The sequence below is a fragment of the Mesorhizobium sp. STM 4661 genome (genome assembly GCF_000359125.1).
In the GTDB taxonomy this organism is placed as follows: domain Bacteria; phylum Pseudomonadota; class Alphaproteobacteria; order Rhizobiales; family Rhizobiaceae; genus Mesorhizobium.
This window is the reverse complement of the sequence record NZ_CAAF010000056.1, coordinates 1-57,377: the sequence shown is the minus strand read 5'-3', so window position 1 is coordinate 57,377 and position 57,377 is coordinate 1. Positions and strand designations below refer to the sequence as shown.

The 57,377-nt window shown below is 59.4% G+C and carries 50 protein-coding genes and 4 pseudogenes; 31 read left to right on the top strand and 23 right to left on the bottom strand.

Going from position 1 to position 57,377, the window contains the following annotated elements:
• Positions 1-415: 415 nt before the first annotated feature.
• The gene (locus tag MESS4_RS18420; RefSeq protein ID WP_006333923.1) at positions 416-1,447 is read right to left on the bottom strand and encodes a LacI family DNA-binding transcriptional regulator; all 1,032 of its coding nucleotides are present in this window, start codon (positions 1,445-1,447) and stop codon (positions 416-418) included.
• A gap of 318 nt (positions 1,448-1,765) precedes the next feature.
• Positions 1,766-3,199: a dicarboxylate/amino acid:cation symporter gene (locus tag MESS4_RS18415; RefSeq protein ID WP_006333919.1), complete on the bottom strand. Its 1,434-nt coding sequence runs from the start codon at positions 3,197-3,199 to the stop codon at positions 1,766-1,768.
• A 256-nt stretch (positions 3,200-3,455) separates the two neighbouring features.
• On the opposite strand from MESS4_RS18415, the gene MESS4_RS18410 reads away from it, so the two are divergent.
• The 3 genes and pseudogenes from MESS4_RS18410 to MESS4_RS32395 form a co-directional block, all read left to right on the top strand.
• Positions 3,456-5,327 (top strand): sensor histidine kinase, encoded by a 1,872-nt coding sequence (locus MESS4_RS18410; RefSeq protein ID WP_036241597.1) that lies wholly within the window; start codon positions 3,456-3,458, stop codon positions 5,325-5,327.
• Entirely contained in the window at positions 5,324-6,691 is a 1,368-nt protein-coding gene (locus tag MESS4_RS18405; protein WP_006333917.1) for a sigma-54 dependent transcriptional regulator, read from the top strand. The genes MESS4_RS18410 and MESS4_RS18405 overlap by 4 nt, the downstream gene beginning before the upstream one ends.
• A gap of 77 nt (positions 6,692-6,768) precedes the next feature.
• Positions 6,769-7,298, top strand: a pseudogene (locus tag MESS4_RS32395) (IS3 family transposase); the annotation flags it as partial.
• A gap of 265 nt (positions 7,299-7,563) precedes the next feature.
• On the opposite strand, the gene MESS4_RS18400 reads toward MESS4_RS32395, so the two are convergent.
• Positions 7,564-8,601 carry an IS110 family transposase gene (locus tag MESS4_RS18400; RefSeq protein WP_006333911.1) on the bottom strand — a complete coding sequence of 346 codons (1,038 nt, stop codon included), beginning with the start codon at positions 8,599-8,601 and terminating at the stop codon, positions 7,564-7,566.
• Positions 8,602-8,951: 350 nt separating this feature from the next.
• On the bottom strand, positions 8,952-9,221 hold the full coding sequence (locus tag MESS4_RS34620; RefSeq protein WP_244441158.1) for a hypothetical protein: 270 nt from the start codon (positions 9,219-9,221) through the stop codon (positions 8,952-8,954).
• 31 nt (positions 9,222-9,252) lie between these two features.
• Here MESS4_RS34620 and MESS4_RS34615 point away from each other — a divergent pair.
• Positions 9,253-9,426 (top strand): annotated as a pseudogene (locus MESS4_RS34615) (methionine adenosyltransferase domain-containing protein); the annotation flags it as partial.
• Positions 9,427-9,558: 132 nt separating this feature from the next.
• A complete protein-coding gene (locus MESS4_RS18390) occupies positions 9,559-10,725 on the top strand; it encodes an FAD-binding oxidoreductase (protein ID WP_036241594.1) in 1,167 nt (388 codons plus the stop codon).
• A 91-nt stretch (positions 10,726-10,816) separates the two neighbouring features.
• Here the strand turns inward: MESS4_RS18390 and MESS4_RS34610 are convergent.
• Positions 10,817-11,193: pseudogene (locus tag MESS4_RS34610) on the bottom strand (IS481 family transposase); the annotation flags it as partial.
• Positions 11,194-11,618: 425 nt separating this feature from the next.
• Between MESS4_RS34610 and MESS4_RS18385 the strand changes: the two are divergent.
• From MESS4_RS18385 to MESS4_RS18375, 3 genes are all read left to right on the top strand, one after another.
• On the top strand, positions 11,619-12,608 hold the full coding sequence (locus MESS4_RS18385; protein WP_006333903.1) for a nodulation protein NodZ: 990 nt from the start codon (positions 11,619-11,621) through the stop codon (positions 12,606-12,608).
• Positions 12,609-12,750: 142 nt separating this feature from the next.
• Positions 12,751-13,851 (top strand): GDP-mannose 4,6-dehydratase, encoded by a 1,101-nt coding sequence (gmd, locus tag MESS4_RS18380; RefSeq protein ID WP_027033167.1) that lies wholly within the window; start codon positions 12,751-12,753, stop codon positions 13,849-13,851.
• A gap of 72 nt (positions 13,852-13,923) precedes the next feature.
• Positions 13,924-14,892: a GDP-L-fucose synthase gene (locus tag MESS4_RS18375; RefSeq protein ID WP_027033168.1), complete on the top strand. Its 969-nt coding sequence runs from the start codon at positions 13,924-13,926 to the stop codon at positions 14,890-14,892.
• A gap of 1,082 nt (positions 14,893-15,974) precedes the next feature.
• Here MESS4_RS18375 and MESS4_RS18365 read toward each other — a convergent pair.
• The 13 genes from MESS4_RS18365 to MESS4_RS33995 form a co-directional block, all read right to left on the bottom strand.
• Positions 15,975-16,886, bottom strand: a complete 912-nt coding sequence (locus tag MESS4_RS18365) for an SIR2 family protein (RefSeq protein ID WP_006333887.1) — start codon at positions 16,884-16,886, stop codon at positions 15,975-15,977.
• A gap of 41 nt (positions 16,887-16,927) precedes the next feature.
• Entirely contained in the window at positions 16,928-17,140 is a 213-nt protein-coding gene (gene nifT, locus MESS4_RS18360; RefSeq protein ID WP_006333877.1) for a putative nitrogen fixation protein NifT, read from the bottom strand.
• Positions 17,137-17,463, bottom strand: a complete 327-nt coding sequence (locus MESS4_RS18355; protein ID WP_006333875.1) for a nitrogen fixation protein NifZ — start codon at positions 17,461-17,463, stop codon at positions 17,137-17,139. Before MESS4_RS18355 ends, nifT begins: the two co-directional genes overlap by 4 nt.
• Before the next feature lie 90 nt (positions 17,464-17,553).
• On the bottom strand, positions 17,554-17,748 hold the full coding sequence (locus MESS4_RS18350) for a 4Fe-4S binding protein (RefSeq protein WP_027033172.1): 195 nt from the start codon (positions 17,746-17,748) through the stop codon (positions 17,554-17,556).
• A gap of 32 nt (positions 17,749-17,780) precedes the next feature.
• Complete coding sequence (nifB, locus tag MESS4_RS18345) at positions 17,781-19,262, bottom strand: nitrogenase cofactor biosynthesis protein NifB (protein ID WP_006333866.1); 1,482 nt, start codon at positions 19,260-19,262, stop codon at positions 17,781-17,783.
• 250 nt (positions 19,263-19,512) lie between these two features.
• Positions 19,513-21,273: a nif-specific transcriptional activator NifA gene (gene nifA, locus MESS4_RS18340; protein ID WP_006333858.1), complete on the bottom strand. Its 1,761-nt coding sequence runs from the start codon at positions 21,271-21,273 to the stop codon at positions 19,513-19,515.
• A gap of 158 nt (positions 21,274-21,431) precedes the next feature.
• Entirely contained in the window at positions 21,432-21,731 is a 300-nt protein-coding gene (locus MESS4_RS18335; RefSeq protein ID WP_006333856.1) for a ferredoxin family protein, read from the bottom strand.
• A gap of 12 nt (positions 21,732-21,743) precedes the next feature.
• Positions 21,744-23,051: an FAD-dependent oxidoreductase gene (locus MESS4_RS18330; protein WP_006333855.1), complete on the bottom strand. Its 1,308-nt coding sequence runs from the start codon at positions 23,049-23,051 to the stop codon at positions 21,744-21,746.
• An 11-nt stretch (positions 23,052-23,062) separates the two neighbouring features.
• Positions 23,063-24,169 (bottom strand): electron transfer flavoprotein subunit alpha/FixB family protein, encoded by a 1,107-nt coding sequence (locus tag MESS4_RS18325; protein ID WP_006333854.1) that lies wholly within the window; start codon positions 24,167-24,169, stop codon positions 23,063-23,065.
• 20 nt (positions 24,170-24,189) lie between these two features.
• Positions 24,190-25,041: an electron transfer flavoprotein subunit beta/FixA family protein gene (locus tag MESS4_RS18320; protein WP_006333853.1), complete on the bottom strand. Its 852-nt coding sequence runs from the start codon at positions 25,039-25,041 to the stop codon at positions 24,190-24,192.
• Positions 25,042-25,223: 182 nt separating this feature from the next.
• Positions 25,224-25,607 carry a nitrogenase stabilizing/protective protein NifW gene (nifW, locus tag MESS4_RS18315; protein WP_006333852.1) on the bottom strand — a complete coding sequence of 128 codons (384 nt, stop codon included), beginning with the start codon at positions 25,605-25,607 and terminating at the stop codon, positions 25,224-25,226.
• Entirely contained in the window at positions 25,588-26,844 is a 1,257-nt protein-coding gene (gene nifS / locus MESS4_RS18310) for a cysteine desulfurase NifS (protein ID WP_006333851.1), read from the bottom strand. The genes nifW and nifS overlap by 20 nt, the downstream gene beginning before the upstream one ends.
• A gap of 532 nt (positions 26,845-27,376) precedes the next feature.
• Complete coding sequence (locus tag MESS4_RS33995) at positions 27,377-27,532, bottom strand: hypothetical protein (protein ID WP_198292776.1); 156 nt, start codon at positions 27,530-27,532, stop codon at positions 27,377-27,379.
• A gap of 34 nt (positions 27,533-27,566) precedes the next feature.
• Here MESS4_RS33995 and MESS4_RS18305 point away from each other — a divergent pair, with 34 nt between their 5' ends.
• From MESS4_RS18305 to MESS4_RS18290, 4 genes are all read left to right on the top strand, one after another.
• Positions 27,567-29,462 carry an ABC transporter ATP-binding protein gene (locus MESS4_RS18305; RefSeq protein ID WP_157385614.1) on the top strand — a complete coding sequence of 632 codons (1,896 nt, stop codon included), beginning with the start codon at positions 27,567-27,569 and terminating at the stop codon, positions 29,460-29,462.
• Between the two features lie 618 nt (positions 29,463-30,080).
• Positions 30,081-30,284 (top strand): CCE_0567 family metalloprotein, encoded by a 204-nt coding sequence (locus MESS4_RS18300; protein WP_006333845.1) that lies wholly within the window; start codon positions 30,081-30,083, stop codon positions 30,282-30,284.
• The gene (gene fdxB, locus MESS4_RS18295; protein WP_006333844.1) at positions 30,281-30,598 is read left to right on the top strand and encodes a ferredoxin III, nif-specific; all 318 of its coding nucleotides are present in this window, start codon (positions 30,281-30,283) and stop codon (positions 30,596-30,598) included. Before MESS4_RS18300 ends, fdxB begins: the two co-directional genes overlap by 4 nt.
• Positions 30,595-31,242 carry a nitrogen fixation protein NifQ gene (locus tag MESS4_RS18290; RefSeq protein ID WP_006333843.1) on the top strand — a complete coding sequence of 216 codons (648 nt, stop codon included), beginning with the start codon at positions 30,595-30,597 and terminating at the stop codon, positions 31,240-31,242. The genes fdxB and MESS4_RS18290 overlap by 4 nt, the downstream gene beginning before the upstream one ends.
• Here MESS4_RS18290 and rpoN read toward each other — a convergent pair.
• A complete protein-coding gene (rpoN, locus tag MESS4_RS18285) occupies positions 31,239-32,693 on the bottom strand; it encodes an RNA polymerase factor sigma-54 (RefSeq protein WP_006333842.1) in 1,455 nt (484 codons plus the stop codon). The genes MESS4_RS18290 and rpoN overlap by 4 nt on opposite strands.
• A gap of 73 nt (positions 32,694-32,766) precedes the next feature.
• Positions 32,767-33,315 (bottom strand): peroxiredoxin, encoded by a 549-nt coding sequence (locus MESS4_RS18280; protein WP_036241566.1) that lies wholly within the window; start codon positions 33,313-33,315, stop codon positions 32,767-32,769.
• Between MESS4_RS18280 and MESS4_RS33600 the strand changes: the two genes are divergently transcribed.
• From MESS4_RS33600 to asnB, 12 genes are all read left to right on the top strand, one after another.
• On the top strand, positions 33,305-33,475 hold the full coding sequence (locus tag MESS4_RS33600; RefSeq protein ID WP_157385611.1) for a hypothetical protein: 171 nt from the start codon (positions 33,305-33,307) through the stop codon (positions 33,473-33,475). The two genes, MESS4_RS18280 and MESS4_RS33600, sit on opposite strands and share 11 nt — an antisense overlap.
• A 1,327-nt stretch (positions 33,476-34,802) precedes the next feature.
• The gene (locus tag MESS4_RS18265) at positions 34,803-36,020 is read left to right on the top strand and encodes a cytochrome P450 (RefSeq protein ID WP_006333838.1); all 1,218 of its coding nucleotides are present in this window, start codon (positions 34,803-34,805) and stop codon (positions 36,018-36,020) included.
• A 38-nt stretch (positions 36,021-36,058) separates the two neighbouring features.
• Positions 36,059-36,304: a ferredoxin gene (locus MESS4_RS18260; protein ID WP_027056547.1), complete on the top strand. Its 246-nt coding sequence runs from the start codon at positions 36,059-36,061 to the stop codon at positions 36,302-36,304.
• 211 nt (positions 36,305-36,515) lie between these two features.
• Positions 36,516-37,055, top strand: a complete 540-nt coding sequence (locus tag MESS4_RS18255; RefSeq protein ID WP_006333835.1) for a nuclear transport factor 2 family protein — start codon at positions 36,516-36,518, stop codon at positions 37,053-37,055.
• 183 nt (positions 37,056-37,238) lie between these two features.
• Entirely contained in the window at positions 37,239-38,879 is a 1,641-nt protein-coding gene (locus tag MESS4_RS18250) for an SDR family oxidoreductase (RefSeq protein ID WP_006333833.1), read from the top strand.
• Positions 38,880-39,129: 250 nt separating this feature from the next.
• The gene (locus MESS4_RS18245) at positions 39,130-40,185 is read left to right on the top strand and encodes an LLM class flavin-dependent oxidoreductase (protein WP_006333832.1); all 1,056 of its coding nucleotides are present in this window, start codon (positions 39,130-39,132) and stop codon (positions 40,183-40,185) included.
• A 501-nt stretch (positions 40,186-40,686) separates the two neighbouring features.
• Positions 40,687-41,595 (top strand): phosphoenolpyruvate mutase, encoded by a 909-nt coding sequence (gene aepX / locus MESS4_RS18240; protein WP_006333831.1) that lies wholly within the window; start codon positions 40,687-40,689, stop codon positions 41,593-41,595.
• 47 nt (positions 41,596-41,642) lie between these two features.
• On the top strand, positions 41,643-42,833 hold the full coding sequence (locus MESS4_RS18235; protein ID WP_006333830.1) for an aminotransferase class I/II-fold pyridoxal phosphate-dependent enzyme: 1,191 nt from the start codon (positions 41,643-41,645) through the stop codon (positions 42,831-42,833).
• A gap of 30 nt (positions 42,834-42,863) precedes the next feature.
• Positions 42,864-43,682: a sugar phosphate nucleotidyltransferase gene (locus tag MESS4_RS18230; protein WP_006333828.1), complete on the top strand. Its 819-nt coding sequence runs from the start codon at positions 42,864-42,866 to the stop codon at positions 43,680-43,682.
• The gene (locus MESS4_RS18225) at positions 43,679-44,281 is read left to right on the top strand and encodes a phosphatidylcholine/phosphatidylserine synthase (protein ID WP_006333822.1); all 603 of its coding nucleotides are present in this window, start codon (positions 43,679-43,681) and stop codon (positions 44,279-44,281) included. The genes MESS4_RS18230 and MESS4_RS18225 overlap by 4 nt, the downstream gene beginning before the upstream one ends.
• Before the next feature lie 12 nt (positions 44,282-44,293).
• Positions 44,294-45,208, top strand: a complete 915-nt coding sequence (locus MESS4_RS18220; RefSeq protein WP_006333821.1) for a class I SAM-dependent methyltransferase — start codon at positions 44,294-44,296, stop codon at positions 45,206-45,208.
• A 32-nt stretch (positions 45,209-45,240) separates the two neighbouring features.
• Positions 45,241-47,133: an asparagine synthase (glutamine-hydrolyzing) gene (gene asnB, locus MESS4_RS18215; protein WP_036241563.1), complete on the top strand. Its 1,893-nt coding sequence runs from the start codon at positions 45,241-45,243 to the stop codon at positions 47,131-47,133.
• A 38-nt stretch (positions 47,134-47,171) separates the two neighbouring features.
• Here asnB and MESS4_RS18210 read toward each other — a convergent pair whose 3' ends face one another.
• Positions 47,172-48,479, bottom strand: coding sequence for an alkaline phosphatase family protein (locus tag MESS4_RS18210; RefSeq protein WP_006333818.1), 1,308 nt, complete (start codon positions 48,477-48,479; stop codon positions 47,172-47,174).
• Between the two features lie 166 nt (positions 48,480-48,645).
• On the opposite strand from MESS4_RS18210, the gene MESS4_RS18205 reads away from it, so the two are divergent.
• The 7 genes from MESS4_RS18205 (at position 48,646) to MESS4_RS18175 (ending at position 56,741) form a co-directional block, all read left to right on the top strand.
• Positions 48,646-50,352, top strand: a complete 1,707-nt coding sequence (locus tag MESS4_RS18205; protein ID WP_006333817.1) for a histidinol-phosphate transaminase — start codon at positions 48,646-48,648, stop codon at positions 50,350-50,352.
• A gap of 54 nt (positions 50,353-50,406) precedes the next feature.
• Positions 50,407-51,198 carry a DeoR/GlpR family DNA-binding transcription regulator gene (locus MESS4_RS18200; RefSeq protein WP_006333816.1) on the top strand — a complete coding sequence of 264 codons (792 nt, stop codon included), beginning with the start codon at positions 50,407-50,409 and terminating at the stop codon, positions 51,196-51,198.
• Positions 51,199-51,387: 189 nt separating this feature from the next.
• The gene (locus MESS4_RS18195; protein ID WP_006333815.1) at positions 51,388-52,950 is read left to right on the top strand and encodes an ABC transporter substrate-binding protein; all 1,563 of its coding nucleotides are present in this window, start codon (positions 51,388-51,390) and stop codon (positions 52,948-52,950) included.
• A 5-nt stretch (positions 52,951-52,955) separates the two neighbouring features.
• Positions 52,956-53,987 (top strand): ABC transporter ATP-binding protein, encoded by a 1,032-nt coding sequence (locus tag MESS4_RS18190; RefSeq protein ID WP_006333814.1) that lies wholly within the window; start codon positions 52,956-52,958, stop codon positions 53,985-53,987.
• Positions 53,984-54,943: an ABC transporter ATP-binding protein gene (locus MESS4_RS18185; protein ID WP_006333813.1), complete on the top strand. Its 960-nt coding sequence runs from the start codon at positions 53,984-53,986 to the stop codon at positions 54,941-54,943. Before MESS4_RS18190 ends, MESS4_RS18185 begins: the two co-directional genes overlap by 4 nt.
• Positions 54,943-55,884, top strand: a complete 942-nt coding sequence (locus MESS4_RS18180) for an ABC transporter permease (RefSeq protein WP_006333806.1) — start codon at positions 54,943-54,945, stop codon at positions 55,882-55,884. The genes MESS4_RS18185 and MESS4_RS18180 overlap by 1 nt, the downstream gene beginning before the upstream one ends.
• Positions 55,881-56,741 carry an ABC transporter permease gene (locus MESS4_RS18175; protein WP_006333804.1) on the top strand — a complete coding sequence of 287 codons (861 nt, stop codon included), beginning with the start codon at positions 55,881-55,883 and terminating at the stop codon, positions 56,739-56,741. Before MESS4_RS18180 ends, MESS4_RS18175 begins: the two co-directional genes overlap by 4 nt.
• A gap of 44 nt (positions 56,742-56,785) precedes the next feature.
• On the opposite strand, the gene MESS4_RS18170 is transcribed toward MESS4_RS18175, so the two are convergent.
• Positions 56,786-57,172: a 3'-5' exonuclease gene (locus MESS4_RS18170; RefSeq protein WP_006333802.1), complete on the bottom strand. Its 387-nt coding sequence runs from the start codon at positions 57,170-57,172 to the stop codon at positions 56,786-56,788.
• A gap of 81 nt (positions 57,173-57,253) precedes the next feature.
• Positions 57,254-57,377: pseudogene (locus MESS4_RS34605) on the bottom strand (nucleotidyl transferase AbiEii/AbiGii toxin family protein); the annotation flags it as partial.

The following is a 57,377-nucleotide window of genomic DNA, read 5'->3' as shown; positions in this document are numbered from 1 at the left end:
CCTTTCACGCGGGGATTCATTGAAACACGAAAAGGCGTTGATGAAGATAGTCGTGACGATTGATCCGTCAGCAAGACGGACGTCTGCAGCCGGCTTTTCGCGCGCAATGAAATTGCCATCGAGATGATAGCTAATGTCGATGCCAGTCAGGCCCGGGCCGCGAGCAAGTGCGGCCCTGGCAAGATGGGGCGGCGTCATGCGGTCGATCGCAAAGCGGAGCGATGCTTGACGCATGGCTTTCCTCTCTCTTCATGAAGTGCGGGTCGTCGTTCTCGGCTGACTGGCTTCCGCCGCGCAGCAATCATTCGTTGTTAAACGAGACCGGAATGAGGGAGGTGAGTCAATCAAACTCCCGCTGCTTTTCTTTCATGAATGAAAGGAAATTAGGCTCTCATGATAGTATTTTATCAGTTTTTCAGATGTTTTCCGGCAGATAGATCTCAAACGGCAGAAAAGTCTGCCCAAGCGTCTCCGAAGTGCCGACCTTGATGGCCTGGGCCATCAGCGTCATCAGTTCCTGGCAAAGCAGGCGCTGGGGCGTGGCGACCGACATCGTGATCATGCCATCTGCGAGTGCAGCCCGTGACTCCGGCGTGATCTCGTTAACGATCGCGACGAGACCCCGGCTTTCGCCTTCTTCACGGAGCGCGGAGATCGCTCCCTCCATACCTCCGCCGGCCACATAGAAGCCGGTGAGTTCGGGTTCCCGTTGCATGAGATCCAGCGTGGCCTCGTAGGTGATCTGCCGTGCCTCAAGGTTCACGAGCGGATCGAGCAGCTCGAATGTCGGTGCATTCTCACGGAAATAGGAGCGAAAGCCGACCTCCCGCAGCTCCTGCCCCTGAAAACGGTGGCTGCCGACAAAAACCGCCACCTTGCCCGGCCGTCTTGCGACCTTTGAAAGCATCCAAGCTGTCGTCCGCCCGACCTTGCGGTTGTCGAGGCCGATATAACCCTCACGGACACCTTCGGCGAAATCGGAAAGCAGCGAGAAAACGGGGATGCCTTTTGCCTTGAGTTCTTGGACGGCTGCCGTGATCGCCGGATGGTCCGGCGCCACCATGGCGATCGCGTGGCAGCGCGCGCCGAATTCCTTGAGCAGTGGAACAAGGTCGCACGGCATGTGCGACGGCGCGAATTCGATGAGCGAAGTGCCATGGAAGCACTTCGCCGCGTTGACCGCCGCTTCGACCTCACGCGCGAAGCCCTGGTAGAAGTGGTGAGTCGGTTTTCTCAAGATGAAGCCAAGCCGATATTGCGGCAGGTCCGGCTGCAGGCGCTGCTTGATAAGACCTGCGGCGTGATATCCGATGGCCTGTGCCGCCGCTAAGACCCGCTGCGCAGTCTCCTTCCGCACCGGATGACGGGCATTCAGAACTCGGTCCACGGTGGCAACACTAACCCCGGCTTCCCGGGCGATATCAGCAATTATGGGTCGCTTCGCCATTGTTCGAGTCTGATTAAACGACATCAAGAAGAAATCCGGCAAAGGTCGGTTCAGTAAAATCTGTCATTCCTGCATTGATCCTGTTCGCTACCGAATTCTTGTCGTGGCGTGGTGCGAGGTAGAAGCCGAAACGGAGAGCGTGGGCGAATTGTTCAGCCGTGCCGACGGCTCCGATCGAGCTCCGCGGCCGGTTCCACGAACCGTCGCAAACTTCGGAGGCATTAAGCGCATCATCGATGGCTTGTGTGTCGTGACCGGTGCAAGACCTTCGCAAGGCGCAGATGATTTCGCACCCACTGCATTTCGGGATTCTTGATTTCATCGGCCCGCGAGAGTTTGTTTAGACCCCGCGGCCCGATCGTCCGGCGTTTGCGACCAGCTAGGCGATTCAACCGGCAGCGATGCTGCCGAGTTGCTCGGCGCGGGCGTTGTCAGTGGCTGGCCGGTTGATGTCTCGGCAGGCTGGTGGCCGCAGAATGCAGCTTTCAATTGCGCCTGATCCAGTTCGCCTTCCCAGCGGGCGACGACGAGCGATGCCACCGCGTTACCGACCAAATTCGTCAGTGCCCTGCATTCCGACATGAAGCGGTCGACGCCAAGGATCAGGGCCATTCCAGCAACGGGAACTGCCGGCACTACGGAGAGCGTAGCGGCCAACGTGACGAAGCCGGCACCTGTGACACCTGCTGCACCCTTCGAGGAAAGCATCGCGACGAGCAGCAGCAGGACCTGATCGCTAACTGACAAATCCGTATTCGTCGCCTGCGCGATGAAAAGGGCCGCGAGGGTCATGTAGATATTGGTGCCATCCAGATTGAAGGAATATCCGGTCGGAATAACCAGGCCCACGACCGAGCGCTTGGCGCCGGCCCTTTCCATTTTCCCCATGAGAGAGGGCAACGCAGCCTCGGAGGAGGACGTTCCGAGGACCAGCAGCAGCTCTTCCTTTATGTAGCGGATAAGAGAAAAGATCGAGAAGCCATTGTAACGACAGACTGCACCGAGAACCCCGAACACGAAGAGGAAGGCCGTGAGATAGAAGGTCCCGACCAGCATCGCAAGGTTGGCTACCGAGCCGATGCCATATTTGCCAATCGTGAAGGCCATTGCTCCGAAAGCGCCGATCGGCGCGACTTTCATCAGGATGCCGACCAATTTGAAAACGGGTGCAGTGAGGTCCTGAAGGAAGGAAAGAACCGATTTGCCCGATTCTCCGACCATCGCCAGCGCGATGCCGAAGAGGACGGAGAAGAACAACACCTGTAGAATGTCGCCTTCCACAAAGGCGCCGACAATCGTGGTCGGGATCATGTTCATCAGGAAGCCGGTCACGGACTGCTCATGGGCCTTTGAGGCATAGCCATTGACGGCTTGCACGTCGAGCGAGGTCAGATCGATGTTGAGGCCGGCGCCAGGCTGAACGATATTGCCGACGATGAGGCCGACGATAAGCGCGAGCGTCGAGAAGGTGAAGAAATAGAGCATCGCCTTGCCGGCAACACGGCCGACCTTCTGAAGATCGCTCATGCCGGCAATGCCAGTCGACACGGTCAGAAAGATAACGGGCGCGATGATCATCTTGACGAGCTTGATGAAGGCATCGCCGAGCGGCTTCAGGTTTTCTCCGATTTGCGGATAAAAATGGCCAACCGCAACTCCGAGGAGGATTGCGACAAGCACCTGCACGTAAGGCTTGGCAAAAAGGGTCTTGCGGGGTGCGCGCTTTACGCTTGGAGCCAGTGGGGTCAACATGTAAGTTTTCTCTCCCTGACCGGTTTGGGGCGGGCTGTTCCTCCCCGCGGCTTCTCCCATCGCGGCGCCCCGGTCGAACGCTGCTGCGTTGTTGACCGCAATAGCCGTGCCAAGCCAAGAGAGCGCGGAAATCGCCGGAGCCTCAGGTATCTTCAACAAATCGCGCAGCAAGATTGTGCGGTTTTCCGCACGGATCGCCTTCCCTTCTGGCGGAACCCCGCACTATGGTTCGTCAATGATCGGTTTTAAGAATACGATGGCAGAAGAAGAAGACATGGGTAATGGCGCCTTCCAGCGCGTCCCATTGGTCTTCCCTGGTAGATCCGGCGGTCGATCTCTCTGGCTTGTGGTTTTGCTTGCAATTCTTGGTGCGGCGCTCTGTTTCGTCGTCTTTGCAACGGGACGCATCGCCGGCACCAGAGCAGAGTATGCCCTACGCGACCGTGCTCTTGCCGCGTTCCCGCTTGCAGCCGACAGTTTGAAAGGAGAGATCGAGAAGCAGCGAATGATTCCGCTGGTTCTGGCACGCGACGGTGCCGTTCAGGAGATGCTTCGCAGTCCGAGCACTGCCAACGAAGCCGCGCTTGATGAGAAGCTTCGCGCCATCGCGCGCGACGCCGGCTCTTCTATACTCTACATCATTAATCCTGAGGGCGTAGCGGTCGCTGCGAGCAACGCCGGCGAGCCGACCAGTTTCGTCGGCAGCGATTACCGCTTTCGCCACTACTTCACCGAGGCGATGGCGGATAGCGCGGCTATGCAATATGCGCTCGGCACGGTTAGCGCGCGCCCTGGTCTCTATCTGTCGAGCCGGGTCGATGGGCCGGAGGGGCCGCTCGGTGTGGTTGTGGTGAAGGTGGAGCTCGACCGCGTCGAGTCGCGTTGGCTGGAGAGCGGCTTCGTGGTCTTCACGACCGATGAGCGAGGCGTGGTTCTTGCCACGAGCGTGCCCCAATGGCGTTTTGGCACTCTCTCACCGCTTTCCGCAAAGGAGAAGCAAACCGCTCGCGATCGTCTGCAGCTACCGGGCGTGACTTTCGAGCCGGTGCCGCTTTCCCGCCGCGGCGACAACCTGGTCACCGCAACTCCTGAGAGTCGATCAGCCGGTTTCGTTGCGGTTTCGCAGGATCTCGGCAAAGCAGTTCCGGGCTGGCGCATGTCGTTGCTCATCCCCGCCGACACCGAGATCTCCTCGGCGGTCATGACAGCCCGCGTGACAACGCTGCTTGCCCTCGTTCTCGTTGGATTCGTCATTTTCATCATTGTTCGACGGCGGCGGGCGGCCCGGCAGCGGCAAGAAGTGCTTGTGTTGCTGAATGCGGAACTGGAGCATCGCGTCGAACTGCGCACGGCGGAGCTCCAGAGCTCGAACGCAGCGCTCGCCAGTGAGATCGCCGAGCGAGAGAACGCTGAAGCAAGAGTGCGTCGCCTGCGCGACGAACTCGCCCAGGCGAACCGCTTGTCAATCCTGGGACAGATAACGGCCGGGGTCGCCCACGAGATCAACCAGCCGGTCGCCGCAATCCGCACCTATGCTGAAAATGCCGCGCGTCTTCTAGGGATCGGCCGGTCGCAAGAAACCGCCGAGAATCTGACCTCGATCGTCGCCATGACCGGCAGGATCGGCACGATCACTGAAACGCTAAGGTCCTTTTCCCGCCGCGCCAGCGGATCGATGGGACCGATACCGGCGGACGACGCGATCGACGGCGCTCTGTCGCTTCTTTCAGGCCGAATTCGCGATTCCGGTGTGACGATTGAACGGAAGCGGATCGATCCGTCTCCAATTGTCATGGCAAGCCGCATGCGACTGGAGCAGATACTCGTCAACCTTCTCCAGAACGCGCTTGACGCTCTGAAGGATCAACCGGAGCCCCGCGTCGAGATAGCGCTCGCCGAAAACGGGGAAATGGTCGCTATTTCCCTTCGGGACAACGGCCCCGGCCTTGCCCCCGACATTCGCAGGAGCCTCTTCATGCCGTTCGTTACCAACAAGGAAAAGGGTCTCGGTCTTGGCCTGGTCATTTCGCAAGAGATCGCGCGTGAGCTCGGCGGCTCGTTGCGGCATGATGATGCCGGCCACGGGAGAGGGACTTCTTTCACGGTCGAGCTGAGGCGAGCGGCATGAGTGCTGAATCAGGACCGGTCATTTTTATCGACGATGACGAGGATGTGCTTCGCGCAGCCACGCAGATGCTGAAGCTTGCCTCGTTCTCACCGAGCGTGTTCGGTTCGGCCGAGGCCGCACTCGCCAGAATCGACGGGAACTTCGATGGCCCTGTCGTGAGTGACATCCGTATGCCCGGGCTGAACGGACTTCAGCTCTTCGAGCGAGTGAAGGCGATCGACCCGGAAATTCCGGTTGTCCTGATCACCGGGCATGCCGACGTCGAGCTGGCCGTTGCCGCCATCAAGGATGGCGCCTACGATTTCATCTCGAAGCCATATGCGAACGACCGGCTTCTCGTGACGCTGCATCGCGCTTCGGAAAAACGGCGCCTGGTCCTGGAAAACAGACGTCTTAGGGATGCGGTTGTCCGATCTGCGGGCGATATCCCGCTGATCGGGGAGGCACCGACCATGATTCGATTGCGCGAAACTCTCCGCCAGATCGCCGATACCGATGTGGATGTCCTTGTGGAAGGCGAGACGGGCACGGGCAAGGAGGTGGTCGCGGATCTGCTTCACCGCTGGAGCAGACGACGCACGAAGCCCTTCGTTGCCCTGAATTGTGGAGCGCTGCCCGAAAGCGTCATCGATAGCGAACTTTTCGGGCACGAGGCAGGCGCCTTTACTGGCGCGCAGAGGCGCAGGACCGGTCGCATCGAGCATTCGAACGGAGGGACGCTCTTCCTCGACGAAATCGAGTCGATGCCGCCAGCACTCCAGGTGAAGCTTCTGAGGGTGCTTGAGACCCGGCAGATCACGCCGCTTGGCACGAACGAAACCCGCAGCATCGACCTTCGTGTCGTGTCGGCTACCAAGGCCGATCTCGGCGATCCGGCCGCCCGCGGAGATTTCCGGGAAGACCTTTATTTCCGGCTGAATGTGGTGACGCTCCGCATCCCGCCGCTTCGCGAAAGACGCGAAGACATCCCGATGCTCTTTGGGCATTTCCTGGAACGCGCCTCCAAACGCTTCAGCAGGCCAGTTCCGGACATAAGCGCTGGCGTGCGCGATCGCCTCGTGAGCCACAATTGGCCCGGCAATGTCCGTGAACTCGTGCATTTCGCCGATCGCGTTGCATTGGGACTTGAAAGGCTAGGCACGCCCATTGCATCAGGTCGAAAGGAACAAGCGGTATCAAGCCTCCCCTTGTCCGAGAAGGTCAGCCTTTATGAGGCGACTGTCATCCGCGATGCCTTGCAGGAATGCGGCGGCGACGTGAGGCGCACGATCGAAGTCCTGGGAGTTCCCCGCAAGACCTTCTACGACAAGCTGAAACGACATGGGATAGACACGGCCGATTATCGAAAAACCGCCATTGGCTGAAGCCTTCTTGCTTGCATGTCGCGGAAAAGAAATTTCGCCATTCTCGTCCGACTCAAAGGATGCACTATGGGCTAGGTGAAGCGAGCCTGAGGTCGCTTTCGGAACGCTATGGCATCAACCCCAAGACGGTCGCGAAGTGGAGAAGCGGAATTCGACCGCCGATCTGTCCACCGGCTCCAGGGAGTCGACAGTTCTGTCTGTCGAGGAAAACCGTTGTTGTGGCCTTCCGCCGCAACAGGCTGCTGCCGCTCGACGATTGCCTCTACGCGTTGCAGCCGACGTCCCGCATCTGACGCGCTCCCACCGCTGTCTGCAGGCAAGCATCGGCCGATTGCCAGATGTCGACGGCGACAGGCCGGCGAGAAGAGTCGAGAGAATGAACCGGACCATCAAGACGCAACCGTCAAGCGCTTCCACTACGACGATCGCGACCAACTGCGTCGGCATCTTGCCGACTTCGTCGCGGCCTACAATTTCGGCCGCAACCTGAAGACTCTCAAGGGCCTCACGCCCTGCGAGTTCATCTGGAAGGCATGGGCTTCCCAGCCGAGCGTTCACTTTCAATCCGCTCCAGCAAATGCCGGGACTTCTCTATTCGGCGTGTTGAAGTCAATCGCTTTCAAGCTTCCTCTACCACGGGCATTTGATGTCTTTCGCGAGGCCTTGCTTCTCTTCGGGATCGGCGCTTTGGGCCCTCCCAGCATGGGATCAGTTGGAATGAAGGGGACAATCTAAACAGCGTTCTCACCATGTTGCGGCGGTGGAAACGAGTCCCGGCACGTCCTCTCTTCATCCTCCGTCCCGCGAAGGACATTCATCCGCCCCTGGCGGATCTCGTTATCGGATCTTCTCCCTTTCGTTGGTGGACCCGGCTATATCATCGCCGTTGCTTCCTCTCGCGCCCAGCGGAACTCACTGCCGTCGGACCATATTCTGTGCATGATGACAGCCAATCTGCGAGCAAGGGCAACGGTCGCTCTTTGTCGGCCCCGGCGCTTAGCGACGTTCATCGCCCAAGCTTTCAGCCATGACCACTTTTTCACCACCGTCAGTAAGACTTGCGCGGCTTCATAAAGTAGCGTTCGCATCATGGCGTCACCGCACAGGGAAACACGTCCGACGCGATTGTCCTCGCCTGATTGATGCAAGCGCGGCGTCAACCCGAGAGCCGGCCCTACGTCCTTCGAATTCTTGAAGCGGGCAGGAATGTCGACCGTGGCGTTGAAAGCCAGCGCAACGACAGGTCCGACACCAGGTACGGTCATCAACCGCCTGCAAACCGTGTCACCCTTCACGATCGACAGCAGCCTTTCATGCAGTACCGTGAACTGCTCGCGAAGTTTCTGCCGGGCGGCGAGCAACACCTCCATGATGTCACGTAGCTCCGGAATGTCGCCGGAAAGGTCCTGGATGCGATCCGCAAATTTGGCAGCGCCGACAATGCCAACCTTGAGACCGAAGTTACGCAACAGGCCTCGAATGTCGTTCTCAATTGCGATGGCCTTTTCCTGCAGCAACTTGCGGGCTGTCAACAGCGCCCGGCGTTTCTGGCTCATCAGCGTCTTGACGTGCACCGGCCGGAACAATTTAACCCGCATCATCTGCGCGATGCCGCGCGCATCATTGCGGTCGGTCTTGTTGACCTGCGCCTTGAGAAAGGCCTTCGCATGACGGGTTTCGATGCAGATTGCAGGTAGTCCGGCTCCCGCCAGACCACTGAACAACCATTGTGATAAGGGACCGGCTTCAAGCCCGATCCGGGCCAGATTCCAGGCGGGATTCTTCAACGCCTCTACAAGATCGTCCGGATGGCTCGCAACCTTCATCTCTCTGCAAATTCGGCCTCCTTCATCCACGATGCAAACGGTCGTCTCTTTCACGGAGACGTCCAGTCCGGCATAATGCTTCATGCTGCGCTTCCTTTCCTGATGCTTGTGGCTGTTCACGCAGACCACGTTTTATCATCAGCTCGAAGCGCAGCACCTCAAACACCGTTCAAGACGTGGGGCAAAGCCGAATACCCATCTAAACATTTAGCAAATGGCGGATGAGGTGCACGATGCAAGTTAGCACGTCGCCTGGGGAAAGGTGCGCCGATCGCCTCCCTCTTGGCCAACCAGTTCCAGCTTGCCGTCTTACCAGGCCCCCGCCAATCTCGTTGCGTTGTTGTTTAGCGTTGCAACAGATCCTTCAAAGAAATTCATGGAATCGTTGCGAGCGCAAATCGCTGTCAATGGTACGCTCATCACAACTTTCGAGATCAGTGGCGGCAGAAATCTGGTGTCGTTTTATGTTCCGCCGCCAAACAGCATTTGCGAAGAGCGCGAAATGACAAAGCCAGCAGGACGAGGGTACCAGCCATGCGCACATCGACTACACCCAAGTCGCCCGCGATACGATACTCGATATTGGCTACGACGATGCCATCGGCTTTGATGGTCGAAATTGCGCCGTCGCTCTGGCTCTCACCGGGCAGTCGCCCGACATCAGCCAGGGCGTTGATGAAGGACGATGGCAGGATCTCGAGCAAGGGCGGGATCAGGGCCTCATGTTTGGATTCGCATGTTTTCGATCTCCGACCGAAAGGCATCATCAAGATGCTTGATCTCGTACGCCCGATATACCGCAACACGGCGACATACGGACACTTCGGCCGTGAAGAGCCTGAGTTCACCTGGGAGAAGAAGGACAGAGCCGACGACTTGCTGCGTGAGGCAGGACCGGCAGCTGCGTGAGCGCCGCTGGATCAAGCGCATCCGGCAACCCTTTTCAACTCGCTAGGCCCGCGCCCGCCGCGGCACGCGCTTCGACATCATGCTGACGGCTGTGTGATCGACACGGGCGGTTACCGGAAAGGCGACAAAAAAGTGCGTTACGACATCGTTATCATCGGAGGAGCCATCGTCGGCTCTTCGATCGCCTACTATCTGCGCGAGGAAGGGTTTTCCGGCTCGATCGCGCTGATCGAGCGCGATCCGCAGTTCGCGCACGCGGCAACGACGTTGTCCTGCGCCTCCATTCGCCAGCAATTCTCGATCCCGCAGAACATCCGCCTGTCGCAGTTCACCATGAAACTGTTCCGGCGGCTGAAGGAGACGTTCGGCACCGATGCCGATATCGGTTTCCGCGAAGGCGGCTTTCTCATTCTCGCTAGCGAGAACGGGCTGCCGATCCTGAATGCCAATCACGAAGCGCAGGTCGCCGAGGGGGCCGACATCCTGCTCGAGGACGCGGACCAGCTGACGCGCCGCTTCCCTTGGCTGTCGGCCGAGGGCATCACCGCCGGCGCCTATGGCCGCAGCGGCGAGGGCTGGTTCGACGCGCATGCGATGCTGATGCTGTTCCGCAAGGCGTTGCGCGGCAAGAACGTGGACTTTATGACCGCCTCGGTCATCGGCATCGAGCGGCAAGGCGACCGTGTCACCAGCGTCAGCCTCGACAATGGCGAGACGCTCGAAGCCGGCACCGTCATCAACGCCGCCGGGCCGAATGCCGGCAAGGTCGCAGCTTTTGCCCAACTGGCGCTGCCGGTCGAGCCACGCAAGCGCAACGTCTTCGTCTTCGAGGCGCGCGAAAAATATGCCGACATGCCGCTGCTGGTCGATCCCTCCGGCATCTATGTCAGGCCGGAAGGCTCGGTCTATCTCACCGGCGGCGCCGAGCCGGAAGAGGGCGACGGGCCGGCCGATCCCCAGGATTTCGAGGTCGACTGGCCGCTGTTCGAAGAGGTGATTTGGCCGGTGCTGGCGACCCGCATTCCGGCCTTCGAGGCCATCAAGCCTACCCGCGCCTGGGCCGGGCACTACGATTACAACACGCTCGACCAGAACGCGGTGATCGGGCCGCACCCCAAGGTGAAAAATTTCCTCTTCGCCAACGGATTTTCAGGCCACGGTCTGCAGCAGGCCCCGGCGGTCGGCAAGGCGCTGGCCGAGCTTCTCGTGCATGGCGGCTACCGCACGGTCGATTGCTCCGCGTTTGGGTACATCCGTGTCGCCGAAGGGCGGGCGTTTAGGGAATTGAATGTGATCTAGCAACAACGGCGCCGCGACGGTCTCCTTTGGTGCCGGCGGGACAGAGGGGCGCGAAGGTTCGCGACAGGCGGTGCCGCGGTACAAAGGCCTTGATGTTTAGCTTGCCCTGTTCGGTTGGGATCTCCGCAATATCAATGTGGAAGAAGCCGATGCTTGCGCTGCAGACATCGGTGCAATGAAGAGCGCGTCAGATGCGGGATCGTCGGCTGCAAGGCCGTAGAGGCAATCGTCCAGCGCAGCAGTGTGTTGCGGCGGAAGGCCACAACAACGGTCTTCTTCTACGGCAGACAGAACCTTCGATCTCGGCTCCCTGGGGCCGGTGGGCAGATCGGCGGTCGAACTCCGCTCCTCCACTTCGCGACCGTCTTGGGGTTGATGGCATAGCGCTTCGAAAGCGAGCTCAGGCTCGCTTACAGCTCGACGCATCGCCTCTTTCTTTGTGGCGCTCCCATGCAGAACCTGGCCCAGTCGAAGCTTCGTGGCCGCGGCCCGCGCTCATGGCCGGCTCACTTAGGTCGATGCTGCGTGCTGTCACCGTGAGGTTCCGCTGGGGTTAGCGGTGCGTCGAGCACAGCGAGAGGGTTCACAGCCAACGCTCTGGAACCCATGTCACTACCATCCATGGCGTGGATGCGTTTCATCGAAACAGACGATTTTACCGATGTTACGGCACGATGCATAGAAAGAATTCAAGAATGTAGCAGCCTTAAGGAAAGCGGTTGATGTTTGCGTTGGCTCCGAAGAGCATTTTCTGGTCTGCGCGGAAGACCAGCCCAGGCGCGCGTCCATCGCGGCCAGGCACTTCCGCGACAGACGCAAGCTACATCGCATTGGCACAGCACGACAATCTTCCCCGAATTGCGCAGGCGCTTGCCTGGAGAGAGGCAATTTAGATGCTTGTTGATCGCTCAAGGAACGATCGGTTCGTTGTTTCTCGACGGCGCACGGGTCTCGGTGATTGCCTGTGGTCTCTCGCGTCGGCTTGGGACTACGCACATCGGACGGGACGAGCTTTAGCAATAGATTGGCGCGGCTCTTGTTACCTTGACAACCCGTTTGCGAATGCCTTTCCAGCTTTCTTCAAGCCAATTGAGGATATCGGTGGTGTACGGGTCATTTGCGATGACCAGATCAACCACGTCTCATTCCCTGGTCCCTTCTTCCCGTCTTGGTGGAACAAGCCATCCATCGACTGCGTGTACCGTCCGGATGAACAGATTTTCCAAGAACGTGACGAGCTTAACGATCTTTTCCAGGCCCAAGATGATTGTGAAGCCAACACGGTAGTGTGTGATGCTTGCTTGATGTGGCGCTGCGATGAAAAGGCCGAGCGAACCATATTTAGGAGCATCACACCGAGGGTCGAAATTGAGGATCGCATTGAAGCGCTCTACCAGGAACATTTTGACGGGCACAGCATAGTTGGAGTCCATGTCCGCCACGGCAACGGCGAAGATATTATGGATCACGCACCTTACTGGGCTGATCCGAAGGTTGCCTTAGAGCAGGTATGCACTGCCATTCGTATGGCCAAGGCGCAACCGCATTCAAGACCTGTAAAGGTGTTCTTGTGTACAGACAGCGCCAAGGTTGTTGATCACCTGTCGGGCGTATTTCCCGAACTTTTCACCGTCCCAAAACGCTTCCAGGCGGATCAGGCCGGCCCCTTACACAGTGCCGCACTGGGCACCGACGGGGGGTTTTCCGCGCTCGTTGAGATGTATCTCCTCGGTCGATGCGACACTGTTATTCGCTTTCCTCCGACTAGCGCCTTCACCCGCTATGCCCGCCTCTTCGTGCCACGAATTGTCGAATTCGATTTGAATGACCCGCGTCGTTTGATCTTGATCGACAACTCTTTCGAACGTTCCCCGGCTCCATGAAAGGCTGGCATCCCGCTCGAACTCTCCCTTGCTTTCGCGCAGAGGCCCCCGTTCGCCCTGCCCAATACGCCCCTTTCTCGCCACGCAATCCCGCCGCAGGCGAGCGTTTTCATGGGCGCGTCAAAATCAAAAGGATTCAAGCTTGTCAAAGAGAAAAGTAGCTTTAATCACCGGGGTTACGGGGCAAGACGGTTCCTACCTCGCAGAATTGCTTTTAGAAAAGGGCTATTCTGTGCATGGGATAAAGAGACGATCGTCTCTTTTTAATACGGGCCGTATAGACCATCTCTATCATGACCCTCATGAAAGTGGCGTTGATCTTACACTTCACCACGGGGACTTGACAGACTCGTCGAGCCTTACGCGCGTCATCCAACTGGTTCAGCCGGACGAAATTTACAATTTGGCAGCTCAGAGCCACGTTGCAGTCTCCTTTGAAGAACCAGAATACACCGCGAACTCCGATGCCTTGGGTGCGCTGCGTATCCTCGAGGCAATTCGGATCCTGGGGCTCGTCAAGCATACGCGCTACTACCAAGCCTCGACGTCTGAGCTCTACGGGCTGGTGCGGGAAACGCCACAGACCGAGACGACACCGTTCTACCCCCGGTCCCCCTACGCTGTTGCCAAATTGTATGCTCACTGGATCACCGTAAATTATCGAGAATCTTACAATTTGTATGCATGTAACGGCATTTTATTTAATCATGAGTCACCTGCGCGCGGAGAAACATTTGTAACTCGCAAAATCACGCGCGCCTTGACTCGGATTAAGCTTGGAATGCAGCGCACTCTATTCCTGGGGAACCTTAATGCGCGTCGCGATTGGGGGCACGCTCGAGACTACGTCCAGATGCAGTGGTTGATGCTGCAGCAGGAGCAACCTGAAGACTTTGTGATCGCTAGCGGTGAGCAACATTCGGTGCGCGAATTCGTCACCGTCGCGGCCGCTGAACTCGGCATCGATGTTCGTTGGGTGGGGGAAGGGGTCGACGAAGAGGGGTACGATGCAAAGACGGGAGCTCTGATCGTAAAAGTAGATCCCCGTTATTTTCGTCCTGCAGAAGTCGAGACACTTCTCGGCGATGCCCGCAAGGCAAAAGAAAAACTTGGGTGGGAGCCCAAAATCTCCTTCATCGAATTGGTTAGGGAGATGGTTCGGGAAGATTTGCGCATGGCAGAGCGTGAGGCAGTGCTGATGAAGCAGGGTTATTATTCACACAGTCCACGAGAGTTATGCTGACAACGGCGGCGCCATGCTGGGTTGTTGTCAGTGCTATGGTGGCCTTCTTAAGGAGCGCCCAGAGCGTTAACAATGGAAAACAAAAAGATGAAGAAAGTCTATGTGGCAGGCCATCGCGGCCTTGTTGGATCCGCCACAATGAGAGCCCTCGAGGCGTTAGGATCCTATGAGATAATAACACGTACTCACGACGAACTGGATCTATTTGACCGGAGCGAGACGCGCAGGTTCTTCATGTCGCAACGGCCAGATTACGTCGTTATGTGCGCCGCAAAGGTTGGTGGTATACTGGCGAACGCTAGCTCCCCTGTCGATTTCCTTCATAACAACCTCGCGATTCAAGTCAGTGTTTTTGATGCCGCTTACGCTTCCGGCGTCGAACGGATGATTTTTCTTGGCTCCTCGTGTATCTATCCACGCGACTGCCCGCAGCCGATACGGGAGGAATACCTTCTCACCGGTCCGCTTGAAGCGACGAATCGTCCCTACGCTTTGGCAAAAATCGCAGGTGTCGAATCGTGCTGGTCTTTCAACCGGCAGTACAAGGCGCGCTATCTCGCATTGATGCCGACCAATTTATATGGTCCCGGCGATAATTATCACCCCGAGAATTGTCACGTTCTGCCTGCTCTGATACGCCGCTTTCATCAAGCTAAAATGAACGGCGACTCCTCTGTGGGGGTCTGGGGATCCGGAAATCCTCGGCGAGAGTTTATGTATTCGTCGGATGTAGGCGATGCCATTGCGTTCCTGCTTGGCCTGCCAGATTCGGATTTTGACGCCTTAACAGCCCCCGACACTGCGCCCCTGATTAATGTTGGCGTTGGTGAGGACGTCACAATTCGCGAGGTGGCGGAACTCGTCAAGGCGGCGGTCTGCTGGGAGGGCAATTTGGTGTTCGACACGACGAAGCCAGACGGTACTCCGCGCAAGCTACTGGACGTAACGCGCTTGCGTAACCTTGGCTGGAAAGCCAAAACGTCTCTTGGTGCCGGGTTGCAAGCGACGTATGAGGATTTTCTTCGCCTTCATGCGGCTTGATGTGGAAGCGCGCATCCAGGTTGGACTGCATGTCCGACCGGGTGCAAGCTCGCCCAGTCCGGCCAAACAGATGAGAGGGACGCATACATCCCGAGGCGGCCGCAATAGTGGCCTGTGCTGACGTTGCAGACCGGACCTCTCTGCGACCGGCGATGCAGAGGATCACCCAGAAGCTTGCCCAAGCCAAATGGGAAGGGGAAGGCCGCATAACCGGCCGCACCTGGAACGGCTGTGCGTGAGCGCCGTCAACTCAAGCCGCCAGTTAGAACTGCTCGACCTCGCGGGAGCCGCTGCTTACGAAGCTGGCATCGACAGGAAAGCCAACCAGGCCCCCATCATGCCTCGAGGCAGGCCTTATCCAAGGCGGTGCATGCGGAAATGGCGGGCGTCGACGTATGCTTTTCAACTCGCGCTTAGCCGCAGGCGGGATCGTGTCCCCCTGCGCGGTGGAGCTGGCGGCATTGGTCGCCGTGCTCTCCGGCATGGGCCGGGCTGATCGGATTGGTTCAGTCTGCGTTGTTAGCGCCGAACTCACTCGCCTCAAGGTCATGGCGCCACAAGCGCGGATTCGGGGCGCCGTGGTGCGGGCGTTTACAACTCATGCAGCAGCGGGTCTCGTTGATGGCGAAGCGGGCTGCCCTGAACCAATCGCTCGCGTCTGCGGCGCGCCAAGCTGTCGCGCAACGCGATCATCCTGACGCTCTGGGATGGCAGTGGCAGGTGACCGCCTATATGGCAATGGCAGGTGACCGCCTATGCGGTGAGCACGCTTGGCCTTAGCTCGATTGGCATCGACCCCAACCGGCCCTGGTCATCGCGCCGTGCCACAGCTTTTACCGCCAAGTGAAGCCGATCAGCTGCGACCGCTCGCCGCGACAACCCTGGCGCCAGACTATGCTCTGCTCGGCTGGTTCGAGCCCGTCGCCGCTGCGTTCATCCGCAGCATCGAATGCCATATCCGCTGCAGCCTCGAATGAAATAACCGTCGTAGCTTTTCAGAGCGCCTCTCGGAGCTGTTGAAAAACCCGGAAGTCAATTGCCCGTTTTACCTTTTCGGCAATGTTGAGGCGTCTGAGAATGGCTCAAACGATACCCCGTTTGGCTTCATGCAATGTCTCGCCCAGTCCGACGAGACGGGCTGCGGCCTGACCCGTCGGCATGTCAATGACCGTGATTGCGCTTGCCGCAAGGAAACGACGCTCGTTCTTGGTCAGCGTCGCTGTATCGATTGCCGCAAAATGTGGGCCATTGGAGCGCTTCATGATCTGCCGGGCATAGGTGCGCAGCATCTGATCGTTGAAGCGGCAGCCGATGAAGAAAAGACCACGGCTAGCTCGCCGTTCCTTCACCAGGTCAGGGATCGGCGTCTGGATGTCGATTTCGCTCAGCACTTCAACGTAGTCGGAATCTGCGACGAGGAAGTTTGCGGCCGGCCTGGCACCGCCGTGAGGGGCGTAGAGAACCGTCTTCGCCGCTGGTGCGGATTCGAGTAATATCCCGGACAAATCGTAGGCTTTCGTCCAAATGTCACCGATCTCGTGCGCCCGTGTTACGCCCTGTATTTCGACGACGTCCGTTCGGCGGGTCTGTATTAGAGCCGCGCGCATGGCACCGTCGTACCAGCTGTCGACGATCACGGAGAGCGGCAGCGTTGCAAGCCAGGCATGCAAGATGGTCGGCACCACCGGGGCCGCGAATATTTCGGCCATCCAAACTTGAAGCGTCCGGCGGTGCCGGCGCTGTTCGATATACTGCGCTACCGACCACATGTTGGTGCGAATCTTCGAAGGGGCTGGCGTGCGCTTGTTGAGCGCTGCGGCAACGGCTTCGGGGGTATGCGGTACGGGCGGTCCCGCGGAGCGGATCTCAAGCAGACCCGGGCCGAGATAGGGAATGACCTGATCGGCCGCGAGCGCTTTCTTCAAAAGGTCAAGCTGCCTTTCGGCAAAACTGTCCCGAATGACGACGAGATGGCCCGAGGTCATTGTGTTCATGCTCGTATCCCTTTGCCGCTCTCTTTGTGTAAACCCGAAGGTCAGTCCTCGTCGGAAATCTTCTTTGCTTCGACGGTAATCGGCAAAGGCGTGTCCCACGGAAGGTCGGGCAGCTCTAACCGCCAGCCGTTCTTCAGCGTCACAGCCCCGCCCCATAAGTGTTCGTTGTCAACCTTGATGATCGGCTCTTCGAGATCCTTTTTGGGAATATATGCCGATAAGCCAGCACCGGTCCTGCGGATCATTACCCTCATCGGGCCGTTCCTTTGTTAAAGCCAGCACCGATTTCGGCACTGGAAGGAGTCCGGGCCGTCTCAAGGCTCATGAGTTCACGCGCACGCATGCCGACGACGGTGCCGCGATCGACCCATTCGACCGCATAGATGTAGAACTGCTGGAGAAAGGTGCCGATGTCGCGCACATAGCCCTCGTCGCCTTTGCGCACCAGATTTTCACCGATCTCCTTGCCCGGATAGGTGCCGTCATTTTTTATGTGGCGTGTGGCGCGGACCCGCTCACCCGGCATGAATCGCGGGGGTGTACGGATTTCGATGTCCTGTTCGCGTCCGAGGCTCATGGCCGTTCCTTTCTCTCGGCTGCAGCTTTCCAACAGGAGGTCAATGGTCCTGCGGAGGCGCCTCGACCGTGTCGGTAGCCGAAATGGAGGTCAGGCAGGGACGCAAGTCTTCGACACCGGACATACCGAGGCGCATTGCTGCGTTTCGAAGGTCCCCTCGCATTCGGTGCACTTTTTCGGATCGATCACGTAGATCTCGCCCTTGAACTTAATCGCGCCCGAAGGGCATTCAAACTCACAGGCACCGCACTGGGTGCATTGGGAAGCGATGATCTTAAAGGCCATTTTCAACTCCGGTTCGGTTAGAATGAGGCGGCTCAGGCCGTCGCAGCCAGTGGCTCACTCCCAAACTCGGCGGCGTAAAGCGCGCCGATCGCGGTCTCGATGTAGTCATACCCGTAAGCCTCTGTTGCTCGGATCCCACCTTCCTTGAGACGATCCTCGGGGCAATTTCCAATTCTCGCGCACAGCACGATGTCTACGCCTTCGAGCGTAGAGATGACGCCGTCGAGCCTCTTGTCCTCGGCCCGGCCGCCGAGGCAATACTGTTCGACCTTGCGATGACCGACGAAACTGATCCCTTTCGGAGAGGCCTCATAAACCTGGAATTCCTTCGCATGGCCGAAATGCTCGTTGATGCGGCCGCCACCCTTGGTCGCCACCGCTACCAGAAGCGATTTGCCGGAGCCTGCGGTCTTGACCATCCCGAGCGCCTCGCTCTTGGCCGCCAGGCGATCGCCCCGCTCGCGCGCGACCACTGCCCGATATGACTCGCGCTTGCTGGCGTCGTACGTGACCTTGTCGGGAAGCCGGTCGAGCGTGAATTCCTGGCCACGATCCTCGCCGAGCAGGCCGACAGCATCGGCCCGGCACTGCCGGCAGTGGCGCATCAACTTGGCGCCGCCTTCGAGACGATCCTGAAGGGCCTTCAGCTCCATTGCCTTGGGGCCGCGCTGCCCACTCAGGCCGTAATGCGTACCGTGCGCCGGGTCGGAAATCAGCGGCATGACATTGTGCAGGAACGCGCCGCGCTCCTTGACCCATTTATTCACCTCGATCAGGTGCTCATCGTTTACGCCGGGGATCATTACCGAATTGATCTTGGTGAGGATGCCGCGCGCCGTCAGCATCTCCAGCCCCGACATCTGTCGTTCGTGCAGGATCGTGGCTGCCTCAACGCCGGTATAACGGCGGTTGTCATAGAAGATCCACGGATAGATCTTGGCACCGATCCGCGGGTCGACCATGTTGATGGTGATCGTCACGTGATCGACATTCATTTCGGCAAGCTCGGCGACGCGGTCTGGCAGCGCGAGCCCGTTGGTTGAGATGCACAGCTTGATGTCGGCGATTTCCTTGGCGACCCGTTGGAATGTCGCCTTTGTGTTCTTCCAGTCGTAACAGGCATCGCCCGGTCCGGCGATGCCAAGCACGGAAAGCTGCGGCACTTCGTTGGCAACCCCGATCACCTTGCGCAGCGCCTGGTCGGGCGTCAGCCTTTCCGAAACGACCCCAGGCCGGCTTTCGTTGGCGCAGTCATATTTGCGATTGCAGTAGTTGCATTGAATATTGCAGGCTGGGGCGACCGCCACATGCATGCGCGCGAAATAGTGGTGCGCTTCCTCTGAAAAGCAGGGATGATCCTTGATCTTCTCCCAGACGGCCGAGTCCATCTCGTGCGGCTTCGCGGAGGAGCCGCAGGATGAAGATGCGCAGCCACCGGATTTCGCTCTCGCCGGCGACTGATCGAAGACTGTCGTGCCGGAAAGGCCCTGTAGCGAAATCATCGGTGCGGACATGGAGCGGCTCCGTGCGTGATGTGAACATCGCACTTCAGAGCGCAAGAGATATGCCAACCCCAAAAGCGGTCTTATCCGTCATGTTGGCTTTTACGTCGGCCTTTTGTGTCCAATTGTGTCCGTTTCCTGCGACACGGTTTTGTCAGGTCGCCGACAACGGTCAAAAGCAATGCGAAAAGTGACGTCTTGTCTCAGTTACGCCCGGTGCGGGCAGCAACCGCGCCCCCACGTTTGATGTCATCAGGGACGTTTAGAACTTCTTCACTCCGATACGATGCCGGCGCAAAGCATAGCCGACCTGCCGCGGCGTGAGACCAAGAACACGAGCCGCCTTGGCCTGAACCCAGCCGGCTTTCTCCATCGCATCAATCAGCCGGTCGCGTTCCGTCAGACGCGGGTTCATTGCAGGGCAAACGGGATGGTGGGGGTCGCAGGTCTCGCCGGGCGATGCCTCATTCTGTGAGGGGCCGACTCGCATGGCAGGCAGCGGCGATCCAACCGGCATCATATTGCCACGTGCGAACCCGTCGACGGCATAGGCGCCGTGCGAACGGTCGACTCCTTTCCACAGAAGCGAAGACAGGCACTGGCTGTTCTTGCAGGCGAAATCCGACGCAGTTATTGTCGTTGAACGCGCAAGTGTGGCCGTCCGTCTCACACAATTCTCCAACTCACGCACGTTGCCAGGGAAATAGCATTGCGACATCAGGTCAAGCGCCGACGGCGTGAAGCCAAGATCGCGATGGTTCTCCTTGTTGAATCGGTCGAGGAGAGCGTTCGCAAGGCGTGGAATATCGCCCGGTCGTTCTCTGAGGGGAGGCAGAACTATTGGCACCACATTGATGCGGTAATAAAGGTCGGCCCTGAACTCTCCATTCCGGACAGCCGTCTCGAGGTCCTTGTTGGTGGCGCATATGAGCCGCACGTCAACTTTTAGGGTCCTGGTGCCGCCCACTCGCTCCAGTTCTCCTTCCTGCAAGACGCGCAACAGCTTGGCTTGAAAGGCAGGCGAAATCTCGCCGATTTCATCAAGCAGCAGCGTTCCGCCATTTGCCAATTCGAACCGGCCAGCGCGCTGCAGGATAGCCCCGGTGAAGGCGCCCTTCTCGTGGCCAAAGAGCTCCGATTCCAAAACGCTTTCGGGCAGTGCGGCGCAGTTCAATTTGACGAAGGATTTCTCCCTCCGATGTGAAAGCTTATGGATGGCCTGTGCAAAGAACTCCTTGCCGGTACCGCTTTCGCCTCGAAGAAGCACGGTGGAATTGGTCCTGGCCACGACCGAGACGATCTCCAGCACTTGCTTGAGCGCGGGACTTTCTCCTATGATTCCGTCGATCTTGACATGCGGATGTCGGGCCGGATGGGTCCTGTCCTCGTCGAGCGACTGCTCTGGTCTCGGTTGCTTCTCGATAAGTCGCTGACCAGCCGTGCTCAAAGTGCGATGCAGGCGGATGGTCCGGCCGACCAGATTGGCGACCATGGCCAGGAAACGTAAGTCCTCCTCGTAGCGGAACCTGGTGGTACCGTTCCTGACGCGGTCGATCGACAGCGTCCCGAAGATCTTTTCCTCAGCCTTTAGCGGGACACCGATAAACGCAGTTGCGACCGTGCCGCTGCTCGATTGAGGATCAGCCTGAAATAGCTCGGACGTGCTTGTGTCTTGTATGACGATCGGCACTCCAGTAGCGACGATTTTGTCTATTACAGCCTGGGGTATGACGCTGCCGGCGGCTGACTTAGGCACAGCACCGCCGGTAGTTGCGCTAATCTGCGGCTCTCCTTCAGCATCCAGGACGACGATTGCGCCATCACGCATTTGCACAAACGAGGAGAGGATATTCGCGACATTGGCAAGCGTAATCTCCAGCCGGGTCGGGGCAGTCAGAATCTTCGATATCTCGTAGATTCCCCTGAGCAAGCTGTCCGCATTGCGCGCCGCTTCGACCGCAGGTTCAGGCGGGGTGTTCCGAGATACAATTTCACCGACCTGATCTGGAAGCATGTGAGCCATGCAAACACCTCAAGGGTTGTCCAAGGTGCTCCTCCCAACCCCTTTTTTGTAGTTCGAGTTCCAGAAACATAGTATTTTCAGCTTTTCGGGCGTTTGTGAGCAATATTGGCGGTCTTGACCGCAATTGCGAGCCTCTCGTTTCTCGCTCTTTGCGGCAGTTATCCAAACTTGAAGAGAACGCCAAAACCGCCGCGCGGGTAATTCCATACGATCTCACCGCTGGCCTCGCACAGCACGCGACAGGTGCCGCATTCCATGCAGCCGTCGGAAGTCGTCTCCACCTGTCCCTTGTCGTTCAACTCATAGCACTTGGCCGGGCAGATGTGTGTCAGCGCGAGCAGGTTCGCGCTCGGCCTCTCGTGCGGTCGCACTTTGATATGCGGGCGGCCTGGATCGACCAGATAGCGGTTCTGATAAAGCTTCTCCTCGACACGTAACTTCGTCACGGCCATCGTCATCCTGTTTCTCCTTCAGCGCCACGCGAGTGCCAGGCGGACCACATCGCTGATCAGCCCCCAGCGCGAACGCGCCCTGATGAAGGCAGCAGTGGTCGCCTTTTCCTTCTCGATTTTTGGGGTGCCGTCGACCCGCATGAAGTTCTGCGCGGCCTGCGACATCAACTGCGGGTAAGTCATGAAGAAATTGAGGGAATTGGTGTGTATAAGGGCCGGCATGTCCTTATATTTCATCAGGTCTTTGACTACGAAGGACTTGTCCAGCATGGTCTTGTAGAGGGCGAGGTTCCTCCTGATCATCGGCTGGTTGCGGCCCTTGATCTCAATGATTGCCTCGCCCGCGATGCGGCCGGAAGTCATGGCGAGGTTCGAACCCTCGCGGTGGATAGCGTTGTTCAGTTGGGCGGCATCACCGACCGCCACCCAGCCGTCGCCGAAGAGCTGCGGAATTGCCTTGTAGCCACCTTCGGGAATGAGATGCGCGGAATACTCCTTGACTTCCGAGCCCGCGATCAGCGGCCGGATCGAAGGATGGTTTTTGAAGTTGTCGAGGAGGACGTAAGGGCTCTCCATTGTCTGGGCGAAATCGGAGACGAGGCAGCCGATGCCGAGAGAGATCGACTCCTTGTTGGTGTAGAGGAAGGCCAGTCCGGCCATGCTGCGGGAAATCGTGCCCGCCGCTTCGATCACGCAGCCTTCGTCGCCCTGGAGGCCGAACCGCTGCTCAATGACCTCATCGGGTAGAAAATGCATTTCCTTGACAGCGAGCGCCACGCTTTCTGGCTTCGGCATCTTGCGCAGGCCGGCCCGTGTACCGAGCAGCCCGTTGACACCTTCTGCGAGCACGACGACGTCCGCGTAGATCGGCCCGCCAGCCCGGTCGGTGCGCACGCCGATCACCTTGCCGCTGGCACTGCGGACAAGTTCGGTCACCGTCGTCTCGCACAGCACCGTCGCGCCGGCTTGGCGCACCTTGCGCGAAAACCACTTGTCGAATTGGGCGCGGATGATCGTGTAGCGATTGGGCTTCGCCTCGTTGAAATCGTCCGATCGATACTGCATCCCGGTGTGGGAGGTGTCGTCCATCACCCAGAATCGCTGCTCGACCAGATGCCGCTCGAGAGGCGCATCATCCCGGAAATCCGGAATGATTTGCTCCAACATGTCGGCGTACATGATGGCGCCCTGGACATTCTTGGAGCCCGGATACTCGCCGCGCTCCAACTGCAGCACCGTCAGGCCCTGGCTTGCCATGGTGTAGGCGGCCGCGTTTCCGGACATACCGGCCCCGACGACGATGGCGTCGAATTCTTGCTCGATCATGGCCCTCTCCCTTAGCTCGCAAGCTTGTCGTGGCTGTGCGGCGACAGCCGCCGGGTGAAAGCTTCCGTCAATGCCGGCAGGAAACGGATTGCGTCGGTGACGATGCCGAGATGGGCAAATTCGAAGATCGGGGCGTTCGGGTCGGTGTTGATGGCCACGATCAAATCAGCCCCCTCCACGCCAACCCGATGCTGAATGGCGCCGGAAATCCCGGCCGCTATGTAAAGCTTTGGCCGGATGGTCTTGCCAGTTTGGCCAACCTGCCGATCGGCAGGCATCCAGCCCTTCTGGACCAACGGGCGCGAACAGCCATATTCGGCGCCGATTGCCCGCGCTAGATTCTTCACAAGCTGCAAATTCTCCGCTGAGCCGAGACCGAGGCCTCCGGCAACCACGATGTCGGCGTAGGCGAGATTTGCCTTTGCCGATTGGCGATCGAGGTTGAAGCCAAGGACTTTGGTGATGATCTCTTCCTCGGTCATTGACAGCTTGTGCCGGATGACACGCCCGACCGGCTTGTCCGTCCGCGGTGGCATGGCCATAACCCTCGGTCGTACCGTGGCCATCTGCGGCCGGTAGTTGAGCGTATAGATCGTGCATAGCAAGGAACCGCCGAAAGTCGGACGGGTCGCGGCGAGCGAACCGTCGACATCTACATCGAGTTCGGTACAGTCGGCAGTGAGCCCTGTCAGCAAGGTCGTCGCTACTGAGCCAGCGAGATCCCTGCCGAGCGTGGTCGCACCGAGAAGCAGGATCTCCGGTTTGTGGGTATTGACCAGATCCGTCATCGCCTTGGTGAAAGGCTCGTTGCGATAGTCGGCAAGCAGCGGTGCCTCGACGAGGTAGACAAGGTCGGCGCCGTAAGCAAAGGCCTCGGCAACGGCATGCTGCGTGGCCTCGCCCGGCGGTCCGAGCACGATCCCCGCAAGCTGGATGCCTAGCTTGTCGGCGAGCTTGCGGCCTTCGCCAAGCAGTTCGAAGGACACGGGATGGACCTCGCCGCGTTCCAGTTCGATGAAAACCCAGACGTGCCGATAGTCCCTAAAGTGCTCAGGCAATTCCCTCTTGATGCCGGCACGGCCGGCGGAAGGAGGGGCTTCGCGGTTCGCGTTCGACATCATCTCTCCTTGCCGTCCCGTCACTGGCCGCCGTCGAAGGCGAGTTCGTGTTCCAGCGCTGGCTGGCGGGTAAAGATTGCGGCGATCAGTTCGTCAGCGAGGTCGTGCTGCGTCTTGTCGGTCATGTCGATCTGCGTCGCCTTTTCCGCCTTCGTGGTTGGGGCGAAAACGCGCTTGACGACCGTCGGCGAGCCGCGCAGGCCGCATTTGTTGAGGTCCTCAATGCCAGCTTCGGCCGCGCTCCATTTCACGATCTGGCTGCGCGCGGCGCGCATGGCGTCGTCGAGCGAGCCCCTGCGGATTTCGTTGGTGCCTTCCAGCATTGTGATGAGGCAAGGCAGCCTGCTTTTCAGCATCTGCGTACCGCCTTCCGAACGGCGCTTGACGGTGATCTCGCGCGCATCGACATCGATAGAGTCGATCTTCGCCACATAGGTGAACTGCAGGAGGCCGAGGCGCTTGGCGATGCCGGGCCCGACCTGGGCGGTATCGCCGTCAATCGTCTGCTTGCCGGCGAAGACGATGTCTGGCGCGCCGAAGGTCTCGCCAATTCTCACGATTGCCCGAGAAAGCGCGAAGGAGGTCGCCAGCGTGTCGGAGCCGGCAAAACAGCGGTCGGTCAAGAGTACCGCTCGGTCGGCGCCATAGGTGAGCGCCTTGCGCAGCGCATCTTCTGCCATCGGCGGACCCATCGTAAGCACGGTGACCTCGCCGCCATGGGCGCCGCGCAATTTCAGTGCCTCTTCGAGGGCGAACAGGTCGTAAGGGTTGATGATGGTCGGCACGCCCTGGCGCATGATCGTGTTCGTCACCGGGTGGACACGTATCTGCGCGGAGTCCGGCACCTGCTTGATACAGATTACAATGTGCATTGCGTCTTTCTCGGCTCCAATCCGCAAGCGGCCCTGGCGTTCATCTCCTTCGCAGCATCATTCGTGCCAACCATTTTGCGTTGCCCTGTTCCCTTTGACATGGGTTGTTTTCTTCCGAAGGTGCCGTCGTGATGACCGGGTTTGTCGGCTTTTCGACATTGTCGCGTCGCACTCGTGTCGCGTTATTCTGTCCCGAACCGCCTCAGGATCGACTCGAACGGGACAAAGGTGTGGTCCCGAGTGGCCGGTTTGTCGGGATCGTGCTCTTTGAGCACCTTGAAGACCCGTTGGGTGAGTGGCGAGGATGTCGCGAAATCCTCATAGGCGCGTTCCAACGTCGCACGCGCCCGCGCGGCGATCACCCCGTCGGGAAGACCGGCGAAATCCTCTTCAGCGAGATATTGGCCCATGCGCTTCAGGATATGCAGCCGTGAGACATTGAGCACCTTCGGATCATAAGAGATGCCAAGGGCTGCGAAGAACTCCTCCGCAGCCGACAGGCTCTTCAGCCGGGCGAGGATGTCGGTGACATCGATGGCGCGGCTTTCAGCGAAACAACTGCGCATTGCATTCTCCTGGGCCGGAAACGGTGGTCGGGTTTGCCTTGTCGCCCAGGCCAGGAGCTGATTGAAGTCCTCTCGCCTGGCTGGCAGATGGGGAAAGCTCACGCAGCTTCTTAACGATCCCGGGCATGACCTCGAGCACGCGGTCGACGTCCTCCTCGCCGTTGTTGCGCGAAAAGGAGAAACGGATTGCCCCGTGTGCCGCGCTATTGGGGATGTTCATCGCCACCAAGACGTGGCTCGGCTCCAGCGAGCCGCAGGCGCAAGCAGAGCCGGAGGAGCAGGCGATGCCCTCGCGATTAAGGAAATGCAGTATGCCCTCACCTTCGATATCTCCAAAGGCGATGTTTGCGGTGTTCGGCAACCGCTTTAGCAAGTCGCCGGCGACGAAGGCGTGTGGGATGCGCTGGAGAAGTTCCTTCTCCAGGCGGTCGCGCAACGCCTTTACCCGTGTGTTCGCGTCGTCCATGAATTTCAAGGCAAGATCGGCTGCCACGCCGAGACCGACGATGCCTGGCGTATTCTCCGTGCCGGCGCGGCGGTTGCCCTCCTGGCCTCCCCCCTTGATCAGCGGACAGAAGCGCACGCCGCGCTTTACATAAAGTGCGCCGACCCCTTTCGGTCCGTGTAATTTGTGACCGGAGAGAGACAGCATATCGATAGCCGTCGATTTCAAGTCGATCGCAAGCTTGCCGACCGCTTGCACCGCGTCGGTATGAAAAAGGGCGCCGACTTCCTTGGCCAACTCAGCAAGCTCGACCACCGGGAAGATCGTCCCGGTCTCGTTGTTCGCCGACATGATCGAGACGATCGCCACGCGCGGGGTGAGGGCGGCCTTATAAGTGTCGAGGTCGAGCCGGCCGTGGCGATCCACCGGGATCCTATGCACCTTGATGCCGCGCGTCTTCTCAAGGTGGGCGCAAAGCGTCAGCACGGCCGAATGCTCGACTGCGGAAGTCACGATCTCTGTGCGCTCAGGCATCACCTCGAGCGCCGAGAGGATCGCGGCGTTGTCGCTTTCCGTCCCGCCCGAGGTGAAGGTGATCTCGTCCTCGAACTCCGCTCCAATCAGCGTTTGCACCCGCAGGCGCGCCTTTCTCACCGCCGCCCCGGCGGAAGCGCCAAAATCGTGGCTCGACGAAGGGTTGCCGAATTGCTCGGTAAAAAACGGCAGCATTGCTTGAACGACTTCAGGATCGACCCGTGTCGTTGCGTTGTTGTCCAGATAAACAGGTCTCATGGATGTGATCCTTCTGCTGAGCGCAATCACACAAGGCGCACGCCCGGTCTGTCATGATGATGATGATGATGGTTAGCCGAAGGAGTTGCCGCGGCCACATTCGGCCTGCGCGCTTCTTGGCGCCGGCGCGGCAACCCGCCTCGACCTTGGTGCGCCAGCGTTGCGCCGGCTCGGCCCCCGGCAAGCGCGGTCTTTAGGCCACGGCGTTTTCGGTGCGCTTGATCATGGACTGTCTCTCCTTCAGGCCGGAAGCGTTCGCGAACAGCTACGCATGGACCGTGCCAAAGAAGGGAATCATTTCAAAACAACATGATGGCTCTAACACAGCTATGTCGCATTTCCGACATCGGCGGGAATTGTTCAACGCGGAACGCCGTGGAATCGGGCGGGCGTAGATTCCGCCTCGCGTGAGGAGCAATCCTGTCGGGGCCGTTCGCCAAGGTTGCCCGCGCGACCGAGGCGTCCTGTCGGGTTTGTCGCGTGCGCGACACGGCACTGTTACGCCCCCGTTGCCCTGCTGAGATCTCGTTTGTCATTGTAGAATATGCAGAAAATGCTTCTGAGCTTCTTTCTGAGCCTTTGGCGCGGCTTTTGCGGTTCTCTCCTCGTAGGGCAGCGCGTGCCCGCGGCCGATATTCATCTCGCGGGTGACATCGCGATCGATGGAACGAAGGAAAGAAAGCAACATGTCAGGTCTAGATCAGCCACCCGCATTCCGAGCGATGTTTTCGTCCTCACGCAGACCTTCCATTTCGGGTTTCTTGAGACCGAGCGGCCTGCTTCGCTCGTACAAAGCCACGCGGCGTTTTCACATCGATCTACGCGGCGCCGCCTTTCGCGACGTCTTCGCCTTCACCATGCGCCACTGGAGCAAGCAGCCGGTCCGGCTCGCGATCATTATGATCGCGGTGCTGGTGGCAACGCTCCTTGACGTTCTGACGCCGCTCTATTCCGGACGGCTCGTAAACGCGGTCGCCCAAGGAGCGGCAGCCGACGCCGTCGTGTGGGATGCGGCTCTTGCGGCCTTTTCAATGTTGATCGCGCTCGCACTCGGCGCCGTCGTCATGCGCAACATCGCCTTCATTGCCGTCAATGACTTCATTCTGAAGATGATGTCGGACATCGCCAGCGACGCGTTCCATCGCGTCCAGCGCTTTTCGACCGATTGGCATGCGAAAACCTTCGCCGGCTCTACGGTGCGCAAGATCACGCGCGGCATGTGGGCGTTCTGCCTCCTTAACGACACGATCCTTCTTGCCTTGTTCCCGTCGCTTATCATGCTCGTGGGGTCGAGCGTTCTGCTCGGCTGGTATTGGCCGATGATGGGGCTGATCATCGCTTGCGGCTCGGTTGGCTATGTGGCGCTGATCATTATCCTGTCGCTCGGCTATGTGGCGCCAGCCGCAAACCTCGCCAACAACTGGGATACGAGGCTTGGCGGCTCGCTTGCGGACGCGATCAGCTGTAACGCGGTGGTCAAAGGCTTCGGCGCCGAGGTGCGGGAAGATCATCGCTTCGCGAAAGTCATCTCCAAGTGGCGGCACCGCACCCTCCGGACCTGGGTGCGCGGGACGGTCAGTGCTGCATTCCAGGGGATCATGCTTCTTGCGATGAGAGCGGCTTTGATTGGCTATGCCTTATTTTTGTGGTCGCGCGGCCAGACTACCCCAGGTGACATCGCCTTGGTGCTCGGGTCTTTCACCGTCCTATATGGCTACTTGCGTGATGTTTCCATACACGTGCGCAACATCCAGCGCTCTGTAAATGAGATGGAGGAACTGGTCCAAACCTACAGCCAGCCGCCCGACGTGGCCGATGATCCGGGCGCCAAGCCGATCCGGATCACGAAGGGTCACATCGATTTTGAGAGCGTCCACTTCCACTACGGCAATCATTGGTCGCCCTTCTACAGCGACTTGTCGATTTCGATTGAGGCCGGCGCGCGGGTCGGTCTGGTCGGCCCCTCTGGGTCCGGCAAGACCACCTTCGTCAAGCTCATCCAGCGGCTTTACGACCTGGATGCTGGACGAATCTTGATCGATGGGCAGGACATTTCGCGGGTGACGCAGGGTTCGCTGCGCTCGCAGATCGCGATCGTACAGCAGGAGCCCCTCCTGTTCCACCGCTCGCTGGCCGAGAACATAGCCTATGGGCGGCCGGGTGCTTCTCGGTCCGACATTGAGCAGGCGGCGCGGCTCGCCAGCGCGCATGACTTCATTGCACGCCTGCCGAACGGCTACGGTACGCTGGTCGGCGAACGCGGCGTGAAGCTCTCAGGCGGCGAGCGCCAGCGTGTGGCGATAGCGCGCGCCTTCCTCGCCGATGCCCCGATCCTGATTCTGGACGAGGCGACATCAAGCCTCGACTCGGAATCGGAGGTGCTGATCCAGAAGGCGATGGAGCGGCTCATGGTCGGGCGCACCACGCTCGTCATTGCGCACCGGCTCTCGACGGTGCGGGCACTCGACCGGCTGCTTGTCTTCGACCGTGGTTGCATCACCGAGCAGGGCGACCATGCCGCGCTGATCCGTCGCGACGGCATCTACCGCCGCCTGTTTGAGCGGCAGGCCTTGGAACTGACAAAGGGGTGCGATGAGACCAATGTGCAACACGGTTGAACGCGGCGTGAATTCAGCTTGCCTCCCCAGCAATCCTGTCGGGCCGTTCCTGAAAAGGCGGCCGCAACCTGTCGTCGGGCTTGTCCAATTCACGACACGCCTGGTGCCGGCCTGTCTTCCTGCCGCGCTCTTGAGCAAACCCATGAATGGGATGAAGACAACTTTTTATGAGCTGCGTCCTGCGTTCCCGGCACGGCGCTTGAGGCTTCCTCCTGAGGCGGCAGCCGCCTCGCGATTATTTAGATCCTGGTTGATGCGATCAATGGAGCGAAGGAAAGCAACGCGCCGGATCCACGCGAGATCCGCCTTCTCTGGCATAGGGGCGTCGCCAAATCGACACCCTCACAATATGCGCTCACCGCCCGCGTCGACGTCGGGAACAAGATCTTGATTGTCGTCTGCGCTCAACCGCTCTTATGCCGAACTCGAAGGATACGGACCTGCGTCTCGCCGCGCGGGATTGCATAAGCTGGCTGCAGCGTCCATCGGCATCACCGGTTCGGCTTCGAGACGTTCCGGAAACCCGCCGAGGCCGGCGCGCCGGCGATGCGCTCGTGGCCATCGAAGCGCGTCCCGACATGGCGCGGGCGTAACGACCGGCTTGCGAGGAAGGGGATCATGTCAGACCTTGCGCTGTTGCAGAAGAAGGTCCGCAAGCTGCAGTCGCGCGCGGGAGCCGCCAAGATGGAATTGCACGACCTTACCGAGGACCTTCCGGTCAACTGGACCGAGATCAAGGCGGTCGCCTGGAAAGCCTTCGAGGTTTTTTCCGAGTTGGATGCGGCAAAGGAAGAACTCGCAGCGTTGGAGAATTCACAATGACGGGCGCTTTCGTCACCCGCGACGGCTCTCCCTGGACGCCGCACTATCTGACGGCGATCGATGGCGCGACCTGCATCGGCTGCGGCCGCTGCTTCAAGGTCTGCTCGCGCGAGGTCATGCACCTTCATGGCGTCGATGACGCAGGCGAAATCCTCGGCATCTGCGCGGGCGAGGACGACGACTTCGACGGCGAGCTCAACCGCATGGTCATGATCGTCGACCATGCCGGCCGCTGCATCGGCTGCGGCGCCTGCGGCCGCGTCTGCCCGAAGAACTGCCAGACCCACCTTGCGGCCGACAAGCTTGCTGCATGAGCTGGGGACAAGACCAGCAGAACGGCGCCACATTCGCCCATCACCGTGGCTGTTTCAGCACCAGCCAATGGCCGCCGACAGACCAGGCGGCGGCGTTCGACCGGCATGTGCTTGCCTGTGTTTTCTACCTCGCGTTCGAGGAGGTCGAGGCCGGCAAGGCGACCGCGACCGAAGCAACCGGCCTTTCGCGTGCCGACCTGCGAGATGTCATGACACGCTATTTCCCGGCTGTTCCCGTCAACGCCTTCGCGCTGGAAAAGCTGACCGATCCCGAGCCGGATATGGAGGAAGGGCTTCTTCGCGGCTTGCTTATTGGGCATGCCAGGCCAGGCGATCCGGCGAGCACCCTCTTCGCCAAGATCATCGCCAGGCGCAGTTTGCGCAATGACCATCTGTGGCAGGACCTTGGCCTTTTCAATCGGGCCGAACTCAGCCGCTTAATGGCCAGGCATTTCCCGGCGCTGGCGGCCGGCAACACCAAAAACATGAAATGGAAGAAGTATTTCTATCGTAAGCTCTGCGAGGCTGAAGGCTTTTCGCTATGCACCGCGCCCAGTTGTCAGGAATGCGGCGATTTCGAAAGCTGTTTTGGCCCGGAGGAAGGCGAAAGCCACTTGGCACGGATCAAGAACGGGCTCGCTTAAGAGCCGCTTTCGTCGCCGCCGCCGCCCGGGCTTGATTGGCATCGAAGACGCACGCGCTTTTCCCGGCGACGTCGCGCGGAGGACGGGATGTTCAGCGCCTCACGATATTTCGCAACGGTGCGGCGAGCAATGTCGATCCCGGTTTCCTTGAGCCGGGTGGCGATGTCGTCGTCGGAAAGCACTTCGTTGGGCGATTCCACGGCAACCATCGCCTTGATTTGATGGCGGACAGCTTCGGCGGAGTACGCGTCGCCGCCTTCGGAGGAGCCGATCGCGACAGTGAAAAAATACTTCAGTTCGAACACGCCGCGCGGGGTCAGCATGTACTTGTTCGACGTTACCCGGCTTACCGTCGACTGGTGCACGTTGATCGCATCCGCGACAGTCCTGAGATTGAGAGGCCGCAGGTGGGCGACCCCATGTTCAAAAAAGGCGTCCTGCTGGCGGATGATTTCAGCCGCTACCTTGAGGATCGTCTTGGCGCGCTGATCAAGGCTGCGGATTAGCCAGTTCGCGTTTTGGAGGCATTCGTTGAGAAATGCCTGATCTTTCGAATTTTGAGCGCTTAGGCGGGAGACCTGGGCAAAATAGTTTTGGTTCATCAGCAGCCTAGGCAGCGTGTCTGGATTGAGTTCGATTTGCCACCCACCTCCGGGAGAGGGCTGGACCAAGACGTCGGGAATGATCGATTCAGGCCCTCCGGATTGGAATCGGTTTCCGGGCTTGGGATCGAGCGCGCGGATTTCGTGCAACATGTCGAGAAGGTCGTCTTCATCGACACCGCAATGGCGCTTCAATGTTTGAAAATCGCGTCGCGCCAGCGCTTCAAGATTGGCGACCAGCGCTGCCATTGCCGGGTCGAACCTGTCTAGCTGCCGCAATTGTATCTCAAGGCATTCGCTGAGAGTTCGCGCAAAAATACCCGGTGGATCGAACTGCTGCAAGGTTCCGAGAACCCGTTCCACAACAGCCTCCCGGACATTCAGGCTGCGGGCCAGTTCCGAAAGGTTCACCGGAAGGTATCCGGTGTCTTCCAGATGACCGGCAAGCTCGCCAGCTATTCGCCGCTCCAGCGGCGCGAATGCGCTGAGAGCGATCTGACGAGCGACATGGTCGTGCAATGTTTCGATGGACGTCCAGGAATCTTCGAACGCATGGTTTCCCCCCGGTTGGACATTGTTTTTGCCGCGGATTGATTTCCACTGCGAGGCCCGATCCGATATTCCGCCCGTGGTCGGCCCGATGCGCGGGTTCCCGGCCGAAATCGACGGAATGTCCTTCGGCGCCCGGTTTGAGGCCCGTTCCAGAAAGGGGTTCTTCTCGATTTCCTGCTCGACGAACTGATGCAGTTCGGGATGCGCCAGTTGCAACAGGCGAATGGATTCCATCATTTGCGGCGTCAAAACCAACGATTGCTTCTGACGCTGAAGCAGGCTTGCTGAGGACTCCATGGCTAGCGTGAAACTCCTACCGAGCGACCTTCGCCTTGTGCAAGGGGATTTTCGAGACGTTGACTCGTCTAGATCATGCAGCCGTCACGGCTTTGGCGGCTCTCAGCGTTTCAAGGACGTTCTGCGGCGACGATACGCCATAGGGGTCGGCCTCGCAGTTGTCGCAGAAACCGTCCTCCTCGAACCACTGCTCCACCACGCCATTGTTGATCACGGCAGCGTAGCGCCAGGAGCGCATGCCGAAGCCGAGATTGTCCTTGGCAACCAGCATGCCCATCTTGCGGGTGAACTCGCCCGAGCCGTCTGGGATGAGCTGGACTTTCTTCAGCCCCAGGGCCTTGCCCCACGCATTCATGACGAACGCATCGTTGACGGAAACGCAGTAGATTGCGTCAATTCCCTCCTTCTCGAACTCGTCGTAGAGCATTTCGAAATCGGGCAACTGGAAGGTCGAGCAGGTCGGGGTGAAGGCACCGGGCAGCGAGAACAGGATGATGCGCTTGCCGCTGAAACAGTCGTCGGATGTCTTGTCTTCCCAGCGGTGCGGGTTTGGTCCCTCGATGGAATCATCGCGAACACGCGTGCGAAAGGTGACGAAAGGAACCTTTTTTTTGACGGTCATCAATGTGCTCCTGGAGGAAAACTGGTGCGCTGCTTTTTCGGTTGAAACTGACACGGCATCGACCGCGGCCGGCAATTCGGTCGAGCGCCGCGCGTTTTGCGTCGACCTTGGATCAGCCATGGCAAATCCGCTCGCGAGCACGGGCGTTCTCGATTTGTAGCGGCACGAGAACGGTTTCACTACGCGCTTGTACGGGGCGTCGCGATGTCAGCAATGGTCTTACTCCTGGCCACCTTGTGATGAGTTCTGCCGAGTACGACGCAAGCGCCGTGCCATTTGATTTTAGGCTGGGGGTCACACTGTTTTTTGCAGCGACACTCTTTGCCTTGAGCGGCCAAGACCGTGCCTTCGCCGAGAGCGAGCGCGCCCATAATCATCTGATCGTGAGCTCTGGGCAGAGGGGATCCCGTTTATGCGTATCAAGCCGCGCCCCTCTTTGTCCGAAGCTGGACAAAAATGTCGGAAGTCGGACCGGAGGGTCGCCGGGTCGCCGGCGCGGCGAACACGTGGCTCGTATTCGAAGCGAAAATCTGGGCTCAAACTCGGAACGAGGGACAGGAGTCGATCGGGGTTAACCTGACGAGGGTCCCTATGGCCTCCGTTCTCAGGATTGAGACGGCTGACAGGCCCACGCGCTTCGCCCTATCGACGCTCGCGAGACCGCTTCGAAATCGACAACGGGTACAAAAAAGCCAGCACGTCCTTAGCAAGCTGGCCATGTGATCTTTCTGAACCGCGCTTGCGTGAGGCGGGCACGGTCCCGAGGTGACGGAAAAAGCCGCCTTGTGCTCTCGGAGCATTTTGAAGCTGCCGCGACTTTGCTGTCGGGTTTGTCATGTCCGGGACACGGCTTTGCTCCGCCAGGCTTGCGGCTGCGCATTCGTTCAAGCTGTTGAATGATATGTAGAAATCTCCTGCAGGGCTCTTTCCGCGCCATTGGCACGACTTTTGAAGCTCTCATGTGAGACGGCAGGAGATACCGACTGGCGTCCATTCGTGAGTGATATCGCGCTCAATGCAATGAAGGAAGACGACATGTCAGGTCAGCGTCAGTTCAGATTCTATCCGATACGGGCATTGCCCGCGGAATGCAATATCGACCGGCGTGACTGGCGTCACCGTCACAACCGCCCGGCACCGGCCAACGGCCACCGATCGACCTGCAGATACGGTTCGACCAGAATGTGCTTGCTCCTGTCCTCTCGCCGGCGCTTGAGGAGACCGGCGAGCACTTCGGCGGCCAACCGGTCTTTCGCGTGCCGCGCTGCGGATATCCTCGAAGAGATGATCGACCCCGAACCGCTGTGGAGCAAGAGATTCATTCCGTTCGCCGGTCGAAGCTGGAAAACGCCGCGTCTCCGACGATTTCGCTCGTCGGCTCTTTGGCGGGCAGGCAGCGGTCTGGCCAAAAGGGCAACAAGCTTGCTGGATGGCCAAGATGCCATGGTGCGCGGCCTGGTTAGTGGTTAGACGGCAGGAGAAATGCAATGGCGATCAACCCGGTTCCAGATCATGTCCCGCCCGAAATGGTGAGAGACTTCAGCCTGTTCACATCGCCAGGCATGCCACCAACGCCCAACGGGGATCCACACGCAGCCGTCGCTTGCGCCCATGACGGGCCTCCGATCTTCTATTCCCCCTACAACACGCAAGATGGCCGGGGCACCTGGGTCATCACCCGCGCCGCAGACCAGCGTAAGGTGCTGCAGGACACTGAAACTTTTTCCAGCCATCGCAGCATCTTCTCCTCCATACTGGGCGAAACCTGGCCGACGATCCCGCTTGAGCTCGATCCACCGGCCCATGGCGCATTTCGCTCACTGCTCAGTCCGCTGCTTTCGCCCAAGCGGGTGACGGCACTGGAACCGGCTGTCCGTGAGCGAGCGATAGCCCTGATCGACCGGATCACCGCATCGGCCACGAGCTGCGACGTCATGAAGGATTTTGCCTTTCCGTTCACTGTCAGCATCTTCCTTCGCTTTCTGGGGTTGCCGGATCAGGGACTCGATACATTTGTCGGCTGGGCGAAAGATCTGCTCCACGGCGACGATGTGGAACGACCTGTGGCTGCCCGCAAGATTGTGGCTTTCATCGATGAACTTGCAACCAATCGCCGCAAGAATCCGGTCGACGATCTCATGACCTTCATCGTGCAGGCACAGATCGAGGGCCGCCAGCTAACCGACGGGGAGATCCGTGGCATCGGCGTGCTTGTGTTCGTCGCGGGACTTGACACTGTCGCAGCAGCTATTGGCTTTGACCTGGCTTATCTAGCGCGCAACCTCAAGGATCAGGAACTGCTGCGCAGCGAACCGGACCGCATCCTGCTCGCAACCGAAGAGTTGCTGCGGGCCTATCCGCCCATTCAGTTGATCCGCGTGGCTACGAAAGATATCGACTTCGAAGGCGCGCCGATCCGAAAGGGGGACTATGTTTCGTGCGCCACGATGATTGCAAATCGCGACCCGGAGGAATTCGAATCCCCCAACACGGTCGATCTGGCGCGAGAGCACAACCGCCACGCCGCCTTTGGCTATGGTCCCCACCGTTGCCTTGGCTCACACCTTGCCCGGCGCGAGATTGTCATTGGCCTGGAGGAGTGGCTGGCGCGCATACCGACCTTCCGGATCAAGGAGGGTACAGCGCCCATCACCTGTGGCGGCCATGTGTTCGGGATCGAAAATCTGATCCTGGACTGGTCATGACCATCGCCGAGCCATGCCAAGACAATGGAGGCAGCGCTATGCGCATTATCGTCCACAATGCCAAATGCCAGGGTCACGCGCGATGCTGGGCGCAAGCGCCGGACATCTTCAAGCTTGATGACGATGGCTACATCCTGCCCGGTGACATTCAGGTTGCGGAGGGGGAGCAACTGCTTGCGTCACAAGGCGCGCGATCCTGCCCCGAACGTGCGCTGGAAGTCGATCGCACCTCGGCAGCGCGGTTCGAACCAGCCGCCATGCAACCAAGAACTGGGGAAGCTTAGGTGGAATCGACGAGACGTGGCCCCACACCGCAAAGCAAGATGTCCGGCCGCTTCCCTGCCTACCTCCTCTCCGGCATCAAGACCTCAATGACACGCACGCGACACGTGAAGTTCGTCTCCGTTCTGGCTTCTTCAGTTGCCGATCGCTTCGACCTTGCACGCACCTAGAGGCACGAAGCGCCTCTTCCAATCTCAAATTTGCGACAGAGCGATGGGCCAGGCAAAAATCACCGAACTGCGCGACCGCGAGGCGATCCGCGACTGCCTTTATCGGTACTGCCGCGGCATAGACCGCGCGGATGAGGCTGCGCTGCGCAGTGCATATTGGCCCGATGCGCATGACAATCACGGTGCCTATCGCGGCTCAGCCGAGGGCTTCTTTGAGTTTGCGCTTGGTCTCTTCAAAACCGGACCGCGCTTAATCCACCAGATCACGAACGTCTTGATCGAATTCATCGACCCGTCGGAGGCCGTGGTCGAAAGCTATTTCACCGCGCTGCAACGCGGACCAGACAATGACGGAGAAGCACGCCAGGTGCTTCTCTGCGGCCGTTACTGCGATCTTTTTCAGAAGAGGGAAGGGGCGTGGCGCATTGCCGAACGGACCGTCGTTTACGATTGGATCGAAGAACAGACCCCACCAGCGGTCCCCGAGGCAGAACGGTTCGGCTTGCGGCAACCGATCGGAGCAGCGCATCCCAATGACCCGGTTTACGCGCTCAGGAAGCGCCGCAGCTCGTCATCAAAATGAAAATGCCATGCATGTCACCACAATGCTTTCCAAGGCTCCCAATTGCGGAGCCGCGTCGCGGGAGCGGTCGCGGAACGCAACACGTCTACCCGGTATGGAAACTCGCCGTCACCAGGACGTCCGCGACCGGTCTTGCGGCTGACTCGCGTCGATATCTCTGACACTGGCTGCGGAGAGGTTCATATGAAGCAGGCAGGACGGGTCGTCATCATAACGGGAGCGGCAGGCGGAATCGGCCGTGCGCTGGTCGAGATCGTTGCCGCCGATGGAGACATCGTCGTTGCGGTGGACCTTCCTGGCAGCGGCGTTCTTGAACTGGCCGGCGGTCTCGGCCATCCGCATCTGGGCCTCGAATGCGATGTCTCACGAGAAGAGGACATTGTCGCCCTATACGGCCGCATCGAAGCGCAGTTCGCGAAAATCGATGTTCTCGTCAACAACGCGGCGATAGGACCCGCCATGGCTGCGACTATCGACACCGGTTTCGAGGCCTTCCGACGCGTGCTGGCAACAAATCTGATCGGGCCTTTCATCATGGCCGGCGAAGCGGCGAGGCGCATGCAGCCCGGCGCTGCCATTGTCAACGTCGCTTCGCTGGCGGGCGTGCTCGGCAATCCCAAGCGCAACGCCTATGCCAGCTCGAAGGCAGGCTTGATCGCTCTCACGAGATCGCTTGCATGCGAGTGGGCCTCGCGCGGCATCCGCGTAACGGCGGTAGCGCCAGGATACGTGCGCACGCCGATGGTGGCGGAACTGGAACGTGCGGGCAAGATGGACCTCGCGGCCGTGCGCCGCCGCGTGCCCATGGGGCGAATGGCGCGCCCCGACGAGATCGCTCGGGCCGTGCGTTTTTTGGCCAGCGCACAGACGGGCTACATCACAGGATCGGTGCTGACGGTCGACGGCGGTTGGATGTCGTTCAACCAGCCGGGCGACGCGCACCCGCCGGTCGACGAGACGCCTCGAGCCGAACTCTTCCGGCCGGCCGAACGAACTGGCGCGCGCACAGTGGTCGTGACGGGCGGCGCGAACGGTATAGGCGCCGCCGTCGTTCGCCGCTTTGCCGCGAACTCCGACACAGTCGTGATTGCTGATAAAGATGGTGCTGGGGCGGCAGAACTCGCTGGTTTGCTGGGCGGCAGGCACGTGGCGAAATCCGTCGACTTGGCGGTCGAGAGCGAGGTGGTGGCCCTGTTCGAGGAAATACGGGGGCGCTTCGGTCGCATCGAGATCCTCGTCAACTGTGCTGCTATTGCCGATACGTTTGTGCGAGGGATCGAAATCCCGCGACAGATCGAGCGGGTACTGGACGTCAATCTCACCGGCACCTTCACCTGCGCGCGCGAGGCGATCAAGTCGATGGACGCCGGCGGCGTAATCCTCAATCTTGGATCGATCAATAGTTTCCTGCCCTTCGTGCCGCGCCATGCCTATGGGGCGTCCAGGGCGGGTATGAACATTCTGACCCGGTGCATGGCGGCCGAACTCGGGTCGGTCGGCATCCGAACGGCCACCGTCGCTCTCGGCTATATCCGTACGCCTGACATTGCTCAGCTGGTCGAGTCCGGCTGCATCGATTCCGTAGCGATCAAACGGCGCATCCCGATGGGGCGGATGGGAGAGCCCGAAGACGTCGCCGAGGCAGTGTTCTTTCTGGCCTCGCCTGATGCCTCATACGTAAACGGCTCGACCCTCTACGTGGACGGCGGCTTGACCTCGTTGGCTGACGCGCGAAACGCCCAGCCAACCGATCAAGAAAATCCAACGGAATGTTCGCCGGCGACGGGTTGCGGTTCGTCGAAGCCGACGAGGTTCGAGGATTGAGACTGCGGCTGAATGGCACGTGCCAAGCGCGGCTTGCCAAGTGATCGTCTTTATCGGTGACGGAAAACTCGTCATCAGGGTCGAATCACTAGCCAGGTTTTGGCGCTTGCCTGCGGCCGCCGAACGATAAGCGGCTTTGCGCAAGATCGTCGACTACGTCGCCGCCAGGCCGGATCGATACCGCGGCCCCCCCGCAATCGGCACAAGTCGAAGGCTTGATTGGCCACTTTGTGTAAACGAGGGACACGCCATGGAATTCGCGACGTTCATCTTGGCGGCCCAGCGAGGCTATCATCAATCGTGCGACAGCGTCATCGGTAACTCCATAGAACAGACAATCGCTTCGGAGCAGGCTGGCTTCAACACCGCTTGGTTCGCCGAGCACCACTTCAACAATTATAGCCTGGTTCCCTCGCCCTTGATGATGGTGGCGCACTGTGCTGGCCTTACGAGCACCATTCGCCTTGGCACCGGTGTGTGTGTGCTGCCGCTATATCAACCGCAGCGCCTGCTCTCCGAGATCGGCTTTGCCGATATCGTTTCGAACGGCCGCCTCGAACTCGGCGTCGGCTCGGGATACCAGCAGTTCGAGTTCGAGCGCTTCGGCGTCGATGTCGATCAGGCGCCGGCCGTGTTTGCGGAATACCTGGATATCCTTCTCAAGGGCCTTAACCAGAAGGTCTTCGAGCACAATGGCCAGTATGAGAAGATACCTTTAACGGCGATTTCGCTGCGCACCATCCAAAGGCCAGCACCACCGATCTGGATCGCCTGCGGGTCCGCGCGAAGCATGTGCCGGGCCTATCGTGAGGGCCACAATCTTTTCGTCACGGCGTTCCACTACGGCTTGGAAAACGTAAGAACGCTGCGTGAGACCATCGAGGCGGCAGCGGCCTCGCGGGGTAATGATGTCACGGCCGCCAAGATAGCGCTCCTACGCTGCTGCTATGCCAGCGACGATCAGGCTGAGATCGACAGCTATCTCGACAATGCCCGCTTCCAGCGCCGGCTATCTGAAGCTCTTCATCAGCGCCGCCAGCAGAGCCGAGACGGCTATCTGCTGCAGGAAACACCGACGCAGCAGGATCTGTCGTTCGAGACCATGCGCCAGAACCTGCCGATCGGCAGCGTAAGTCGCGTCATCGATCGCCTGCTGGAAGAGATAAGTATCCTGAAGCCGGACCAGATCGCAATTCAGACCCAATTGGGAGATTTCGACCAAAAGACGATGCTACGCCAGATTGAGCTCTGGGGAGACAAGATCATTCCAGCGATCAACAAGTCGCTTGGTCAGGTCAAGGCTTGAAGTTCGGAACGGCCACTGGGGGAGCTGAAATCTCGCATGCCGATGCTCGACACTTCGTCCATGAGGCATGGATAAATAATCAAGCCGCCTGGCGATTGCCGGGATAGAAGACCAACGCCGTCGGTCACCTTGCCTGCACGGATCGCCGGTCTTCCGCTTTCTGGGCCATCTCGCTTGCGATCGTTGATCGGCAGCCTGACGGGACGGCCGCCACGGCGTAGACGAGAAGCCACTTCCGCTACCCCTCTTGTGTCTGAAGTTGGACCAAGATGTCGGAAGCACGACCAAGGGTCGAGAGGGAACCTGGGCCGCCGGTATGGAGAACTGGTGCGGCGCAGGGGGTACGCCAATTCGGCACGCGCCTTGCTTCATTGATTCTGTATGGGCGCACGACAGTGGCAGATCGCCGATCGGTGGGCAGAGCGTGCGTCACTGAAAGTACTTCGTGCGGCAGCGTTGACAGGCTTGTCGGCTGGATAGCGTCGGTGGAGGTGAGACCGCATGGTGGAGAGGCAGTCTGGTGCGCAGACGCGCGAGAGCTTGCGCCGAATGATCGCGTCCAGTGAACTCGCCTTCGCAATGGAAGCTCATGACGGCCTTTCGGCGGCGATTGCCGAGCGCGCCGGCTTCAAGGCGCTCTGGGCGTCCGGCCTCACGATTTCGTCCAGCCTCGGATATCGAGATGCTAACGAAGCTTCCTGGTCCCAAGTCGTCGATGTCGTTGAGCGAATCACCGACATGGTGGACATTCCAGTCCTCGTCGACGGGGACAGCGGGTTCGGGAACTTCAACAATGCCCGTTTGGTTGCCCGCAAGTTGCGCCAACATGGTGCGAGCGGCATATGCCTCGAGGACACGGCGTTCCCGAAAATGAACTCGTTCGTCGGTGATCGGCACCCGTTGGCCGATATTCCCGAGTTCTGCGGCCGGCTTAAGGCGGTGAAGGACCAAGTGCCGGATGCGGAGTTCGTTCTGGTCGCCCGGATCGAGGCGCTCATCGCCGGCCATGGAGAGGATGAGGCGCTAGCGCGGGCACAAGCATACGCTGAGGCGGGCGCCGATGCTATTCTAATTCATTCCCGCAAGTCCAACGCTGAGCAGATTTTCGCCTTCACGCGCGCCTGGCAGAACCGCCTTCCGGTCGTGATCGTGCCTACGAAATATTTCCGCACGCCAGTCTCCGCGTATCGGGCGGCCGGAATCTCCACGGTGATCTGGGCGAACCATAACATGCGCGCGGCGATCTCGGCCATGCGCCAGGTCTGCGACCGCATCCTCCGCGAAGAAAGTATCGCCGGTATCGAGGACGAGGTGGCGACGCTCGACGAACTCTTCGATCTCCTCAACTACCAGGAACTCTCAGCGGCGGAAGAGAAATATCTGCCGCAGACGGCGACCAGCGTCCGGTAGCAGGCCCAGCCCGTCTTTTGAAAAGCAAAACGAAAACAGGAGCGCACATGCTTGCGCATCGGACAAATCTGTTCGGTACATCGGGTACCGCCGCGGCGCGCGCTGCCGCAAAAGCGGCGGCCGATGCTGGCAAGGAGATCATCGATCTGACCGCCGGCGAGATCTGGAGCGAGCTTGCACCCACGATTCGCGACGGCGCGATCGACGCCATCAATAAGGGCGTCAATCGCTACACTGATAGCGTTGGCATGGTGGAGTTGCGCGAGGCACTGGCGCGGAAGATCTCCCTCGATACCGGACAGATCTGGAAGGCCGAGGAAGTTGCCGTGACGTCCGGAGCGAAGCAGGCCTTGTTCAATGCCGCAATGGTGCTGCTAAATCCGGGCGACGAGGTCATCATCCCGGCGCCCTACTGGACAACGTTTCCGGCCCAGGTGCTAATCGCCGGCGGCACACCGGTCTTCGTCGACACCAAGTCCAACGGTTACGTCCCGCGCCCCGAACACATCAAGGAGGCGGTCACCGAACGCACGCGGGCGATCGTCGTCAACACGCCCAGCAATCCGGCCGGTGCGGTCTACGATGTTGAGACTCTGATGGCCATCGCTGAATTGGCGGTCAGCCGCAACCTGTGGATCATTTTCGACGAGTGCTATGGTGACTTCGTGCATGGGGGTCATACCCACCATCCGATCGTCTCGGTCGCTCCCGAAATTCGAGCACGCGCGCTGATCGTCAACTCCTTCAGCAAATCGCTAGCATTGACCGGCTGGCGCATCGGTTATCTGGCGGGTCCAAAAGGGGTGATCAATGCCGTCAAGGCCCTGCAATCGCACACCACTTCGAATCCAAACGTAATTGCCCAGCACGCGGTGCTCGCCCATTTGCAAAGGGGTGGCTCGGACTATGAAGGCAAGCTGCGTTCACGCCTGACAAGCGCCAGACGGGTCGGTCTCGACGTGCTTTCTTCGTTGACGCGTGTACCGGTCGCCAGGGCGCAAGGGGGCTTTTATTTCTATCTCGACCTTTCCCATCTGCTGCGACCGGGAGCGGAAGACGGCGCCTCAACGACAGCCGACGATATCGTGACGGGTCTGCTTGCCGAAGCTGGCGTCGCAGCTGTGTCGGGCACCGCGTTCGGCGACCCCGCCGGCCTGCGCCTGTCCTATGGAATTCCACCTGAAAAACTCGCGACCGGCCTGGCCCGGCTCGTCGAATTCCTCAACGCCTGGAAATGACACCGCAACACAACGAAAGAGGTGAATGAGATGCCTCCCGCTGCTCCCAGGAAAGCCGTCATTCTCGCTGCTGGCTTCGGCTCCCGCCTGCGTCCGCTGACCGATCTGTGTCCCAAGCCCCTCGTCGAAGTCAACGGCACACCGATACTTCACAACGCACTGTGGAACCTTCAGGCGGTGGGAGTCGAAGAGGTAACGATTGTTGTCGGCTATCGCAAGGATGCCATACGCCATGCCTGTGGCAAACGCTTCGGCAGACTTGAAATCAACTATGTCGAGTCCTCGGTCTTCGACAAGACAGGGAGCGCCTACTCGCTCTGGCTGGCACGCGACACGCTTCTTTCCGGCGACTGTTATCTCCTCGAAGGTGACGTCTTCTTCGAAGAAGATGCGCTGCGCCACCTGATCAGGGTGGAGGCGGCCAATGCCGCCGCGGTCGCGCCGTTCGATCCATCCATGGAAGGGTCCGCGGCCGTCCTTTCCGGCAACGGCTTCATATCCGAAGTCCGGTTGAAGCAGACGGCAGCAAATCTGGCATCAGGCACCCCGGTGCTCTTCAAGATGATGAACCTCATCCGGTTCTCTGGCGCCGAACTCCAAACGGTGATCGTCCCGGTCCTCCACGACCTGATCGGCTCGGGCGCGATCAAAGCCTATACGGAGGAGTTGCTCGCGCATCTCATCGAGCAGCGCGGGCTGCAACTCGCCGCGGCGCGATGTGACGATTTGCGATGGTACGAGATCGACAGTGAACAGGACCTGCGGGTGGCGGAAAGAATTTTCGCCCTCGAGCGACCTCACAGACACAGTGCCGGCGCGCCGGCCGCCGTTGCGGGGGTAGGAGGATGATCCGCTATCTGTTCGATGCTGCAAATGCCATTACGGCCCTTGGGCTGATCTTGGCCACCACGGCGATCTACTTTGCTTTGATCGGGCGCTTCGAGATTGGCATCTGTTTCGGCTTGTGGGCTCTTTTGGCGGATGATGCCGACGGCATGGTTGCGAAGAGTTCCCCGAACCGGTCCGCTTTGATGGCACAGCTGGGTGGCACGTTGGACGGGCTGCTTGATTTGGTCTACGCAGCCGTCTTTCCAGCGGTTCTCATTTTGTCCTTCAACGCGTTCTCTGTTCCCGCATTGTTGGCTGCCAATTGCCTCATCCTGTCAGGGGCTCTGCGCCTCAGCTATTTTTCGACGTTCGGACTGGACGCTGACGGATTCGGCAGAGGATTGCCGTTGAACAATAACCTCTTCGTGTTGGCATTGCTGTTCGTCGCCGACCGTCACTTGCCGGTGAAGGGCCTGGGCAACCTATTGATCGGTGCAGGGTTTGTGCTGTCGGTCCTGCATCTTTCAAACTTCAAATTTCCGGGTACCGGCAGTGCGTTGCGCTTGGGCAACCTTACACTCGCCGCAGCCGGATCTGTCGCCTTGCTCACAAAGCTATAGGGAAGAGAATACATGGAAAACTCTTTCGAGATCGAAACTCGCACCGTCTTTGATCGCTACCAGCGCCAGCAGGAGAATGACGACCACATATTCGACAGGTTGGTCTCTCTAATCGAGGAGGAATATTTCGGCCTGCCAACCGGCAGCTTCCGCGGCCTTGATGTCCTGGACGCGGGCTGCGGCTCCAACGCGAATGCGTCCTATGCGTTTCTCGACAAGGGGGCACGAAACGTTGTTTCGCTTGAATTGAGCAATGATTGGATGGATTGCGCGCGCAAACGGCTCAGCCGATTTGGGCCGCGCTCGGAACTGGTCGCTGGTAGTGTGCTCGATCTGCCGTTTGACGACTTCAGTTTTGATTTTGTCCATTGCGCAGGGGTTTTGCCGCACACCAGCAATCCGAAAAAAGGCTTTGAAGAGCTTGCCCGTGTAACCCGCCCCGGCGGCAGCTTCTTTTTGACGATTATGGGTACCGCCAACGGCGTCATTTACCGATGCATCAATCACTTGCGAGAACTCTACCAAAGCGACGAGCAATTCCGCAGTTCCATTGACAATCTGGATGCATCCACCGCACGCGAAGCCATCAACTGGATCTTGAGAATAAAGGACGGCGAAGAGAAGGAATATATACCTGGCGAAAACGAATTCTTTCGGAGTCTTTTTGATGATGATTTGTTCGTGACGATCCGGGATCGCTTCCAGGCGCCGACCTATCACGAGTTCGCCTTCACAGAGGCTCAAATCCGAGGTTGGTATGGCGAGTGCGGCTTCGAGAAAATCCGCAGGATCTCAAGATATACGAGAAATTTCCATAACCTTCGGCGTTTTCTCGCTCCGATGTACCGTCATTATGACCACCCGCTGGCCCGCTTCTGGTTCGGCGATGGCTGCATCCAGATGATCGGCGAAAAGCCGAGCACGTAGTCGGCGTTATTCGTGCCAAGAGAGCGACCCCAATGTGCGGAATCTTTGGGATAGTCCTCAAAAACGAGGGAACACCCGTTTGTGCTGCGGCCGTTGAGCGTTGCGCTGACGCTCTCGCTCATCGCGGACCTGATGCCAGCGGCCTATACATTAATCAATCGGTAGCATTCGCGCATCGACGGCTATCGATTGTCGACGCTCATTCTCGAGCCAATCAGCCCTATCGCGATGCCAATACCGGAGTGGTGGTAACGTACAACGGCGAGATATTCAACTATCGGGAAATTAAAGCTGAATTGAGGGATATGGGTTTTTCCTTTTCGACGGTGTCCGACACCGAGGTTCTAATTCTTAGCTATATTGCTTGGGGAAAGTCATTCTTAAACCGCCTTGACGGGATGTTTGCCTTCGCGCTTTTCGATCCCCGGAACTCGCTTGTTCTCATCGCCCGAGATCGTTTGGGGGTAAAACCCCTTTACTACACGATCTGCGATGTTGGGCTTCTGTTTGCATCGCAGCCGAACGCTCTCATTCGCTGGCCGGGCGTGATACGCGGACCCGACATCATCGGCGCGCTTAGTTTTCTTTCCTATCGCGCGGTTGTCGGTGCCAGAACGCTGTTTGCCGGGATTTCCAAGTTAGAGCCCGGCCATCTCCTCGCAATAAGGAATGGGCGACACACGTCCGAACGTTGGTGGAATCTGTCAGAGCGCATTTCGCGATCGAAGCCGGACTATTCCGACATAAGGAGACTATTTGGAAGCGCCGTCGAACGTCAGCTGGTGGCTGACGTACCGGTCGCCGCATTGTTGTCGGGTGGACTTGACTCGAGCATCCTCGCCTATGAGGCATCCGCTCGCTCCCAAATCCGTCCGATTTGCTATACCGGCAAGGTCGAGGCCCCCGACTATGACGAGACGGCTTATGCGATGGAGGTCGCCGCTGAATTCGGGCTCATTCACCGGGTCGTTCCAATCGGAGAACCTTCCGATATCAACGCTGTGTCAGAGCTGGTTCGCCTGCGCGGACATCCACTTGGGATGCATAACGAAACCGCAATGTTTACGCTCGCAAAGGCGATTTCGAAGGAGCATAAGGTCGTCCTCACCGGCGAGGGTGCCGATGAGATTTTTGCTGGCTACAGCCGATTGTTCCGTACGCCGTATGATTACAATCGAAGCAAGATCATCGCCGCATTGCCACCTGCTCTTGCCCAGATCGCACGCCGACGCCTCGGACTCGGCGTCCATTGCAGTCAGCTGCAGTTCTTCCTGGAGCGCTACAGCTACTTCCCGACCGATGAAATCCGCTCGCTTGCTATCGATGGCCGGATACGAAGGGAGCACGAGATGGCTCTGTTCGATCACTTCTCGACTCAATTTGCAGAGGCCGGCGGAGATTTCTTTAGCAAGATCTCATATGTTCTCGTCTCTACGCATTTGCCCGCATTGCTGGAAATGGTTGACAACACCACAATGGCAGCTGGGCTTGAAGCTCGCGTTCCTTATACCGATCACCAGCTCGTTACCGCCGCAATGGCGATGCCCGGCTCACAGCGGTTGAGGTGGAGGTCTCCAATCGCTTCGGTCCAGGCACTGTGGCATCCGGTTGCTTCCTTCAGCGAACGTCTCGATGTCTCAAAATTCCCCTTAAGAAGGGAATACCGGAGCGTCTTGCCCAGATCTGTTCTATCTCGCAAAAAGATGGGATTTCCGCTGCCACTGGGTCAGTGGGCCGTTGGCGAGGGAGCAACGGAATATCGAAGGCTGCTGTTTGATAAGGACTCTCCACTGGGAGATTTGTTCGATCCTGCTGCTTTGCGGCGTTGGTTCGAGGCCGGACGACGAAATCCTTCAGACTCGTTTGGCCGGAAGTTCTGGCTGTTGGCCAACCTAGGGATATTCTTCAAAGAGGTATTCTCATGACGAATATGCGAGCCCGCAGGCGGTCGCTTGCGGGCATTTTACAGAAGACCCTTTGCCGAAAACGGGGCGTCGGACAATCCCAAGATCTGAGCAATGGTTGGCGTGAACTCTTCAGCGGAGCCCCAGGCAATATTGCAAGGTTGCATTCCAGGGATGCTCAACAGGCATATCCGATCGTCCTCCGCGCTGCCCGGTCGAAAACCGTGGGTGGACAAGTATCGAGGTCTGCCCGTCGGGCCAGCTTCTTGCGTGTCTCCAACGGTCTCCTCGAAGGAGTGTCCAGGAGGTGCGACATAGGTCGCTATGCAATCGCGTTCATTTACTGGAACATGGTCGCTCGACCACGGCTCCACTTGGAAGCGCGCCAACAGTCCGTCTGCGATTCTGCGGTCATGAGCTCCGTCAACCAGGACATGGAGCGTCGCTCCTTCACTTTCCCAAAGCAAGTCAGGGATGATCGCATCCGGATAAATGGTTGTGTGGACGGCGCTATGTCCATGGTCACTTGCGACTACGATCGCGTAATCGTCTTCCCGCCCGACTCGCCTCAGTCCTTCGATGAGAGCGCCAATCATCATGTCGGCCGCGGCGATAGACCAATGTGCCGCCTCGCTTTCGTATCCGAACTGATGCTGAATCGAATCCGTCATGTCGATCTCGGTCAAAATGAGATCAGGCGGGTTCTCCGAGCAAGCCAGCGCTCCTGCAGCCCCGATCATGAGATGATCCGCGGCCAGGCCCGCAACGAGAGGAGTGCTCGCAACGGTGTCACTACTGGACGGGAAGCCGAAGAGATCGAGCACGCCGGCGGCTCGCAACCGTCCATTTGGATCTTTGATCATGCGCGAGCGAGCGATGCGGTTTTCGGGCAGGCTCTTAAATGACCGGCTTCCCTGGAGAAACCCTCGTTCCCACCAGGCCGGCACGAAGACATCGCAATCGGCTGGGTCGATCAACCCAGCGCCGATGGACGCGACATCAAGCCCGCTATTTTTGGCAAGCTTTGCAATGGTCGGAACCCGCAGATCAGACGCGTCGGCGCAGACAAACGAGCCATCTCGCACAATGTGGTTTCCGTAGATCCCGTTCGCTTGAGGCGCCGCGCCGGTTAGCATGCTTGCGCGCCCCGGCATCGACGTTCCCGGCACCGTTGAGCGCAGGCGAGTGATGGACAGACCGTCTCCTGCCAAACGAAAAAGCGTCGGCAACCGATGTTTGTGCTTTTCGAAATAGTCTGCGCTTACGCCGTCCATGAGGATCAGAATCGCTTTCGTAGGAGAGCGCGGCTTTATCGAGGCAGGCGTCTGAAAACGAGCGGTAGGCTTGGATGGATTGGTGTGGGTCATATTGCACCTCGAAGAGACCGATCGAAACCAAAGCCCCCTATAGGCTTCGGATGACGCCGATATGAACGCATCACGGGATACTTCGAGCGCCCGTAAGTCGTTTTGATTTTGGGAATGGGCGCTTCTACGCGCGCTTTTTGCTTCCTTCAGAAGAAAGGAGTCCGAGGTGGCCGATACGACCCGTGCTATTTTTATCCTCGATTTCGCAGGGCCAAAAATACATCTGTGGAGTGGCAGCTACGATGCACCGTTGGTTCCTATCAACGGTCAGCCGCTCTTGGACCGTCTCGTCAACGCCTGTGTCGAAAACGGCATTGAAGATGTCACTCTCGTTGAAAACTTGAGCAGCGGCACATTCGATGGGTTCCGCCTGCAGGACAGCACAAATACGCTTTCGTGGCACGACGCGCATGACGGCGATCTCATTGAGAAGTTCCGCCAACATGATGGCGATACTCTCCTGATATGGGGAACACCGCTTTTCGACAGTGAGGTTCTTGACGGTATCAATACCAACAAGGGTTTGCGCGGCTCCGCTTGGCGGCCCGACGCGCCGACCGGGATTTATCGATTGAGTGCTGATGTTCTACGCAATCTTCTGGCCGAAAGCCGCGCCGCGGCATCTCTGCATCAGGCCTTCAGCAGGTTAGTCGCGGGCCTGTCCCAGCTGGACGTAGCGTTGCCTGACAATGTGCTGACTGCCGGCTCCAAGCTGCTCGATATTTGCGACGGTGTCGACGCATCCATCGCGGAATTTCGGTGTGACAAGGAGAACGTGCTGCGGCGTCTGGAAACGAGCGTCGGAGGTTATTGGCGCAAGCCAATCGCCGAGCACATGCTTCTTTGCAATACCCGCTTCCCTCCCAAGACTTTTTACGATCGGCTGGCGGCGAGGCTCGAAGGCGTGTTGACATGCTATCCATCTCAGCAGATCGATATCGCTTCAGTTGTTGGCACAATGACCTCGCAGCAGCCGGACTTTATTGCGGTCGGAAACGGGGTGACCGATCTCATCCAGGCGCTCTATTCAACGCTGAACCCCACAATCGCGATTCCCGTGCCCACGTTCGCCGGCTTTCAAACACCACTCGATGACGAACAAAAGAACAACTTCGTCCTCACCCCGCCCTATTTCGATCTCGACGTTCGAGCTTTCCTGGAATTCGTACTGGCGACAGGCGCGGATACGACAATCGTTGTAAATCCAAACAATCCGACCGGTCGACTTGTTGATCATGCTGACGTGGCATGGCTGGCGGAGGCCCTAGGATCTCGAGGGCGACGGCTGATCGTGGATGAATCGTTCATTGATTTTCCCGCTGATGGCCGACCAAACAGCGTTGAGAATCTGGTTCCGTCCTGTGCCAATTTGATCGTGGTGAAGAGCCTTGGAAAGGTCTTCGGACTTGGCGGAATCCGGCTCGCCTACCTCATGGCTGGCGATCCCACCCTCGTTGCCGCCGTGCGCCGGAAACTGCCGCTGTGGAACATTAACGGCATTGCGGAATACACACTGTTCCTGCTTCCCGAATTTGCAGAGGAATTGGAACACAGTCTAGAGATGTTGCGAGAAGATAGAGAGCTGTTCATCGAGGAGCTGCGGACGGTACCGGGCCTCGACGTCGTACCTTCGCAAACGAATTTCATCTTGTGCCGGCTGCCTGAAAATGCGGTATCCGCTGCCGAGCTCAAGCGCCGCCTCGTGCTGTTCGAATCCGTCCTCGTAAGAGAATGCGGCTATCAAGCCATGAACGACGCAGATCGATATCTGCGCCTGACGGTTCGAAGTCGGACGGAAAACGAAAGGCTGGCAAAAGCTCTGCGGCGCACCTTAAGCCGCTCAACGGCCTCTGAGAGTGACGCCCTGACGTGACATTTGCGCAGCGAACTGAATAGTCTTTTTTCGAATGCCGCGAGAGAGAGAAGCATGTCGCTTAGTTACAATCGTCATAAAAGGCTCGTTGAAATCATCCAGGCGAATGGCGAAGTGCGCATCCGAGATTTGATGCAGCGGTTCAATATTTCAGAAGAGACTGCGCGGCGGGATATCAAACGGCTCGAGCAGGATGGCTTGGTCGCACGGGTCCATGGTGGCGCGGTCGCAACGCAACAGCCAAAGCTGCTGGCCATCTCATCGCGAGCTGTTTCCGAGCGCGCGGAAAAAAGCACCATCGCTGAGATCGCCCTGGGTCTTCTGAAGCCCGGTCAGAATCTCTTCTTCGGGGGCGGCAGCACCATTCTGTCGTTGGCCAGCCGCATATCGGCCCTGCCGGAAATGCGCGTCGTCACCAACATGGTCGATACTGCCATCGCCGCGGCCGAAGGCTATCGGCATCGTGTTGTCATGCTGGGGGGCGATTTCAATGTCGATTTCCGGACCGTAACCGGATTCACCGCCTTGCGTACACTCCGCGAACAGCAGATCGACATCGCATTTATCGGCGTCAATGCGGTGCATCCGAATGGCGTCTTCGACCATGAACAGGTCGGACAGGAGCTTGCTGCGACGCTCTGCGAGCAAGCACGGAAAATTGTCATTCTCGCCGATCACAGCAAATTCGGCTTGTCGGCGCGCTACCGCATCCTGCCCCATTCGGCGATTACCGCGATCATCACCGACCGGAGGCCTGCATCGGACATGCTGGACAAGATCGAAGCCGCCGGTGTTGAAGTTCTATATCCGCAAAACCGTCACAACCCCGCGCTGGTCTCTACTTGATCCTCTGCTTTCAGCCCGCACGGCTGCCCCAACCGTGAAACATTTTTTTCCATTTATTTCAATAACCAACACAATCCGTCTCAAACCTGCAAAAAACCGTCACATAACCGCGCTATGTCTCATCCCGTCTCGGGAGCGGATTTCATTCGCTCCGATTGTCATCCCGACTGAAAGAGAGGGGATTTTGATATGCAAACGACACGTCGCAGATTTCTCGGCATGACCGCCATGGCGGCTGGCGCAATAGCATTGCCGAACACGATCATGGCGGCAACCGGCCGGCGGCCGAACCTCAATATTGCCGTTCAGGACCTGCGCACAATTCTGGAACCGGTGGACGGCTCCTCCATCGCCAACGTTTCCTGGCGGGTGCAATACAGCATTTTCGATCAGCTTTTACGGACCGACTACAACGACAATTTTCGCCTGAATTTCGCGCTCGCGACATCATTGAAGCAAATTGACGCCACGATCCATGAGATCACGTTGCGCGACAATGTGAAGTTTCATGACGGTTCCACAATGACGGCGGATGACGTTGTCTTCTCGCTCGGGCCGGATCGACTGCGCGGCGAAAATGCGCCGGGCGCGGCCGTGTTTGCCAACTTCCTCTCCTCGCTTGCCGATGTGCAGAAGATCAATGATCGCACTGTCCGTTTGATCACCAGGACAGAGGATCCGGTCTTTGCCCAGCGGCTCGGCGCGTGGGGCACGCAGATCATCAGCGCCAGAGCACGGGCTGGCGCCAGCAGCTATGACGCCTGGGCGGCGAAGCCGATCGGCACCGGCCCTTACAAGATCGGCGAGGTCCGCAATGGGGACGAGATCACACTGGTGGCGCACGACGAATATTGGGGAGGCCAGCCGCCATTTGCCTCGATCCGCTTCAAGCGGCTGCCGGAAATCGCCGCGCGCATCGCCGGACTGAAGTCGGGCGATTACGATATCGTCACAGACATCACTCCGGACCACATTGCCGAAATTGAGGGTGTCAACGGCCTCTCGATTGTTGGTGGCGAAGCCATGTGGTTCCGCTTTCTCACATTTGCTCCGCTCAGGACTCCCATCCTGAAAGATGTCGATCTGCGTCGCGCGCTCGCTCTCGCTATCGATCGCGGTGCGCTGGCGGACGGCCTCTGGGACGGCCGGGCGAAAGCGCTGACCAGCTGGCAGCTACCGATCTTCGGCGAGATCAACGACCCCAACCGCAAGGGGGTGTCCTATGATCCGGCGCAGGTCAAGGAACTGCTCGCCAAGTCATCCTACAGAGGTGAGGAAATCCCATACCCTTCCGTCGGCACCTATTATCCGATGCAGCTCGCCGAGAACCAGGCGCTTGTCGAGATGTGGAAGGCTGCCGGAATCAACGTCAAGCTGATCATGTGTGAAAACTGGACGCAGGTCGGCGACATTGGCGGCATCAATGACACGTCCGGCGGCGCCTTCTACGCCGATCCCGTTTCCATGCTGTGGCAGATTATCGGTCCGACCAATGACCTCCAGTCAACAGGTGGCTGGACCAATGCCGAGTTTAACGCGCTCGGTCACGAGCTTGAAACGACGACCGATCTCGCCAAGCGCCAGGCGGCCTTCAAACGGATGCAGGACATTGTCGAGATCGAGGACCCTTGCATCACGCCGCTGCACTCCATGCCCTTTATCTATGGGCAGAAGGCGGATGTCAGCTGGCAGCCCAACCCGTTGCCGCAAATGTATCTCGGTCCGAAGATGCCGCCTGAGCCGGTGGCCTGAGTTCCATGCTGCATAAGTCTTTCCAGAACAGCGCGGGCGCCGCGCTGTTGCCGGCTCATGGCATCGGGGCTTCCGCCACCAAACCTGCCATCAGCATTGCTGGCTTGAGGGTGGCGTTCGGCGATGTGCCTGTGCTGCACGGTGTCGATCTCGCTGTGAACAAAGGCGAGGCCTTGGGTATCGTTGGCGAATCCGGCTGCGGCAAGTCCGTGACTTGGCGGGCGGTTCTTGGCCTGCTGCCGAAATCCGCCGAGATCGGGGGCGAGGCCAGGATTGGTGATCTCGATCTTGTGGGCGCACGACAATCCGTTTTGGATCGGGTGCGCGGCGGACGCATCGCCATGATCTTCCAGGATCCGGCCAGCGCGCTGAACCCGGTGCATCGCATCGGCGCGCAGATCACCGAAGCGCTTCGCCTGCACCGTGGCCTCAGCGGTGCCGCCGCCCGTGCCGAGGCCTGTCGCCTGCTCGACCAGGTCGGGATAGCCGCTGCGGCAAGCAGGCTCAACACCTACCCCCACGAACTGTCGGGCGGCCAGAACCAGCGGGTGATGATTGCCATCGCGCTCGCCGGCCGGCCCGAACTGCTGATCGCCGATGAGCCAACGACCGCGCTCGACGCCACCGTGCAGGCGCAGATCCTGCTGCTGCTCAAAGATATTCAACGCGACACAGGCATGGCGCTGGTCATGATCAGCCATGATCTCGCCGCGGTGGCGGCCGTCTGTGACCGGGCATGCGTCATGTATGCGGGCCAGATCGTCGAAACGGCGCCGAAACACACGCTTCTGACCGCGCCGGAGCACCCCTATACACGCGACCTGATCGGTGCCATTCCGCCCTCGCACGGTCCGCGCATGCGGTTGACCGCCATTGCCGGCGCGCCGCCACAACGCAATCTGCCGCCGGGATGCGCCTATGCGCCACGCTGCCGGCACGCGATCGCGGTATGTCGCACGAGCCGACCGGAACCGCGGCAGGTCGCCGCGCGGCATTCGGTGCGTTGCCTTCGTTTGGACGCCGGCACGTATCAATGACCCTGCTGCGTCTCAACAACATCACCCGTCGCTTTCCGCTCGGCTCGCCACTCTACGGACCGCGGAAATATCTTGTCGCAGTCGATGGCGTGTCGCTGGATGTCGAGATGGGCCGGACGACCGGCATTGTCGGCGAATCCGGATGCGGCAAGTCCACTACCGGCCGTATTGCGCTCGGTCTGGAGCCGCCGGACAGCGGAGGTGTGCTGTTTCAGGGTTTTCCGCTGCCGCGCATCGACAGCAACAGGTGGCGCGCGCAGCGGCGCCAAATGCAGCTGGTCTTTCAGGACACCTTGGCAGCGCTTGATCGCCGAATGACTGTCAGCGCTCTCATCGCCGAGCCGCTGGCGATTCACGGGATTGGCGATTCGGCAAGCCGCAAGCAACGTGTGGCGGAGCTTCTCCACGGCGTCGGCCTCGGCGAAGACCATGGCGTGCTCTATCCGCATCAGCTTTCCGGCGGCCAGCGCCAACGCGTCGTGCTTGCGCGGGCGCTCGCGCCAAAACCCTCGCTTCTGGTTTGCGATGAGCCGGTCTCGGCGCTCGACGTGTCCGTCCAGGCGCAAATCGTCAATCTGCTCATGGATGTTCAGCAGGAGCTCGGGCTCGGCCTCTTGTTCATCAGCCATGACTTGCGGGTCGTTCGCCATGTCAGCGACCGGATCGTCGTCATGTATCTTGGCCGCGTCGTCGAGCAGGGGCGCGCCGACGCCATTATCGATCAACCCGCCCATCCCTATACGCAGGCGCTCGTCTCGGCCATGCCGAGGCTTCCGGGCGGATTCGATCATTATGTGGCGTTGCCAGGCGAACCGCCAAGCCCCACCGATCGGCCGAGCGGATGCCCGTTTCATCCACGCTGTCCACTTGCGCGCGATGTCTGCCGCCAGAGCCTGCCCGAACTCCTGCCGCTAGGATCGGAACGGCAGGTCGCCTGCCATTTGGTGAGGCATTGATGAGTGCTGTGTTTCGTTTCGCCGGCCCCAAGATCCTGCGTGCCGGCCTGTCGATCCTGGTCGTGGTGACCTTTACATTCGTGGTGCTGCGGGCCTCTGGAGACCCGGCGCTGCAGATACTCGGTCCCAGCGCCCGCGCCCCGGATCTTGAGGCGTTTCGCCGGCATTGGGGGCTCGATCAGCCTCTGTATGTGCAATATGTCCGCTATGTCCTGGCGGCACTTCACTGCGATTTCGGGAATTCCATGCTAGCTGGAAAACCGGCCCTGCAGCTTGTGTTCGAGCGCGCGCCCCTGACATTGGCGCTGATGCTGCCGGCACTGGCGCTCACGATGCTGATCGGCATTCCGGTCGGCGCCTACGCCGCCATGCATCGCGACACCTGGGTCGACCGATCGGTGATGATGCTGACCGTGTTCGGCTTCACCGTGCCAAGCTTCGTGCTCGGGCTATTGCTGATCCTGATCTTTTCCGTGACGCTCGGCCTGTTCCCATCCGGCGGCGCGGATCGGCCGGAAAGCTTCGTGCTGCCGGTGCTCACGCTTGGTCTGGGCGGGGCGGCCATTATCGCGCGCTTCACGCGTAGCGCCATGATCGAAGTTCTGTCGCAGCTCTACATCGTGGCGGCCAGCGCCAAGGGCGTGACGTGGCGGCAGGTGGTTCGCCACCATGCCTTTCCGAATGCGATCATTCCTGTGCTGACGCTGTTCGGTCTGATGCTCGGCGGCCAGGTCGCGGGTGCCGTACTGGTAGAAAGCGTCTTCGGCTGGCCCGGCATCGGCCAATTGCTGGTGGTTTCGGTTGCGAACCGTGATCTCGCCGTGGTGCAGGTCATCCTCCTTCTCGTGGCGCTGACCATGACATCGGCCAACCTGCTGATGGACCTGCTTTATGGCGTGTTCGATCCGCGCCTGCGTGGAACAAACTCAGGATCGCAATGAAAACGGCAACTGTAGAAACCAACCGTCCGTCGCCTCGCACGGTGGACCTGCCGACACTCCTTGCTGTGGGCTGGGTTCTCCTCATGCTCTTCACGGCGCTCGCCGCGCCGCTGATCGCTCCTTATGAGATCACTTCTATCGACCTGCGCCATCGCCTGGCGCCGCCCGTCGGCTTTGGCGGAACGATGCTACATGCCCTGGGAACCGACGATCTGGGCCGTGATGTGGCCTCGCGTCTTTTCTACTCGATCCGCACCAGCCTTCTGGTCGCCTTCGGCGCCACTGCGATCAGCGTGTTGGTCGGTACCGGGATCGGCTTCATCGCCGCGTATTTCCGCGGGCTCGTCGAGCATGCGCTGCTGCTAATGATCGACGTACAGGCTTCACTACCATTTCTAATCGTGGCGCTGGCAATGCTCGCCTGTTTCGGTAATTCGCTGACGCTGTTCGTCGCCCTGATGGGACTTTATGGCTGGGAGCGGAATGCGCGGTTGGCACGAGGACTGGCAATCACCGCCAGCGCGCAGGGCTATGCGAGCGCAACGCGCCAGCTCGGCGCCCATCCGCTGCGTGTCTATCTGCGGCATATCCTGCCCAACAGCGCGGCGACGCTTCTCGTGGCGGCGACGGTGACCTTTCCGGAAATCGTCCTGGTGGAAAGCGGACTCTCCTTCCTCGGCCTCGGCGTTCAACCGCCGATGACCAGTCTGGGTGTCATGGTCGCGGCCGGCCGCGAGTATATCACCCGCGCCTCCTGGATGCTCCTCGCTCCAAGCCTCGTCATTGTCATGACGGCCGTTGCCGTTAGCGTCCTCGGCGACTGGTTGCGCGATAAGCTCGACCCGACCCTCAAATAACGGTTTCCCAATGCAAAGGAGCTGATCTCCACACTTGTCGACGGTTACGCTCTTGCACGGGACGGGGTGCCGAACCTTCGCCCGCGGCCGGTATCGACGTAACCGGAATACAGCATATGGATCTCGTCGCGGGCCCGCGTCAGGCCAACATAGAACAGCCGTCGGCTTTCGCGTCGCGCCGCCAGCTGCTCGTTGCGCCAGGGCAAACCGCCCAGATCGAGTCCCACCATGATCACGACATCATCTTCGCAGCCCTTTGCCGAGTGCGGCGTCAACAGATCAAGATGGAGAGGCGACGCGTCGCGTCCACCGAGGCTCGCCAGATCCAGGTCGGCGAGCGGCCCGCCGACAGCGAGCGCCGCCGACATGCGCACCACCTGTTCGCGCTGATCGGCGAGGCTTGGCTCTGCCGCCATCAGCGCATCGAGCATTCCCGCCCGCAGCGCGCCGATTGGCGAAGTTTGTAATTTTGATCCGCGAAATTCGCACGGCGCCGTCCCCCCCAGTTTTTTCTATTCGCGGATGCAATTGGCTCGCTCGGCGATATCGGCACATCGCGCCATCAGCGCTTCGAAAGGCTCCGCGTCTTCCAGAAGAAGCCCGTCGTCGACCATGCGGGCGTAGTCCTCTTCAAGC

Coding starts and splice junctions, on each gene's coding strand:
- MESS4_RS18420 (WP_006333923.1), bottom strand. CDS start 1,447: ATGGCGAAGCGACCCATAATTGCTGATATCGCCCGGGAAGCCGGGGTT.
- MESS4_RS18415 (WP_006333919.1), bottom strand. CDS start 3,199: ATGTTGACCCCACTGGCTCCAAGCGTAAAGCGCGCACCCCGCAAGACC.
- MESS4_RS18410 (WP_036241597.1), top strand. CDS start 3,456: ATGGCAGAAGAAGAAGACATGGGTAATGGCGCCTTCCAGCGCGTCCCA.
- MESS4_RS18405 (WP_006333917.1), top strand. CDS start 5,324: ATGAGTGCTGAATCAGGACCGGTCATTTTTATCGACGATGACGAGGAT.
- MESS4_RS18400 (WP_006333911.1), bottom strand. CDS start 8,601: ATGAAGCATTATGCCGGACTGGACGTCTCCGTGAAAGAGACGACCGTT.
- MESS4_RS18385 (WP_006333903.1), top strand. CDS start 11,619: ATGCTTGTTGATCGCTCAAGGAACGATCGGTTCGTTGTTTCTCGACGG.
- MESS4_RS18375 (WP_027033168.1), top strand. CDS start 13,924: ATGGAAAACAAAAAGATGAAGAAAGTCTATGTGGCAGGCCATCGCGGC.
- MESS4_RS18365 (WP_006333887.1), bottom strand. CDS start 16,886: ATGAACACAATGACCTCGGGCCATCTCGTCGTCATTCGGGACAGTTTT.
- nifT (WP_006333877.1), bottom strand. CDS start 17,140: ATGAGGGTAATGATCCGCAGGACCGGTGCTGGCTTATCGGCATATATT.
- MESS4_RS18355 (WP_006333875.1), bottom strand. CDS start 17,463: ATGAGCCTCGGACGCGAACAGGACATCGAAATCCGTACACCCCCGCGA.
- MESS4_RS18350 (WP_027033172.1), bottom strand. CDS start 17,748: ATGGCCTTTAAGATCATCGCTTCCCAATGCACCCAGTGCGGTGCCTGT.
- nifB (WP_006333866.1), bottom strand. CDS start 19,262: ATGTCCGCACCGATGATTTCGCTACAGGGCCTTTCCGGCACGACAGTC.
- nifA (WP_006333858.1), bottom strand. CDS start 21,273: ATGGCTCACATGCTTCCAGATCAGGTCGGTGAAATTGTATCTCGGAAC.
- MESS4_RS18335 (WP_006333856.1), bottom strand. CDS start 21,731: ATGACGATGGCCGTGACGAAGTTACGTGTCGAGGAGAAGCTTTATCAG.
- MESS4_RS18330 (WP_006333855.1), bottom strand. CDS start 23,051: ATGATCGAGCAAGAATTCGACGCCATCGTCGTCGGGGCCGGTATGTCC.
- MESS4_RS18325 (WP_006333854.1), bottom strand. CDS start 24,169: ATGTCGAACGCGAACCGCGAAGCCCCTCCTTCCGCCGGCCGTGCCGGC.
- MESS4_RS18320 (WP_006333853.1), bottom strand. CDS start 25,041: ATGCACATTGTAATCTGTATCAAGCAGGTGCCGGACTCCGCGCAGATA.
- nifW (WP_006333852.1), bottom strand. CDS start 25,607: ATGCGCAGTTGTTTCGCTGAAAGCCGCGCCATCGATGTCACCGACATC.
- nifS (WP_006333851.1), bottom strand. CDS start 26,844: ATGAGACCTGTTTATCTGGACAACAACGCAACGACACGGGTCGATCCT.
- MESS4_RS33995 (WP_198292776.1), bottom strand. CDS start 27,532: ATGTTGCTTTCTTTCCTTCGTTCCATCGATCGCGATGTCACCCGCGAG.
- MESS4_RS18305 (WP_157385614.1), top strand. CDS start 27,567: ATGTTTTCGTCCTCACGCAGACCTTCCATTTCGGGTTTCTTGAGACCG.
- MESS4_RS18300 (WP_006333845.1), top strand. CDS start 30,081: ATGTCAGACCTTGCGCTGTTGCAGAAGAAGGTCCGCAAGCTGCAGTCG.
- fdxB (WP_006333844.1), top strand. CDS start 30,281: ATGACGGGCGCTTTCGTCACCCGCGACGGCTCTCCCTGGACGCCGCAC.
- MESS4_RS18290 (WP_006333843.1), top strand. CDS start 30,595: ATGAGCTGGGGACAAGACCAGCAGAACGGCGCCACATTCGCCCATCAC.
- rpoN (WP_006333842.1), bottom strand. CDS start 32,693: ATGGAGTCCTCAGCAAGCCTGCTTCAGCGTCAGAAGCAATCGTTGGTT.
- MESS4_RS18280 (WP_036241566.1), bottom strand. CDS start 33,315: ATGACCGTCAAAAAAAAGGTTCCTTTCGTCACCTTTCGCACGCGTGTT.
- MESS4_RS18265 (WP_006333838.1), top strand. CDS start 34,803: ATGGCGATCAACCCGGTTCCAGATCATGTCCCGCCCGAAATGGTGAGA.
- MESS4_RS18260 (WP_027056547.1), top strand. CDS start 36,059: ATGCGCATTATCGTCCACAATGCCAAATGCCAGGGTCACGCGCGATGC.
- MESS4_RS18255 (WP_006333835.1), top strand. CDS start 36,516: ATGGGCCAGGCAAAAATCACCGAACTGCGCGACCGCGAGGCGATCCGC.
- MESS4_RS18250 (WP_006333833.1), top strand. CDS start 37,239: ATGAAGCAGGCAGGACGGGTCGTCATCATAACGGGAGCGGCAGGCGGA.
- MESS4_RS18245 (WP_006333832.1), top strand. CDS start 39,130: ATGGAATTCGCGACGTTCATCTTGGCGGCCCAGCGAGGCTATCATCAA.
- aepX (WP_006333831.1), top strand. CDS start 40,687: ATGGTGGAGAGGCAGTCTGGTGCGCAGACGCGCGAGAGCTTGCGCCGA.
- MESS4_RS18235 (WP_006333830.1), top strand. CDS start 41,643: ATGCTTGCGCATCGGACAAATCTGTTCGGTACATCGGGTACCGCCGCG.
- MESS4_RS18230 (WP_006333828.1), top strand. CDS start 42,864: ATGCCTCCCGCTGCTCCCAGGAAAGCCGTCATTCTCGCTGCTGGCTTC.
- MESS4_RS18225 (WP_006333822.1), top strand. CDS start 43,679: ATGATCCGCTATCTGTTCGATGCTGCAAATGCCATTACGGCCCTTGGG.
- MESS4_RS18220 (WP_006333821.1), top strand. CDS start 44,294: ATGGAAAACTCTTTCGAGATCGAAACTCGCACCGTCTTTGATCGCTAC.
- asnB (WP_036241563.1), top strand. CDS start 45,241: ATGTGCGGAATCTTTGGGATAGTCCTCAAAAACGAGGGAACACCCGTT.
- MESS4_RS18210 (WP_006333818.1), bottom strand. CDS start 48,479: ATGACCCACACCAATCCATCCAAGCCTACCGCTCGTTTTCAGACGCCT.
- MESS4_RS18200 (WP_006333816.1), top strand. CDS start 50,407: ATGTCGCTTAGTTACAATCGTCATAAAAGGCTCGTTGAAATCATCCAG.
- MESS4_RS18195 (WP_006333815.1), top strand. CDS start 51,388: ATGCAAACGACACGTCGCAGATTTCTCGGCATGACCGCCATGGCGGCT.
- MESS4_RS18190 (WP_006333814.1), top strand. CDS start 52,956: ATGCTGCATAAGTCTTTCCAGAACAGCGCGGGCGCCGCGCTGTTGCCG.
- MESS4_RS18185 (WP_006333813.1), top strand. CDS start 53,984: ATGACCCTGCTGCGTCTCAACAACATCACCCGTCGCTTTCCGCTCGGC.
- MESS4_RS18180 (WP_006333806.1), top strand. CDS start 54,943: ATGAGTGCTGTGTTTCGTTTCGCCGGCCCCAAGATCCTGCGTGCCGGC.
- MESS4_RS18175 (WP_006333804.1), top strand. CDS start 55,881: ATGAAAACGGCAACTGTAGAAACCAACCGTCCGTCGCCTCGCACGGTG.
- MESS4_RS18170 (WP_006333802.1), bottom strand. CDS start 57,172: ATGCTCGATGCGCTGATGGCGGCAGAGCCAAGCCTCGCCGATCAGCGC.